A 56775-nucleotide genomic window follows, 5' to 3' on the forward strand; every position below is an offset into this window, starting at 1 on the left:
AATCGTGAATCGTGAATCGTGAATCGTGAACAGTTTGGTGTCGGCGCAATCGTGTGAATAGCGCGGAGCGGTGCCGGGAGTTGGCTATGTGCCGTTGGGCGTCGTTCCGACGCCTTTCGCGGGTGCCCACGAACGCTCGCTGAACTCGCTTTCTCGTTACCACGCGCTACGGGTCGTGCTTCCACAATGTTCTGTGCATGCGCGATTTAGTAGCGCGTGGTAAGCCTCAGGCGCACCCGCGAGAGCAGCGCGGAGCGGTGCCGGGGGTTGGGTTACGCTGCTTGGCTCTTTAAGAGCGGCCATGCCCCCTGCTTAGAAGCGTCAAGGATGACAATTTCAGTAATTGTGCCATCTTCCGCGTAACTAATATGCGTATTCCAGTCTTGAGAAATTTCTTTAACCGTACGTTTATCTGAAAGATGCAAAACTAGAATGTCATCCGCTTCATCGTAGGTTGTACGCATTACTTATCCTCCCACTCAAAGTGATGCATAACGGTTTTGACAACCAGTTTGTCTTCTAAGACAGCTGCGATAGACAAAAGGTTGTCTTGGCGACTTTCAACATGCATCGCTATCCAAAACCGCGTAGCATCTTTGTACTTTACTGTTCCCCGCTCTATCAATTCTAGCAGTTCACTTTCTGTGATATTTCGACTAGCCATGCGCTCACGGGCATGGCGTGTTATGTAAATATCTACCTTGAAACGGTGACTGTACATATTCTCAAACTACATACTTAGTTTGGACAACTGAATCGACACCCGCGATCGCATGCCGGGGTTGGTTACGTGCCGTTGGGCGTCGTTCCGACGCCTTTCGCGGGTGCCCACGAACGCTCGCTGAACTCGCTTTCTCGTTACCACGCGCTACAAAAATGTGAATCGTGAGTGGTAAATGGTGAATCGTTTCGTACCATTCACCCTTCACGATCCACCCCTCACCATTCACTATTCACCCTTCACCCTTCACCCTTCACCCCAACCTTAATCGCGGTGATCTTTGATGATCATCATCAGCATGCTGAAGATAAAGGCGAGGAAGATGGTGATGATAGCGAATACGCTGCTGTTGTAGAGCCGGTTGGGTTCTGTGGGGTACTCCGGGAATAGCGGGCTTTGCAGCACGCTTACCTGCTTGAGCTGGCGGGCAGCTTCTAAGCGGGTGTTTTCTAACGCAGCCAGCGCACTTGAGTAGGTTTCCTGAGCAAACTGTGCCTGCAGTTCTAGTGTTTCATATTGCGCTGACACACTGTTGAGCGAGTCGCCTGAAGCTTGGGCGATTCGATCACGCTGCTCAATAATTTGGTCGCGCAATGCCGTGATATTACGCTCGACTTGGCGCAATTCAGAAGACTGGGAGCTTTGGAAGCTGGCTAATGCGCTGCGCTGCGCTTGCAGGCGGGCTAGATCAGCCTCAAGTGTTGCCACAACTTGGTTAATATTTTCTACCGTTGCGGTTGGTGAAACCAAACCATATTCGTTTTGGAATTCAAGCAGCTTGGCCCGGGTCTCTTCAAAGCGCTCTTCAAGCCGAACCATTTGCTGCTCTAAAAATTTCACTTGCTCATCCGCTAGACGATGCCCCATTTCGTTCATATGGTCTTCACCTGCTTCAAGTAGCAGCGTGGCAACTTCATGGGCAAACTCTGGCGTATACGCCTGCACGCGGATATTGAGCACGCCTGCATACTCATCCAGCTCTACCTCTACACGGCGCAGGTAGTATTGGTGCAGGTCTTCAATGGGGGCATCACGGTTAAGCAGTTTGGCGAAGATATCTCCATTCTCAGAATAGTGCTCACGCAGATTCAGCTTTTCGTCCAGTAAGCGTAGCATGTCTACAGAGAGTAAGTGCTCACGCAGCAGCAACAGATCGTGGGTATTTCCCCCACCGCCACTGCCCATAATTGAAGATAGGCTAAATTCTGGCGTTGCTACCTGCGGGCTTTCCAGCACCACTGTTGCGCGGGAAACATAGCGATCTTCCGCCCATACAAACCAATAAAACGAGACCAAAGCTATCGCGACTATCGCCACGGCCCAGTGTGGCGATGTTTTAATAAAATGACGAAAAGAACGTTGCATAGTTTATTGTGCCTTCAATCGATCAATAAAGCGCAGGTGCATCAATAGCCCCAGGGCGATTAGCGTAAATGTAAAGAACCAGAAATAGAGCATACTGGTGCCATGGACGACTTGGTACTTGTCAAAAAAGCCCAGGCGCAACGTTTCAAGGCCATGAGGGATAGGATTAATCATCAGGTATTCCAGCAACCAGTGGGGCAAGGCATTTAGCGGAAAAATCACCCCTGATAAAATCATAAGTGGTAGAGCGAGCATGCGGAATACCCTGCCTAGCTCAGGTACCAATGATGCTGCGACAGAGGTTACCAACCCTAAGCCAAGCCCTAAGCTCCATAGCGAAAGCCAAGCAGCCATCGCTCGAAGTGCATTATCTGGATACATGTCCAGCCCCAGCATTAGCCCGCCACCTATAAAAATCAGGAAGATAAAGCTGCGCAGCATGCCTTCTAAAAAGTTGCGCACTAGCACAGGGTCTACGGGCTGCACTTGACGATAAGCGAATAGAGCTCTATTGCCATCTACTGCCCCCATGCCACGCATCATACCTTCGCGTACTAATGCAAAGCCCAGGAGGCCTGTTATTAACCAAGGAATAAAATCGGCGTTAACAATCAACTGGTCGCCACGAATAAAAGTACGAATGGCAATCATGATACCGATATATGCAACTGGCTCAAAAATCATCCAAAACCAGCCCATGCGGTCTGACATGGTGCGCGAAATGGCTTCGCGCATGAACATGGCGTACCACACGCTGCGCGTGACTTGCCACGGTGTTCGTGCGCTCCGCCGTGGGCCACCGTTTACGTTATCCATAGCGCTACTTCTTGAATAAGTGAGGTGTAAGGGGTGAGAGGTGAAGGGTAAGGGGTGAGGTGTAAATTGTGAGGTGTGAGAGGGACTTTCTTCACCCCTCACTCCTTACTCTTCACTCCAACCCCCTAACTCCTCACCCTTCTCCTATTACAGATCAACCGCTACTCTGGTTGCTACGGCAACCTGGTAGAGGATCTGCGTTATCGTAGAGGCTAGCTGAAGGTTGTGCGTGGGTGCCGCGGGCATCACAAGGATTTCATCGCCTGGGCGTAAATTAACATTGCGGGCGTTCTCGACAGCGCCATTTTGACGAACCACAAGTATATGGTCGTCATCTGCACGGTCAGTGAAGCCGCCTGCACCTTCAACGTAATCGATCACGCTCATACCTGGGCGATAAACAGCGGCTTGGGGCACAAGCACTTCACCACTGATGAGCATGGAGTCACTCACTTCCGGAATAGTGACTACATCGCCATCCTGCAGGCGAATATCGGAAATGCGCCCATCGTAAGCGACGACTAAACGGCCACTGGGCTCTAGCTCACTGGCACGAGAGATGAAGTCCTGAATCAGTTCCGCTTCTTGTACACGAATCTGCGCTTCTTCATTGGTGTTTGAGGGCGCGCCTAAGTAGGTGGTCTCTAGGCGGCGTAGGCTCTCTTCAAGGGACTGCGCTTGCTGCTTTTTAACACTTTCACGCTTTATTGAGATGCTTTCCACGGCGGTCATGTTTTCTGGTACGGCGATGGCGTCTAGTAATTCGCTTAAACGAGCATCCCTTGGCAGTGCGTACCGTGAAGGGCCGTAATAGCTGCCTTCTACTTCCACAACGATGGTTTCACTGCGCTTATCTGAGCTGAACAGCACTTCGTCGCCGCTGCGGATCGTTTGACCGGCAAACATATCAATGGGGAAGTATTGAGCAATAGGCCCTTCTTCACGGTCACCGCGTAGCAGAACGTGTGAAACGCCACTTCTTAACCGCGCTAGATTTACCAGCTCAGCGCCACTCAAGCTGTTGCCTGTCATTTCATAGCGGTATTCACGGTGAACATCTCCACCTACCGCAATTGCGGGGCCACGCTCTTCGACTACGATGGTGTCGCCATCTTGAAATTGCGGGCGGGGTATATTGCCGTTGATCAAGAAGTCATAGAGGTCGACAGTGGCGACATTGCGACCGTCGCGCATTACACGAATTTGGCGATAACTGCCCAGGTCTTGATCTATGCCGCCGGACTGATCTAGAAAATAGAGCAGCGAGTCGTTGGGTGTGCCCGCGTAACGGCCGGGGTTTTCAACATAGCCTGTGACGTAGACGGCTACGGGCTGCACACCTTGGAGGTTGGTATAGACCTGGACGTTATCTGGGTATACCGAGGTAATGGCTTGGCGCACGCTGCCATCGACCTGTTGGCTACTCTGCCCTTCTACATTGAGCGGCCCTGAGCCAGGTATGAAAATATTTCCTTGGGCGTCGACGGGTAACACGCGATCAAGTTCAAATGCGCCCCAGGCGCGAACCGTGACTTGGTCGCCGGGCTTAATCCGGTAGTCAGGGTTGAGACCATCCCCCATCGCGCCACGAAACCCACCTGTGAATAAGTTGGCGCCAAATGGCGGTAGCGCATCGGGATCTTGTACGTTGGGCGAAACCGGGCCATATGTGCCGCTATCCCAGTTGGCTCGGGGTGTATCGTTGACTTCTTGCTGCGGCAGGCTGCCTTGCTGGTTAGCCTGCTCAGGTACAATGCTGTCGGAAAGGCTTAGCGCCTGCGCCCATGTATTGGGCACTACAAAAACGCTGGCAAGCGCTATGGAAGCGACGGCTAGCGAGCGATTTAGCGTAGCGCGGTCAAGCAGAGTGGTCACTTTCATTAATTGCGCCCCTGTGTTGTTTGTGCCACAACGCGTTGATTAACCCAACCATTGGGTGTTTTGCAGACGAGTGCAGAACGCGCGTTATTGGAGTCGACGGCGACTACTCTTAGCTTGCGACACTCGCGCCCACTGGCGGCAAGGTAGGCGGCGTCAGCCACAATCTCGACATTATTACCCCATGGGCTGTCTGGAACATTAATCACGGCACCTGCGGGAGCCTGTGTTAAAAAGCCATTGAGGTTGTCGTCTTGCAGCAAGGTGGCCGGGTCGTTATTCAATACATACTGCGCTTCTTGCTGAGTTGAGCTGGAGGGGTACGAGGCACAACCACTCACCACGGCTAAACTCAGCGCTGCCAGCAGCATGCGTGCTGGAGAGACCACTGAACGTTGAGATATCGACATAGTTATTTCCAAATAAAAGGCACGCTACCGCCCAGGGATTATAACGGGCGTATTCCCTTGCCCTACTTCTCTGGGTGGATGAAAGTGGTTGGCACAAGCGCAAAGCACTTTTGCCAGCCGCCCATTGTAGGGGAATACCGCCAGCGGCTCTACATAGACAGCTCTTGTACAACCTATTCATTCTTATTGTGAGAATAACAGCCATTGAAAAGCAAAAAAACGGCCACATAAATGTGGCCGTTTTGATATAAACAAATTCTTTAAAACGACGTTAGAAGTGATAACGTGCGCCTGTCAGCCAATATGTCCTGTCTGCCGAACTTTCTTTCCGCATGCTTGGCGCATCACCATCGGCTAGCTCTACGAACACGTCAAATGCACTGGTGACTTTATAGTAAGCGCCTGCAGCCCAGGCGTTACTCTCCTCGACTTCGTCACGGTCTACGTTGTAGTAATCTGCGGTAAAAGCCCAGGGCCCTGTGGAGTAGGTACCACCTAGGCCGACCGTTTCGAACCCTTTGCCATAAGTATCGCTGTTGTCTTGAGTCTCAACACCTAAGCGCATTGATAGCTGATCAGATAGCGAGTATGCCCCAATAAGGCCATACAGCGTTTCACCATTTCCACTGCCACCACCACGCACTACGTTTTCCACTGCACCAAACCCAACTTTGAATGGGCCTTGCTGATAGCGAATACCACCTTGTGCGGCAACAACCTCACCCTCACTACTCTGCTCTGAAGCCGTTAACCCCCGCTCGCTGTAGTGCTTAACCTGGAGAAAAGAAGTGAAGCCGTTCAGCTCAGGCGTGTAGTAAGCAATTGAATCACCCCAAGACTGCAAACCCGATGATTTAAACAGTAATCCCCGGTCTTGATAAACATCAAACGGCAGCGAGACAAACTGGGCATACATGCTATTAAAATTACCTGCCAGCAACGTGCCATACTGCTTACTTGATAAACCGATGTAGCTTTGTCGTATTTCGTTGAAGCCCTGATCCGTGTTGCGCTCATCGCCAGTAAACCGCCACTCCAAGTGTCCTAATGCCGTTAGGTCTGAAGTAACCGCATGACTCATTCGAAACCCTAGGCGGGAGTAGACATCAATAAATTCCGCGCCGTCATCCACTTTATTGCCAGCGCTATTAAACTCAGGGCCACCGCCCGCAATACCCATGGCAATACGGCCGTAAATATCCAGCTTCGTGCCGTCCTGATCATAAAGTGTTGTGGCTTGAACCGAGGAGATACTTAACAGACTTGCTACAACCACCGCTAACTGCTTCTTCTGCATTAGAAATAATCCCTTGATACGCTAATCTTGTTCACTGCTTTAGCTATTCAGCTATTCTCAGCTATATGCAGCGAAACAATGTTATACAATATCAAGCCGACCTTAAAGGAAAACAGTTCTTATTTGTATTAATAAATATTATTGGCAAAAATGCAAAAAAAACCGGCCTCTAAAGAGGCCGGTTCTATTTGGTTCTGCTAGGCAGTTACCTTTTAAGCGTAGTGTTTAAACCAGGCTTAGAAGTGGTAACGAGCGCCTGTTAGCCAGTACATGTCGTCGCCATCAGCGCGCTCAACATCGACGCCACTGCCACCGCCGATGGAAACGTCGATAGACGGTTGGTCAGCTTGCTGCAGCTCTAGGAACACATCAAAGTTGCTGGAAACGTTATAGTAAGAACCCAGGGCCCAAGAAGTGCGGCTGTCGCCGTTGTCAGGATCTACATCGTAGATGTCAGCAGCAAACGCCCAAGGACCAGTGGTGAAAGTACCACCTAGGCCAACTGTGTCGTAACCACCACCACGAAGGTTGTTATCGTCGCGAGTTTCGTAACCCAAGCGAGCAGAGAACTGGTCAGTGATATCGTAAGAACCGATCAGACCGTACAACATTTCAGCGTTACCGCCGCCACGTGCAACGTCATCAACAAAACCCAGACCAACAGTTACAGGGCCTTGTGCGTAACGAACACCACCTTGCGGCGCGATTACGTCACCTTCAGAAGTTTCTTCCGCTTCAGTCAGGCCGCGCTCGCTATAGTGTTTCAGTTGCAAGAATGCAGTGAAGCCGCTCAGGTCAGGCGTGTAGTAACCGATAGAGTCGCCACGCGACTGCTTCGGGTGACCAGCAAACTCTAAACCGCGATCAATTTCCCAATCGAACGGCAGAGAAACGAACTGATTGTAGAAGCTGTCGAAATTACCTGCTTGGAAAGTACCGAACTGGTCGCTTTGCAAGCCGATGTAGCTCTGACGAACTTCTTTGAAACCGCTGTTGCCATTACCGCTAGGGCCGGTACGCTCGTCACCGTCGAAACGCCACTCAACACGACCGAAAGCAGTCAGGTCACGTGAAACTTCGTGGCTCATGCGCAGACCAAGACGTGAGTAAACATCTACGAACTCAGCGTCGTTGTTGATTTTTTCGCCGTCACCGTTGTACTCAGGGCCGCCACCAGCAACACCCATGGCGATACGGCCATAGACGTCCAGTCGGGTGCCATCCTGGTCATAAACGGTAGCTGCTTGTGCTGCAGCAGAGGCACCCAGGGCGCCAACGATAGCAGTCGCTAAAAGTGTCTTTTTCATGATGTAAGTTCCTTAACTCGTATACTGTTTCGATCGTTGCTGCTCAACTCTTAATAAGTTGGCAGTTGGCTTTTGCGGGCCATGCTCTTTTGCCATCCGCCGGTTTTTTCCCGGTGGTATGCGGCATGTCCTCAACTAAGCCTTGTTATAGTCCAATGCTCGCAGAACAAACTCTATACCGGGACTCCAGGGAACGCAATAGAAAAAAACAGTGTTTTCTTACTATTTGTGCTTTTTTATGGAACCCCTGCTGCTGGGCCCGGTCTCAGCGGCCTTTGAATTTCTGCTGTAAATCTAACAATTTGTCTTCCAAGCTAAGCGACTTACGCGGCTCGCCTTTTTCTGCCTTCGGTTCTGCATCCGGCGCTAAATCAGGCTGTTTCGGTTTTTCTTGACGGGTGTTTTTAGCGGCAGACGATGGTTTAGGTTGCGCTTTTTTTGGCTGCCCAGCTACTTTCTGATCACCACGTTTTTCTGCTGCGTGTAGCGCCGCTTCTTTATCTACCTTGCCTGCGGGTTGACCATCCAAATCTACCCGTTCGGCGCCCTCGCGCACTGCTTTTATATAGCGCGGGAGGTTCACGTAGTTGGCCAAGGCTCGACGAATTAGCTTACTAGGCCACTCTTCGCGCTCTGCAAGCTGTTGATGAATACCCACTTTTAAGGGCTTTGTGTGGCCTTTAAAAAACGCCTTGGGGTAGCGCTCGTACCATTGATTCAACAGGGCGTGCGGTGAAGGTGCTTTGGCCGTTTCAGCGGTAGCCGATGATTCAACTTTTGCTTCTGGTTTGGTTTCTTCTGGTTTGGTTTCTTCTGGCTTGGCTTCTACTGGCTTGGCTTCTACTGGCTCGACCTGATCTGGCGCTACTTCGCTGGGTGGTGGCGTTTCAGGCGCTTTTGGGTCGAGAACCTTTGCATCGACAGCTTCTTCGTTATGTCTTTCATTGTCTATTTTAGTCGTGGCTTCGGAGCTTGGCACGCTTTGCGATTGGGCGCTTTTCAATGCCAATTGCTGCTTTAGCCGCTGGTTTTCTTCACGCAGGGCATGTAGCTCAGCTTGTGTGCGTTCAAGACGCGCTTCTAAATCATCTAATATATTCATTAAGCTGGCGGCCATAGCCTTCTCCTTTGCCCTTTTTAGTCGGCGATGCGCTCGTAAACGACGAAATCATAACTTGGCTGCCCTTCTGCTGGCTGCCCCGCTACGCGCTGTACTTCTTGCCACTCGCTAGGGTCGAAGTCAGGAAACGTTGCGTCGCCTTCTACCTCTATGTCCACTTCCGTTATGTAAAGCCGTTGGGCAAAGGGAAGCGCCTGGCGGTAAATTTCTCCGCCCCCCATTACCATGATCTCTTCCGCCGCTTCTATGGTGGCGTGCTGGTCGGCTAGCTCTAGCGCTGCGGGCAAGTCGTGACACACGCGTACGCCTTCGTGGGAAAACTCGTCGTTGCGGGTGACAACGACATTAAGCCGATTAGGCAGCGGCTTGCCAATGGAAGCGTAGGTTTTACGCCCCATGACCAGCGGTTTTGCCTGGGTAATGCGTTTGAAGAACTTTAAATCTTCGGGCAGGTACCAGGGCAACTTGCCGTCTACGCCGATCACACGATTTTTAGCCATGGCAACGATCATTGCCACCGGCACCAGAGAGTCGAAAGCGCCGTTTTGGTTACTCGTATCGTTTTGCTGGCTCATACCGCTACCTCGGCCTTGATGTGCGGGTGCGCCTCGTAAGCGTCAATGTGAATATCTTCAAAACGGAATGCGAACAAGTCGTCTACCTCTGGATTGAGCACTAGCTTAGGCGCCGCTTTAGGCGTACGCGATAGCTGCTCTTTGGCCTGTTCAAGGTGGTTACTGTACAGGTGCGCATCGCCTAGGGTGTGGATAAATTCACCCGGCTGAAGGCCGGTCACCTGGGCGACCATGGTCAGTAGTAAGGCGTAGCTGGCGATATTAAACGGCACGCCGAGGAAAATGTCGGCGCTGCGCTGATAGAGCTGGCACGACAGCTTGCCATTGGCCACATAGAACTGGAACAGGCAGTGGCACGGTGGTAGCTGCATTTCATCGACCTGGGCTGGGTTCCATGCAGAAACAATCAGGCGGCGGGATTGGGGGGTGGTGCGAATTTGACCGAGCACCTTGGCAATTTGGTCAACGCTGCCACCTTTTGGGTCGGGCCAGCTGCGCCACTGGTAGCCGTAAACGGGGCCTAAATCGCCGTTTTCATCCGCCCACTCGTCCCAAATCCGCACGCCGTTCTCTTTTAGGTAGGCGATGTTGGTGTCGCCTTTCAGGAACCACAGGAGTTCGTGAATAATCGAGCGCAGGTGGAGTTTTTTGGTGGTCAGTAGTGGAAAACCACGCGATAAATCAAAGCGCATTTGATGGCCAAACACGGAGCGCGTGCCGACGCCTGTACGGTCGTGGCGGTCAACGCCATGCTCCAAAACGGTTTGCATCAAGTCTAAATAGGGTTGCTCAAGCGCGGGCGTTGGTGCAGTCACAGAATTTCCAAATTAACAGGCGATGTAGCGGTTTATTCTAGGCGCCCATAGCTGCCCGGTCTAGCAATGCCGCCCCGTTAACGTTATTCGCCCAACCCCGGCACCGCTTCGCGCTGCTCCCGCGGGTGCGCCTTAGGCTTACCACGCGCTACTATATCTCGCATGCACATGAATGCGGGGGATCCAATGCACTGTGCACATTATGATATGGCTGCGGTACGTAATCACACCACCGAAAGCGAGCGAGTGCACATCCCCGTACGAGTTCAGCGAGCGTTTGAGGCACCCGCTGGTGTACTCCCCCAATTATCAGATAGTTGAGTTCCTTCACCTTCCAAGAACACTAGCTATTAGGTAAATCCAACAACCCCGGCAAATCAGCTAAGGCCATTTTACTTTCAGCATAATTGTGAAGCTGGTTATAGGTATCCATAAGCATAAGACTCGAATCTCGCGCAATATTGATCGCCTCTGCAAACTCGCATGCATTTTCCATGTACTCATGAACCAACTGGTTACGAAGTTTTCTGGCAATCAGCCACCCTTCAACACTTTCTACTACACCTAAGCGCTCAGCCCGGTTTAGTGTTTCAATTTGGCTTCCAGGCTTTTCCGCAAGCGCCTGTAACCAGCGAGGTAATAACTTGTCGGCTAACGTATCTTGCATTCGGCCAAACCTGGAAACGAAAGCTTCTAAAAGAACCGCCTCTTCTGGCTGTTCGTCTAGCACCTCTACCCATGTTTGGGTAATCAGCTTCCCTTCAGCAAATAGCGTAAGCCAACTGTATGCTAAGTGATTCCCTTCACGCTTTACTATGCTAAGCGTCGCCACGAAGCGTTCAACCGGAAGAAGACCACTCATATTAGCTCTCCATTAGTAAGCGCTTGCTCATACACAGGTGACAAGGGTGTTTCTGGATCATAAATCAATATGTCGATTGGCTGGTCGCCCAGGCGCATCTGTAACCGAGCCGTCATGGTCAACATCTTGATCATTTTGCCCGTCATTGGCTTGTCACTCTTAACTAAAATGTCGATGTCCCCGCCCTTGACATGGTCGTTTAAGCGGGAACCAAAGAGCGCAAGCTGAACATTATTACCGAAAACTTCCTGGCCTACCTGCTTTACGATAGCTTTCTGCTCTTCACTGAGTCTCATACCACACCTCTGTATTAACTCAATTTGGCTTTGTCATGAACAACTATTTCCCAATAGGTTCTAATGACAACCTGACGTAATACCGCTATTTCCAACTGAATCAGGCAAGGCTCTATGACCCCATCAAACCTTAACATCCACTGGTTGGGAGCGTGACCAGGCGATGATGACGAGGCCCAGCGCGATCATGGGAAGCGAGAGCAGCATGCCCATGGTGACCCAGCCGAAGGCGATAAAACCAATGTGGGCGTCGGGCATGCGGACAAATTCGACCATAAAGCGGAACACGCCGTAGCAGACTAAAAACAGCCCGGATAAAAAGCCTCGTGCGGTCGGCTTGGCGGAGACCCACCACAGAATGGCGAACAGCACGACGCCTTCTAACAGCGCCTCGTAGAGTGCTGATGGATGACGCGGCTCAGGCCCCATGCCGGGAAATGGCATGCCCCAAGGAAGCGAGGTCATGCGGCCCGGTAGCTCGTGATTAATAAAGTTACCAATACGCCCGGCACCCAAGCCAATCGGCACCAGAGGAGCGATAAAGTCGGTGAGCGTTAAAAAAGCCAACTGCTTACGCCGAGCGAATATCCAGGCGGCGAGGAGCACCCCGAGTAGGCCGCCGTGAAAGCTCATGCCGCCATCCCATACGCGGAAGATCCACAGCGGGTCGGCTGTCCACTGTCCTAGCCCGTAGAACAGCGCGTACCCTAAGCGCCCTCCAGCCACGACACCGATGGCACAGTAGAAGAGCAAATCACCAATATCGTCATTATTGAGACCAATACGCGATGCGCGCCGACAGCCAAGCCACCAGGCGGCGACAAATCCCACCACATACATAAGGCCATACCAATGGACTTGCAGCGGCCCCAAGGAGATAGCCACTGGGTCAATCGTTGGGTAATTAATCATTTACACTCTCTAATCTGACCAAAGGAAATATGCAAGACGCCCACTCAGCACGTAAAACGGTCACAGACTAGTCTTTGTACGAAAACTGACTGCGCTCGACAATACTGCGTTAAAAATCAACTCAAAATGCTCATTTACACCCCGTAAACTCGAGCGCGAGCCCGGTCCTTTTCTCGTTGATTTTTGCCTTGTCTAGTCTTCGCTCGCCGACTTTTCGTACAAACCCTAGGTGAGCAGGAAACGCACCCCTACCACTGCCAGCAGTAACGCGAAGGAGAGACGTAGCACATGAGCGGGCAAAACATGGGCAAGTTTAACGCCTAAGCGGGCAAATGGAACGCTGGTGACCACGATACTGAAAAACGCTGGCCACATAACAAAGCCAGTTGTCCAGGCGGGCAGCAGTGGATTACCCCAGCCCACCACGATAAACGCCAGAGCCCCCACCAGCGCGATGGGTAGCCCTACCGCCGCTGCCGTGCCCACCGCTTGAGTCATGCTGGCACCACAGCGTGATAGTAGCGGTACTGTCATGGCGCCTCCGCCAATCCCGAACAGTGCTGAAACAGCGCCGATCGCACCACCGGCAAGCGTCATTATCCATTTGCCGGGTGAGGCACTGCCCTGCTTAGGCGTTAATCCAAACACCATTTTAGCGGCAATGAGTAGAACAAAGATGCCAAACATAGTTCCCAGCACCGTGCCGGAGAGGTTGTCGGCAATAAACGCCCCAACGATGGAACCGAACACTAAGCCAGGCAGCAGCGCTTTAAGCCACCCTCGGTGAATGCTGCCGCGCCGATAATGGCCAAGGGTGGACGATGAACCGGTGACAAGAATAGTGGCGAGAGAGGTGCCAATGGCTAAATGCATGGCAATTTCAGAAGCGATGTTCTGCAGCCCAAACGCAAAGACCAAGACAGGAACGATAATGAGCCCACCGCCCACTCCGAATACGCCAGCCATCGTGCCCGCAACGGCACCTAAGGTTAAATAAATCGATAACGTCGTGACGATAGTCATTCAGACGGAGCCGCTTTAACCGTGCCTGGGAACCAGTGAGCAATCATATTCATGAGGGTTTGGGGTTGGTAAGGCTTGGCAAGTAAGTCATCCATACCAGCCGCCAGACAGGCGTCGCGCCCGGCATTGTCGACGTTGGCCGTTAGTGCTACTAACACGCTTTGGCTACCGCCATGGTTGCGTTCGTACTCGCGCCAACGCCGGGTGGTTTCGAGCCCGTCCAGAGTGGGCATAAAAATATCCATAAATACCAGATCAAATATCGCGTTTTGCTGGCGTTCCAACGCCTGTTCACCGCTGCTAGCGCCTTCCACCTGTAGGCCCTGGGTTTCCAGCATCTGCCGGGCCAGCATCAAATTTACCGGCCCGTCGTCAACGACCAATACGCGTAAAGTGCGCGGCGCCCCCAGGCGATCACCACTCCTCCCTTGTGCCTCACCGCTCAAAGAATTTTGTTCAGAACCTGGTTCAACTCCTCCCTCAGCGCTTTGTTGAACAAGATTGGTCAGTAGCGCGCGGATATCCGATAGGTGCTCATACACTTCCATGATATTTTGCCCACCGTTATCGGTGAGCTCTTTATCAACCATGCTGTTTAAATGGTCTAACAAGCTATCCGTTTCACGCTGCAGCAGCGTTAAGTAGCCTGATTTTAATCGTGACTCTTCCCGCGCCCTTTCACGGCCGGCGATCAAGTGCTTGAGCTGCCGTTGCTGGTGCTGAAGATCGTCCAGCAGGGTTTGCTCATGCTCCTGCCGGGTGTTCTTAGTAGCGGCAGTGGCCACTTGGGAGCAGTGCATGCAGCGCTCAAGACCGGCGAGGATTTCATTAACGCTGGCCAGCCGCTGAAGGGGTAGATGAGATTCGTCAGCGACATCCGGCGGGGAACATTTATGCTCGGGCAGTGAACGCGCAGCGGTAGCGCATAGTGCTTGACTGTGCCGTTCAAGTTCGGTGAGTTCTTGCATAAAGCGATTATCTTGACGCCGAGCATGCGCTTTAACCAACATCAGGAAGGCGCCGACATTCAAACTGCTGCCGATAAGCAGCGCCGCCATTAGCCACAACATGGTGCTCCAAGAGACGTAGCTGGGCGACATCCACCACATCATGGCGCCAACCACCACGCAGAGCACGATTAATGCTGCTTGCACAAGCAGCAGTGGCCACAGCAGAGGCCAAACAATGGCATTCCAAAAGTGCTCCCTTTGATAGCGCTGCATGATCTCGCCTTCCTATTGGCCGTATGGCCGCTGATAACGTGACCGCTGTTTAAGGCCCCACACCCATTCGGTGTGACGATTTATGCTACAAACATGATACTAATGTCAGTGTACGTCTACGCTTCGTTACTGTCATGCGGCTCTTGCGTTGAACGTTTTTCATCCTTATCGCCTGCGAGTTTGTTATGTGCTTGATATCGTTTGCTTGGCAACCCGGCACCCCCATGCCTTTGCGGCTAATGGGTAACCGTGATGAGTTCCATGCGCGCCCCACCGCGCCGCTGGGTGAGTGGCAAGATAACTCGGCCATTGTCGGTGGCCGCGATTTAGAGGCCGGTGGCTCGTGGCTGGCAGCCAAGCGCGGCGGTGTAGTGGCCGCGTTAACCAACGTACGTGACCCGCAATTGGGCACACCACCCGGCGCGCCAAGCAGGGGGGAACTGGTCGCCGATGCCCTGCAATGTAGCGATATAGAAGCGTGGCTAACTGCGCTCAGCCAGGGCGAGGCAATGCGCTACGCGGGCTTTAATTTATTGGTCGCCACGCCCCAACGGCTTTGGCACCTACACCGCAGCAGAGATCGTCTGGCTCTCACTGAGGTAGCTCCCGGGGTTCATGGCCTCTCCAACGCTGATCTCAACTCACCCTGGCCAAAGCTTCTACATGTACGCACTGCGCTTGAGCACACTCTTTTACAGCCAGACCCGTTCCAGGCATGGCCTAGTGGCGTTCAGCGCGCTATGCAAAATCCACAAGAAGCGGCTATCGAGGAGTTGCCGGATACCGGCGTGGGGCTTGAATTGGAGCGCCAGCTTTCAGCGGCGTTTATTGTCGGCGAACGCTATGGCACCCGCGCCACCTCGTGGCTCACTCTGGATAGCGACGGGCACATCGAAGTTACCGAACAGCGCTTTGGGCCGCTGGGGCGCTTTGAGGGTGAAACCTCTTTAGCGTTGCCCAGCAGTTCGCTTGAATCTACACCCTAGGCTTTGCATAAAGAACTTAGTCACGGGGCGGCATCAGATGCGATAGCTGCCACTCATCCATGCGCCCCTCTAGATGGGTATGCACCTGGGCAGGGGTGTCTAGCTCCATCACTTCTTTGAGCAACTGCTCAGCATCGCTGAACGGCACCCGGCGAATGGCCGCGCGCACTTTGGGCAGGCTTGGCGCATTCATGGAAAGACTGGTAAAGCCCATGGCCATGAGCAGCAGCGCTCCAGCCGGGTCTCCGGCCAATTCACCACAGAGCGAAATGGGCTTATCGAGCCGCGTGGCATCGTTAGCAAGTTCCAGCAGAGCGCCGAGCAACGCCGGGTGCAGCGCATCGTAAAGGCTCGAGACGCGTGGGTTGTTACGATCCACCGCCAGCAGGTACTGGGTGAGATCGTTGCTGCCCACGGAGAAAAAGTCGACTCGCTTCGCCAGCGCGTCCATTTGATAGATAGTGGCGGGCACTTCAATCATCACGCCCACTTTAGGTCTGACGACAGTAATCCCTTCTTCGCCCAGCTCTAGAATGGCGCGATCCAGCAGGCGCAGCGCTTCATCGACCTCTTCGACGTTGGTAATCATCGGGAAGAGAACGTAGAGGTTATCCAGGTCCATCGAGGCTTTGAGCATAGCGCGCAGTTGCACCATTAACACTTCCGGGTGATCCAGCGTTACCCGCATACCGCGCCAGCCTAGAAACGGATTCGCCTCTTCAATGGGGAAATAGGGCAGATCCTTGTCACCGCCGATATCCAATGTGCGCATCACCACCGGCAACGGGGCAAAGCCTTCGAGCTGCTCACGATAAAGCTTGGTTTGCTCTTTCTCGCCGGGGAAGCGTTCGGTAATCATAAACGGCACTTCGGTTCGATAGAGGCCCACTCCACCGATACGGCTTTTAAGCAGCGCGGTGGCATCTACCGCTAACCCGGTATTGACCATAAGCGGCATCGTGTGACCGTCGGGCGTGGCGCTGGGCAGATCCTGCTCGTGCTCAAGCAGTTCGCTGAGCGCCTCTTCTTCGGCGATCAGACTTTCATAACGGGCCGTAAGTTCAGGCGCTGGGCGCACAAACAGGCGACCACGGTGACCATCCAGCACCACCGGCGCCCCGCCTAGGCGCGGCAGCGGTAAATCCATCATGCCCAGCACCGTAGGAATGCCCATGGCCCGGGCGACAATCGCCACGTGGGACGTGCTGGAGCCGCGTACCGAGACCAGCCCTTTGAGCTTTTCGCGGGGGACTTCACCCAGCATGGCCACGCTGATCTCATCACCGACCAGAATAGCGTTATCGGGGTAGGTTTCCGGCGTGGATGGGGTATCTTCTTGCAGATGCGCAAGTACCCGGCGGCCAAGATCACGAATATCAGCCGCTCGCTCGCGTAGGTAGTTGTCGTCTACCCGCTCCAGATACTGGACGTGACGACGCACTACATCGGCCAGAGCGCCTGGTGCCCACTGGCCTTCGCGAATGCGTTTTTCCACTTCATCAGCCAGCGCGGCTTCGCCGAGCATCTGCTGATAAACATCGAACAGCGCCAGCTCTTGAGCAGAAATCCTGCTTGCCAAACGTTCGGCCGCGGCACGAATTTCGTTGCGGGTTTTGCCAATGGCTTCTTTGAGGCGGGCGACCTCATAATCCTGATCGCGGGGTATCAGATCCGGCACGCTGTTTAAATCCGCGGGCGGGGTAATCACCACTGCTTCCCCCATGGCCATGCCAGGCGAGGCAGCAACGCCTTTAAACATTGCCTGCCCTCCGGCAAGCGCCGGGCGCAGCAGGTTGCCCGTGGCTAAAGCATGCGCCAGCACACCAGCCAACTGCGCGGCCATGGTGACCAGAAAGGCTTCGTCCTCATCGTCGTAGCGGCGCTTTTCGGCTTGCTGAACCACCAATACGCCCAGCATGTGGCGCTGATGAATAATCGGCACACCCAAAAAGCTGGAGTAGCGCTCTTCACCGGTGGCTTCAAAGTAGCGGAATTGCGGGTGGGTCTGGGCATCTTCGAGGTTAAGCGGCTCGCTGCGTTTGGCCACCAAGCCCACCAGGCCTTCACCTAACGGCAGTACTACGCGCCCTACGGCTTGAGTGCGCAGACCAATGGTCTCCATCAATACCAGCGACTCAAGCTCCTTGTCGTAAAGGTAGAAGGAGCACACATCAGTCTGCATCGCTTTACGAATTCGGCGTACCATCGTGGACAGCGCGGCGTCGAGGGTGCGCGCGCCGTTCACTTCCTGAATCACCCGGCGCAACACCTCAAGCATGGACGTTTTACTTTTCACTATTATTTGCCTCGCTGAGGAATTTTCTGGCAGACTGCTGCCGCCCTACCCTGGGCAGCGGCCAATCGCCCTAATCGTCATCCTGTGCCAGACGCTGAACGCGGGGAGACAACTCCCGCAGCGCGCGCCGATATACCTCTCGTTTAAAAGGCACTACCTGCCCTAGCGGGTACCAGTAGCTCACCCAACGCCACCCATCAAACTCGGGGGTTGGGGTTGCCGTCATACAAATCTGGCTTTCCTGGCAACGGATTTTAAGTAAAAACCACTTCTGCTTCTGGCCTATACAGACCGGACGCGAATGTGTGCGAATCATACGTCGTGGCAGACGGTAGCGTAGCCAGCCCCGGGTGCAGGCAACAATATCAACATCGTCGGCGGTTAGGCCGATCTCTTCGTAAAGTTCACGAAAAAGTGCTTGTTGTGGCGTCTCGCTTGCATTGATGCCCCCCTGGGGAAATTGCCACGCATTTTGTCCTACCCGACGCGCCCAAAGCAGCTGCCCCTGGCTATTGGCAATGATGATGCCAACATTGGGGCGAAAGCCGTCAGCGTCGATCACGGACATCACCTTAATAAATTTTCAGTTGTCCCCATTTTTCCACAAGGGTGACAAGCGTATCAATACAATATAACGCTAAGTGATGAATGGTTGCGTATCAGCATGGAGCGAAGAACGTGCGTTGGTGGGAATGACATGACGACTCTGCGATAATCCGCGTCCGCTATTTGCCTAACTAGCGTCTTTGAGCACTAACGACTGTCTACTATCCACTGACTAAAAAAGGGGAGCGCCGTGAGTCTGGCCATATTCGATTTGGATAATACGCTGCTATCCATCGACAGCGATCATGCCTGGGGCGAGTTTTTACTCGAACAAGGGGCAGTCGACCCGGTTGCCTACCGGGAAGCCAATGAGCGCTTCATGGCTGATTACAACGCGGGCACCCTGGATATGGCTGCTTTTTTGGAGATGGCGCTTAAACCGCTGGCTGATAATTCGCCGGAACAGCTTTCAGCATGGCACCAGCAGTTCATGGCCAGCAAGATCGAACCCAATATTCTGCCCAAAGCCGAAGAGCTTCTGGCACGCCACCGCACCAAAGGCGACACACTGCTGATTATTACCGCCACCAACCGCTTCATTACCGCCCCAATTGCCGAGCGTTTGGGGGTCGATCACTTAATCGCGGTGAACCCGGAGGTCAAAGAGGGTCGCTACACGGGGCGCGTTTCAGGCATTCCCAGCTACCGCGAAGGCAAAGTCACCCGCTTAGAAAAGTGGCTGGAAGATCAAGACCTGACCATGGAAGGCGCGTGGTTCTACAGCGACTCGCACAATGATTTGCCGCTGTTAGAAATAGTCGAGCACCCCGTCGCCGTCGACCCCGACGACACCCTGCGCGAAATCGCCAAAGAACGCCAATGGCGGATCATGAGTTTGCGGGATTGAGTTGGTGAAGGGTGAATCGTGAAGAGTACGAAACGATTTACCATTTACCACTTACATTTCACATTTTTGTAGCGCGTGGTAACGAGTCTGCGAGGAACGAGCAAACGAGGCACCCAGGCGGCGGAACGACGCCCAGGGGCATCGCACGCGCCCTGGTATCAATAATTGCCACACGCAGGGAAATATTTAGCGGCTTAGGAGAGTATCAAGGGAAATCACATTACCAGCATGTTTAGCTGCTAACTTAACGTCGTCTGTGACCAACGTTGCTGCTGCTACAGATGCAGAAGCAGAGATAATACTATCCGGTAGTTTCATCTGAGTACTACGTCGTACCTTGATGGTTTCGTTTTTGACCTGATGATCCAGTTCCACTCTTGTTAGCTGGGCCAATATCACCTTAATCGCCTGCTCATCCTCTGGGAGCAAACCGGGAAAGGCCAGAAGTTCAAGCTCAGTGGTGACAGAAAAGGCGTAATGGGCAGCAGGCAGACACAACTGACGTTCAATGGCATTAATGAAGATATTGGTATCGAGGAGATAGCTACCATTCATCTCGCAAATTCCTTTGGTATTCGACTCCGTCATGAGCTGTCAGAGATGGAGCTTTCACAGAGGTAAAATCTATTCCAACTTGCTTAACGGAGGAGCTCTCCTCCTCCGTTGTATTTTCATACAAAACAACGATTCGGGCATGTCTGTTCTTTAAATGCGCATATTCATCGGGGATTTTAACTATCCCATTCTGAATATCTGCCTCAAATTCAATCGCATGCATTTTAATCCCCCTTATAACTAAATAGCTTACCTCGCCATTTGACACTCTTTCTGTCGAAAATTCGAGTAACTAACGAACGGACTAATAATCCCGGCACCGCTCCGCGCTGCTTTCGCGGGTGCGCTTCGCTTACCACGCGCTACGAAACCCACCAAATCAGGTGCGTGCACATACCGTAGCGCGTGGTAACGAGTTTGCGAGTTCAACGAGCAAACGAGGCACCCGCGGGAGGCGGCGGAACGACGCCCAAGAGCATCACACCAACCTCGGCACCGTTGCATGCTGCTAAATCTCACCCAATAAAAAACCCCACAAGCTAAGCTTGTGGGGTTTTGGCGTTGACTGCTGCTTCAAAAACAGCGGCAGTGAGCGCGTTTAGCCGAGCAGGTGCTCGACGGCTGCACGCTCTTCGCGCAGTTCTTTCTCGGTGGCTTTCATCTTCTCTTGGCTGAATTCGTCAATTTCGAAGCCTTGAACGATTTCATACTTGCCACCCTGGCAACGCACTGGGTAGGAGTAGATGATGCCTTCGTCGATGCCGTAGCTACCGTCAGACGGAATTGCCATGCTGACGATGCCTTTGGAACCCAACGCCCAGTCGTGCATGTGGTCGATGGCGGAAGAGGCAGCAGAAGCGGCAGAAGAGGCACCGCGTGCTTTGATGATCGCCGCGCCGCGCTGCTGCACGGTGGGGATAAAGTCGTTTTCGTACCAGTCGCGCTCAACCAGATCGAACGCTGCTTTGCCGTCGACTTTGCACTGAGCCAGATCCGGGTACTGGGTGGCACTGTGGTTGCCCCAGATGATCATGTTTTCAACGTCAGTAACGTGCTTACCGGTTTTCTGTGCTAGCTGGGTCAGGGCGCGGTTGTGATCCAAACGCGTCATGGCGGTGAACTGACCTGCGTCCAGATCCGGCGCGTTGCAAGAGGCAATTAGCGCGTTTGTGTTGGCCGGGTTACCCACGACCAACACTTTCACATCACGGCTGGCGTGATCGTTCAATGCTTTACCTTGAACGGAGAAGATCGCTGCGTTGGCTTCCAACAGGTCTTTACGCTCCATGCCTGGGCCACGCGGACGTGCGCCAACCAGCAGGGCGAAATCGGCGTCTTTGAACGCTACGTTCGGATCATCAGTGGCAACAATGTCTTGCACCAGCGGGAAGGCACAGTCGTTAACTTCCATTACCACGCCGTTCAGGGCGTCCATTGCCTGGGGAATTTCCAGAAGCTGGAGAATGACAGGCTGATCCGGCCCCAACATGTCGCCAGCGGCGATACGGAAAATAAGAGAGTAGCTGATCTGACCGGCGCCGCCGGTAATCGCAATACGTACTGGATCTTTCATCATTGCTCCTTGATTGGTTCGCCTAGGGATGGTTCTCGCCTGAGGAGTGGCTTAACAGAACTCAAGACGCAAAGATGGTATGCCCAGCCGGGGAAAAACTCAATCAGACATGAGACTAGTATTCATTCAGATATCGCGCTGCTATCAGCACTGTGGCTTGCTACTCGCTGAAAAGGTTGAGTTGCGCTATGGTGTCTTCGGCTTAATGCTCTCCTTTCTTGTTTTGCTAAGGACATGGACGCCCCATGCGAAGAATCCCCTTCTCTTACGCCTTGGCTAGCCTACTGGTGCTGGCGCTGGTGATATGGCTTGCTTTTGGTAATTTTCAAGGCTTTCAGACTACGCCCCCAGACGCCCCAGTGCGCAGCGAAGCAGGTTCGCGGGTTGAAATTGTCGTGCAGCAGAGCACGCCGTTTATTCCTCAGCAAATCGTCCAGGGCCAACTGACGGCAGAGCGCGAAACAATCCTGCGCGCCAACGTCGCGGGCTTTGTGGCTGAGAAGCCGATCGCGCAAGGTAGCCGCGTTGCGGCGGGCGATACTCTGTTAGTGCTGGATAATGACGCTCTGCCCGAGCAGCTACAGCAGGCCCGGGATGAACTAGCCGTGGCCGAGGCGGAGTATGCCGGGGCTCGCAACCTGCGCCAACGGGAGCTGATTTCCCAGCCCGAGTTACTGCGCCTGCAGAGCGCACTAAGCGCCAGCGCTGCTTCCGTGGCGCAACTCCAGAAGCAACTGGACGACAGCCGCCCCACCGCACCTTTCGATGGCGTGCTGAACCGCGTGCAGGTAGAGCTAGGCGACCTGCTGCAGCCCGGTGAAGAGTGGGGCCAGTTGGTCGATGACCGCCGTTTGACAGGTGCCGCCTGGGTTTCTCAGCAGCAAGTGGGCGATTTAAGCGAGGGGTTACCGGTCACCGCGCGGCTACTCAATGGCGACCACCTCGAAGGTGAGCTGACCTTTGTTAGTCACCGCGCTGAAGAGGCCACTCGCAGCTTTTATATCGAAGCCACGCTGGATAACCCGGCCGGTAAACGCCTGGCAGGCGGCAGCGCGGAGCTGACCATTACGCTGCCGCCCCGCCAGGTGCACACCCTTTCGCCTGCGCTGCTGAGCTTGAATAGCGAAGGCCAACTGGCGGTCAAGCACCTGGATGAGAACGACACAGTACAGCAGACCACCGTGGAGCTGGTGAGTGCCGATACGCAGCACGCCTACGTGACTGGCCTACCCGACCCGCTACGCCTGATCACGTTGGGCGCCGGCATGGTAGATATCGGTGAGACAGTGACCCCGGTGCCTGTTGAAGAGGCGATTATTTCACAGCCGGCGGAACAGGATAGCGTTCATGCGCCAGTTGATTAATGCGGCGCTAGCCCACACTCGCACGACATTACTGCTGCTGGTGAGTCTTCTATTGGCGGGCATCACTGCCTGGCAGATGATTCCTAAAGAAGCTAACCCCGACGTCACCATTCCGATGATTTATGTCTCGCTGACACTGGAGGGGGTGAGCCCCGAGGATGGCGAACGGCTACTGATTCGCCCCATGGAGCAGGAACTGCGTGGCATTGAAGGGTTGCGCAAGTTCACCGCCCAATCCAGCGAGGGGCATGGCTCGATTACTCTGGAATTCGACCCCGGCTTTGATCCCGACACCGCGCTAACCGATGTACGTGACCGGGTGGATATTGCCCGCAGCGAACTACCTTCCGAGGCCGATGAGCCGCGGGTGATGGAGGTCAACGTCTCGGAGTTTCCGGTGTTGACCATTGGCCTCTCCGGGCAGTTGGATACCCGTGAGCGCATGACGATTGCCCGACGCTTGCAGGAGGAGATCGAAGGTATTGCCGATGTGCTGGAAGTCGATATTGCCGGTGAGCGGGAAGATCTGCTGGAGATCGTCGTGGATCCGCTGGTATTGGAAAGCTACGGCGTCGACTTTGACACGCTATTTAATCAGGTATCGCGCAATAACCGCTTGGTTGCGGCCGGCAGTTTGGATACCGGTGCGGGGCGCCTGGCCTTGAAAGTCCCCGGTATTATCGAGTCCCTTGACGATGTTATGAATATGCCGGTCAAGGTCGATGAGGATCGTGTGGTCACCTTTGGCGACGTGGCCTGGATAAACCCCACCTATAAAGACTCCGAAGGCTTTGCCCGCATCGATGGCCAGCCAGCGGTGGTGCTGGAAGTCTCCAAACGCGCCGGGGCGAATATCATCGCCACCATTGGCGCGGTGCGTGACCGCTTAGCCGATGCAGATGATTTGCTTCCCGAGCAGCTACGTTTCACCACTATTCTGGATGAGTCGACCACCGTTGAGAATATGCTTTCCGAGCTGCTCAACAACGTACTGACCGCCGTGGTGCTAGTGCTGATTGTAGTGGTCGCGGTGATGGGCTGGCGCATGTCGCTGCTGGTGGGGCTTACCATTCCCGGCGCCTTCTTAACCGGTATTCTGCTGGTATGGGCGTTTGGTTTTACGCTCAATATCGTGGTGCTGTTTGCACTGATTCTGGTGGCGGGCATGCTGGTGGATGGCGCTATCGTGGTCAGCGAGCTTGCCGACCGACATCTGCGCGATGGCCAAACTCCCCATCAGGCGTGGCTCAACGCCGCTTCAAGAATGAGCTGGCCGGTGATTGCCTCGACGGCCACTACGCTGGCGGTCTTTATTCCCCTGCTATTCTGGCCCGGAGTAGTCGGCCAGTTTATGAAGTATCTGCCCGCCACAGTGATTTTGTGCCTGCTGGCATCGCTGGCCATGGCGTTGGTGTTCTTACCTACTCTTGGGCGCCTGTTTACGCGTACCACCGCAACCACGACAGACGCTAACCATGATGAGGCGACAACCTCCTTTGGGCGCGGCTATCGCCACCTGCTGGCAAGGCTACTTATGCACCCTGCCTGGGTACTGCTGGTGACCGTATTGTTAATGGCGCTGCTGTATACCGGCTATGCGCGCTTTAACCACGGTGTCGACTTCTTCCCAGCCGTAGAGCCCGACAGCGCCCAGGTGTTGGTGCGCGCTCGAGGCGATTTCTCCGCCGTGGAGACCGATGCCATTGTGCAGCGGGTGGAAGCCAAATTATCCGGCATGAGTGAAGTGCGAGCGCTGTACGCGCGCTCCTTTGCTGTGCCTAACGAGCAGATGGGCAACGACGTGATTGGCATGCTGCAGTTCCAGTTTATCGATTGGCATGAGCGTCGCCCTGCCCAGGCCATTTTGGACGACATGGCCGAGCGCGCCGGGGATATTCCTGGCATTACGCTGGAATTCCAGGAGCAGGATATGGGCCCCGGCGGCGGCAAGCCAATTGTGCTTGAAGTGAGCGCGACGAATCCCGATGTCGCCAATGCCGGCGTTAACCAAATAAGCCAGTTAATGCGCGAGCTGGGTGGCTTTACCGATATTCAGGATAACCGCAGCCTACCTGGCGTGGAGTGGCGGGTTAACGTGGATCGTGAAGCCGCGGCACGCATGGGTACCGATGTAACGACCATTGGAAGCGCGGTGCAACTCCTGACGACCGGCCTTCAAGTGGCTAGCTACCGGCCCCCCGAAGTCAGCGATGAAGTGGATATCCGCGTGCGCCTACCGCAAAACTGGCGTTCACTGGATCAGTTGGAGCGGTTGACGATCAATACCCAGCGGGGCCAAGTGCCGATCTCGCATTTTGTGACTCTGGAACCGGCGCCGAAGGTCGGCACCCTGAACCGCATCGATGGACGTCGGGCAATTACCGTTGAGGCTGACTTAGCACCAGGCTATCTCGCCGATGAACGCCTAACTGCCCTGCTAGCCGCAAGCAGCGACAGTTTGCCTGATGGCCTGATGGTCAACGTGGCAGGCGAGCAGGAGGACCAGCAGGAATCGATGCAGTTCTTAGCCAGTGCCTTCTTGATTGCTATCGGTTTGATGGCGCTGATTCTGGTCACCCAGTTCAATAGCTTTTATCAGGCGGGGCTGGTGCTTTCGGCGATTGTGTTCTCCACCGCGGGCGTGCTCATGGGCCTACTGATTACCGGCCAGGCTTTTGGCATTGTCATGGTGGGGATGGGAGTGATTGCCCTGGCGGGTATCGTGGTCAATAACAACATTGTCTTGATCGATACCTACAACGAACTGCGCGGCCAGGGTATGACACCCGGCGAGGCCGCCCTTGAAGCTGGCTGTTTACGCCTACGCCCGGTGCTATTAACGGCGATTACTACGGTATTGGGGTTAATGCCGATGGTACTGGGGGTCAATGTAGACCTGTTCACCCCTGCCCTGGGCTTTAATGCACCCTCCGCCCAGTGGTGGACGCAGATGTCGAGCGCCATAGCCGGCGGCCTCACCTTCGCCACCGCGCTAACACTGCTGCTCACGCCGTGTATGTTGGTGATTGGGGGTAAGCTTCGTCGTAGGGGGTGAATGGTGAATGGTGAATGGTGAATGGTGAATGGTGAATCGATTATAAGGTATTGGGCACCCATCGTTTTATGTGCACGGGTAATGGGGTATTCGGCACACCCACCGCGTTATGTGCACGCGTGATTTAGTAGCGCGGCGTAAGCGTTAGCGCACCCGCGAAAGCAGCGCGCAGCGGTGCCGGGGTTGAAGCGGGATTACCATGGAGCAAAAGCGCCGCATGGCGGCGCCTGTCTAATGGAAGGTCTTACTTAAGCGGGGGCTTTGGTGTGCTGCGGGCTGTGTGCGGCGTGTAAGCGCGCGATCAATTGGTCTTCCAGCGCGAAGCGTTCGGTAAGGCCGCGGGCTAAGCGGTCGATCCAGGCAGGTAGGCGGGCGATATTTTGCTCGCAGCTGAGCGTGGAGCCAAAATCGGTATCGAACTCCAACACCATCTCGGTGGACATATCCAAACGCTCGAGCAACTTCTCCGCGATGACGAGCGCGCCCTCGTCGCCAAAGGCCCGTGCCTCTTCTGAGAGCTGGGGATAAATCTCAAAGTGACCGGCGCTGATGTAATCCATTAGCTTTTCACTAAATGTATCGATAGGCGCTTTGCTCACTGCTTCCAATTCAGCATCACACGCTTCTTTTAGCTCAATAAAGCTGATCAATAGCTGACGGCGCTGATCCAGCCAGCGGTCAATCAGGGAATGCACGCCTCCCCAGCGCTCCAGGGCATTTTTGCAATCTTCGAGCATGGGGCTTTCTCCTTAAAATCACCTTTAACTGCTATTAATAACTACTATCAAACGCTCAGATCAAATAATAGGCTTAGAGTCGCGCCTCCCACTACCTCTGTCAATCCCAGCAAGTACGGTTTCCATGGTACTAAAAGTTCACTGCCCATAACGCTTTCTTCTATGGCTGATAACCAGCGTTCTCAAGCGGCTGCCACTGCCATATTCTGCTTCTATTTATGCTCTCATCTTCCGGGCACCATTGCGAGCTTAGCCGTGTGCAGGGCGCTAAGTGTTCGTACGCCTATTTGCAGGCAAATACTTTAAGCTTAAAAAGTTTATGCTTGAATTTTATAGAACCCTCTCCTATCTTCAGAAAAGAGAGTGTTTTCCATGGAGAATAAAAATGAGAATCGCCTGCCTGGGTGGAGGGCCTGCCGGCCTCTATTTCGCTATCAGCATGAAGCTACACGATCCCTCCCATGAGATCGTGGTGATTGAGCGCAACCGTGCAGACGACACCTTCGGCTGGGGCGTGGTGCTGTCAGACGAAACCCTCGACAACCTGGCAGCCAACGACCCGGCCAGTGCAGAGCGCATTCGTGAGCATTTCGCCTATTGGGACGATATTACGGTCGTTCATAAAGGTTCCAAAACCGTCTCTACAGGCCACGGATTTTGCGGCATTGGCCGCCGCCAACTGCTGATTCTGCTACAGGAACGCGCTCGCGAACTCGGCGTTGAGATGCGCTTTGAAACCGATATAACAGAAGCCTCCATTGAGCAGTACCGGCGTGAGTATGACTTGGTCTTGGCCGCCGATGGCCTTAACTCTCGCACCCGCCAAACCTACGCCGATCACTTCAAACCCGACATTGATGTACGAGCGTGCAAGTTCGTTTGGCTGGGTACCCATCAAACCTTCAACGATGCTTTCACCTTTATTTTCGAGAAGACCGAGCATGGCTGGGTATGGGCCCACGCCTATCAGTTTGATAAGGATACGGCGACCTTTATCGTTGAGTGCAGTGAAGCCACTTGGCAGGCGTTTGGCTTTGGCGAAATGAGCCAGCAGGAGTCGATTTCAGTCTGCGAGCGCATCTTTGCCAAGCATCTCGACGGCCATGCGCTGATGACCAACGCCAACCATATACGCGGCTCCGCCTGGATCAACTTTCCACGGGTACTTTGCGAGCGCTGGAGCTATGAAAACGTCGTATTGATGGGTGACGCCGCCGCCACCGCACACTTTTCGATTGGCTCCGGCTCCAAGCTCGCGCTGGAGAGCGCCATCGCGCTGGCCAACTACTTGCACAGCGAAAACAGTATGGCAGCTGCCGTTGCTCGCTATGAAGAGGAGCGCCGCTTCGAAGTGCTGCGCCTACAGTCAGCCGCGCGCAACTCCACTGAGTGGTTTGAGCAGGTGGAGCGCTACCTGGATCTCGACCCGGTACAGTTCAACTACTCGCTATTAACTCGCTCCCAGCGCATCAGTCACGAAAACCTGCGGGTACGCGATCCCCAGTGGCTGGAGAGCGCAGAGCGCTGGTTTCAAACCCAGACGGGCAACACTGGCAGCGCCCGCGCACCAATGTTTGCCCCTTATCAACTGCGCGATATGACGCTGGTTAATCGCGTGGTGGTCTCTCCCATGGCGCAGTACAAAGCCGTCGATGGCTGCCCTACCGATTGGCACTTTAGCCATTACGCCGAGCGCGCCAAGGGCGGCGCAGGCCTGGTATATATCGAGATGACCTGCGTCAGCCCCACAGGGCGAATTACCCCAGGGTGCCCAGGTTTATACGCCCCGGAGCACGAAGCAGCGTGGAAGCGTCTTTGTGATTTCGTACACGCCGAAACCAAGGCCAAGTTGTGCGCCCAAATTGGCCATTCAGGAGCAAAGGGCTCTACCCAGCTGGGCTGGCAAGAGATGGATGCCCCGCTTGCAGATGGCAATTGGCCAATATTGGCAGCTTCAGCGCAGCCCTGGTCAGCGCGTAACCAAGTGCCCAAGGCAATGGATCGCGACGATATGGATCGGGTGCGCGACGAGTTTGTCAGTGCGGCGCAGATGGCCGACCGCGCAGGTTTTGACATGATCGAGATTCACGCCGCCCACGGCTACCTGCTCTCTTCGTTTATCACGCCATTAACCAACCACCGTGACGATGAATATGGCGGTTCACTGGATAACCGCCTGCGCTACCCGCTTGAAGTGATTAACGCCGTGCGCCGCGTTTGGCCTGCCCATAAGCCGCTTTCGGTGCGTATTTCCGCCAACGACTGGTGCGGCGATGAAGGCATAACCCCAGACGATGCGGTGGAGATCGCCAAACGGCTGCGGGATGCGGAGGTGGATATTGTCGATGTCTCTGCCGGACAAACCTCGACCCAGGCGAAGCCGGTCTATGGACGTATGTTCCAAACGCCCTTCTCTGACCGGATACGTAACGAGACGCCTATCGCCACCATGGCGGTGGGTAATATCTATCAGGCCGACCACGTAAACTCGATTCTGATGGCTGGGCGCGCTGACTTAGTCTGTATCGCCCGCCCCCATCTCGCTGATCCTTACTGGCTGCTGCACGTTGCCGCTGGTTTGGGTGACAGTGAGGTGGAGTGGCCAGCGCCCTACCGGGCAGGGGCCGATCAGCTACAGCGCTTGGCTGAACGTGGCGAGGGCTGGGTATGAGCCAATCCGATAGAAACTCGGCAGCGAACAGCCTGGCAGGCAAGCGGGCGGTGATTACCGGCGGCGGCAGCGGTATCGGTGCGGATATGGCTGTGGCCTTTGCCAAAGAAGGCGCCGAAGTCACCATTACCGGCCGCCGTGAGGCAACTCTTCAAGCCGTTGCCGAGCAGTATGATGGCATTCGTGCCGCCGTGGTCGATGTCACCGACGAAGCCTCCATGGTGGCGCTATTCGAGAACATCGGCAGTGTGGATATCGTTATCGCCAACGCCGGAGCGGCTGAGAGTGCGCCGTTCACAAAGACCTCTTTCGAGCAGTGGCAACGCATGTTGAATGTAAACCTTAGCGGAGTATTTCTGACCCTGCGCGAGGGCTTGAAACAGTTGAACGACGGCGGGCGATTGATTGCCGTTGCCTCCACCGCGGGCCTGAAAGGCTACGCCTATGTGGGCGCTTACTGCGCGGCAAAGCATGGCGTAGTGGGGTTGGTGCGTTCTCTGGCTGCTGAAACCGCCACCCGCGATATGACCGTTAATGCGCTCTGCCCGGGTTTTACCGATACACCGCTATTGGCCGCCAGCGTCGAGAATATTGTGACCAAAACCGGCCAGTCCGCCGAACAGGCCACTGCACATTTTCAATCGACCAACCCCACCGGGCGGTTAGTCACCCCCGCGGAGGTCACCGCGACAGCCCTATGGCTATGCGGGCCTAACAGTGGCGCGATCAACGGTCAGGCGATCTCCATCTCAGGGGGTGAAGTATGACAGCAGAAAGCTTAAGCAAGGAGCGCCTGCGCCTATGGCTGCGCATGCTGCGGGTTACCCGTCAGGTGGAGTCAGAGCTGCGCGAACGGCTGCGAACCGAGCACGACTCTACACTGCCGCGCTTTGATGTGATGGCCGCGCTATATGCCGCTGAGGAGGGCCTGAAAATGAACGAGCTCTCCAAGCGGCTGCGGGTTTCCAACGGCAACGTCACCGGCATTATTGACCGCTTGGTGGAGGATGGCGCCGTGGAGCGTATTGCCATTGAGGGCGACCGGCGCGCCACGCGGGTCTGCCTGACCAACGCTGGTCGCGAAAGCTTCAGAGCCATGGCCGGTGAGCATGAACGCTGGATCAATGCGCTATTTGAGGGCGTGACTGAAGAGGACGCCCACCACATAGGCGAGTTGCTGCATCGTTTACCGGCTGCTCCTAACGAGGCCTCCTTATCTTAACGACGGCGGCCCCGATTAATCACTGACAGACGAGAACAAGAATATGAAGAGCATGGCTGACTTGGCCCCCGAGCATTTTATTTGGGAAATGAGTGGTGATGTCGCCGTTATCCGGTTGAATCGCCCAGAGCGCAAGAACCCGCTGACATTCGAGAGCTACGCCGAGCTGCGCGATACCTTTCGTGACTTGGCCTATGCATCCGATGTGCATGCCGTGGTGTTTACCTCCAACGGCGAGAACTTCTGCTCCGGAGGCGACGTACATGAAATCATCGGCCCCTTGGTGGGCAAGGATATGAAGGGACTGCTCGAGTTCACCCGCATGACCGGGGATCTAGTCAAGGCCATGCTGAACTGCGGCAAACCGATCATTGCCGCCGTCGACGGCATCTGCGTTGGCGCAGGGGCGATTATTGCCATGTCCTCGGATATTCGTTTTGCCACTCCCCGCGCCAGCACGGCGTTTCTGTTTACCCGTGTGGGACTGGCGGGCTGTGACATGGGCGCCTGCGCAATTCTACCGCGCATTATCGGCCAGGGCCGCGCCGCCGACCTGCTCTACAGCGGCCGTAGCATGAGTGCCGAGGAAGGCCTCCAGTGGGGCTTTTACAACCGAGTGGTCGAACCAGACGCCCTGGAAGAAGACGCCATTGCTTACGCCACCCGCCTGGCTCAGGGCCCCACCTTCGGCCACAGCATTACCAAAACCCAGCTAAACCAGGAGTGGTCGATGAGCCTGGAGCAGGCCATCGAATCGGAAGCCCAGGCCCAGGCGATTTGCATGCAGACCAACGATTTCGAGCGCGCCTACCACGCCTTCGTAGCCAAGCAAAAACCTGAGTTCAAGGGGGACTGATGAGCGACAAGAGCTTTCTAGCGTGGCCCTTTTTCGAGGCCAGACACCGCGAACTTTCCGAGCAGCTCGAAGCGTGGTGCCGCACTGAACTACCCTGCGACCACAGCGATGTAGATACGACCTGCATTCAACTGGTACGCGATTTAGGCAAAGCTGGGTTTCTGGAAGGCACTGCGGGCGAGCATATCGATGTGCGCAGCCTGTGCCTAATCCGTGAAACCCTGGCCCGCCATGATGGCCTGGCCGATTTTTCGTTTGCCATGCAGGGGCTGGGAACCGGTGCGATCAGCCTATATGGCAGCGATGAACAGAAGCAGTGGCTGGACAGAACCCGGCGTGGTGAAGCAATTTCCGCGTTTGCCCTGAGCGAGCCTCGCTCGGGCTCTGATGTGGCCCAGTTGGATACCACCGCTGAGCGCGAGGGTGATAGCTACCGTTTGAATGGCGAAAAGACCTGGATCTCCAACGGTGGTATTGCCGATATCTACACAGTCTTTGCCCGCACCGGTGAAGGTCCCGGCGCCAAAGGGCTTTCAGCCTTTTTAGTGCCTGCCGACACCCCCGGATTGGAGATTCGTGAGCGCCTGGAGTCGGTGGCGCCTCACCCGCTGGCACGGCTGGGCTTCAACGATATGGTGCTGCCTGCCAGCGCGCTGATCGGCAAGCCTGGGCAAGGCTTTCGGATCGCCATGTCGGTGCTGGACGTTTTCCGCTCCACGGTTGGCGCGGCGGCCCTGGGCTTCGCCCGCCGGGCAATGGAAGAGTCGCTCTCCCGCAGCCGCTCCCGGGAGCTGTTTGGCGCCACCCTCTCCGACTTACAGATGGTGCAGGGCCACTTGGCTGATATGGCGCTAAACGTGGATGCCTCCGCCCTGCTGGTTTACCGCGCTGCCTGGACGAAAGATCAAGGTGCTGAGCGGGTGACCCGTGAAGCGGCAATGGCCAAGCTATTTGCCACCGACCAGGCCCAGCAGGTGATTGACCAGGCAGTACAGCTTCACGGCGGCGACGGCGTTCGCAAAGGCCATATTATCGAAAGCCTCTACCGGGAAATCCGCGCGCTGCGTATTTATGAAGGTGCCTCAGATGTACAAAAAGTAGTCATCGCCCGCAGCATCCTCGCGGAAGAGTAAACAGCAAAAACCGTACAGCAGTTTTCAACAACAATAAAACACAACGCCAGACACCGTATCCCTGCCCGCGCTTCCTTTGAGCCGTGGGCAGGAATAAACAACGACACCAAATACGGAGGTTGGTCATGTACATCCAGTCGGCCCATGCTGATACTTTTGCGCGGGATAACCTGCCACCCACTGATTGCCAGCCTGAGTTCCTGCTCGCGGGCTACCATTATCCCCAACGACTTAACGTGGGCGTTGAGCTCTGCGATCGACTGCTCGACCAGGGTCACGGTGAACGGATTGCCTTAGCGGGCAATGGCCGTCGTCGCACCTATCAAGAGCTCACTGAGTGGACCAACCGCCTTGCCCACGTGCTGGTCGAAGACCTGGGCGTGGTTCCCGGCCAGCGGATATTGATCCGTTCCGCCAACAACCCGGCCATGGTGGCCTGCTGGCTGGCCGCCACCAAGGCGGGTGCCGTGGTGGTCAACACCATGCCGATGCTGCGAACCAAAGAGCTATGCCAGGTAATCGATAAAGCGGAAATCAGCCTCGCCCTGTGCGATACCCGTCTGCTCGATGAACTGGTTGAGTGCCAACAGCACAGCCCGGTGCTCAAACGTGTGGTTGGCTTTGATGGCACGGCTAACCACGACGCCGAGCTTGACCGTTTAGCGCTGGGCAAACCCGCCACCTTTGAAGCGGTGGATACCGCCGCCGACGATGTGGCGCTGCTGGGGTTTACCTCTGGCACTACCGGCTCACCCAAAGCCACCATGCACTTTCACCGCGACCTGCTGGTCATTGCCGACGGCTACGCCAAGGAAGTCCTACAGGTAACGCCGGAGGACGTGTTCGTCGGTTCGCCGCCGCTGGCATTTACCTTTGGCCTGGGCGGGCTGGCCATTTTCCCGCTGCGCTTCGGCGCCACCGCCGTGCTACTCGAACACGCCTCCCCGCCCAATATGATGGACATTATCCGCGAGTATCAGGCCACGGTGGTCTTCACCGCACCAACAGCCTACCGGGCGATGCTCTCAGCACCTACTCGCCATGAGGATTTGAGCAGCCTGCGCGTGGCGGTTTCCGCTGGCGAAACCCTGCCCGCACCGATTTATCATGACTGGATCAAGCAAACCGGCACACCGATTCTCGACGGCATCGGCGCAACTGAAATGCTGCATATCTTTATCTCTAATCACCTGAATGACCATCGCCCCAGCTGCACCGGCAAACCGGTGACCGGTTACGAGGCACGAATCGTTGATGACGAGATGAATGATGTCCCTCGCGGCACGGTCGGCAAACTGGCCGTGCGCGGCCCTACCGGCTGCCGCTACCTGGCCGACAAGCGCCAGCAAAAGTATGTAAAGGCAGGCTGGAATATCACCGGTGATGCGTTTTACCAGGATGAAGAGGGCTACTTCCACTTCGCCGCTCGCAACGACGATATGATCGTCTCGGCGGGCTATAACATCGCAGGCCCCGAGGTGGAAGCAGCCCTGCTGGCCCACCCCGCCGTGAAAGAGTGCGCGGTGATTGGCGCGCCTAGCCAAGAGCGTGGCCAAATTGTCGAGGCTTTTGTTGTTCTAAACGATGGTTTTCAGCAAGATGAAGAATGTCAGCAAATGTTGCAGGACTTCGTGAAGCAGACCATCGCGCCGTATAAGTACCCTCGCTCCATACGATTTATCGAGGCACTACCTAAAACATCCACGGGTAAGGTTCAGCGCTTTCGGCTGAGCCAGGAACATTACCCGAGTGCTGGCTCTCCTGGCATCAATGTGAATAGCACTAACATCAATAGCACCAACACCAACGCATGACCCTCTAAGTAATAAACGATTAAAAAATGAGGAATGATCCATGAAAATGATATCCCGCTTTGGCCTTGGCTTACTGCTCTCCTCCAGCCTGGTAACCACTGCTCACGCTGATGACGTTAAAATTGGCATGATTACCACCCTCTCAGGCGGCGGTTCGCACCTGGGCGTGGACGTTCGCGATGGCTTCATGCTGGCACTTGAGCAGTCGGGCCGCGACGACGTGGAAGTGCTGATTCAGGATGATGCGAGACGCCCCGACCTGGCGCGTACGCTGGCCAATGAGTTTATGCAGCGTGATGAGGTCGATATTCTTACCGGCATTATCTGGTCAAACTTGGCAATGGCGGTCGTTCCTTCGGTGGTACGCCAGGGCACCTTCTACCTGTCACCTAATGCCGGGCCCTCGGATTTAGCAGGGCGCATGTGCCACGAGAACTACTTCAACGTGGCGTATCAGAACGACAACCTGCACGGCGCCATGGGCGCGTATATGCGCGAAGAGGGGTATGAGCGCCCGATCATCATGGCGCCCAACTACCCTGCTGGCACCGATGCGCTGGCAGGCTTCAAACATCTTTACGAGGGTGAGGTCGTTGGCGAGCTTTACACCCAAATGGGCCAGACCGACTACGCGGCTGAAATTGCCCAGATTCGTGATAGCGATGCCGACAGCTTGTTCTTCTTCTTACCCGGCGGTATGGGCATCTCGTTTATGAAGCAGTGGGAAAGCTCCGGTGTCGATATGCCGATCTTTGGCGCCGCCTTCTCGTTTGATGAAATCTTAATCAAAGCGGTAGGCAGTGCGGCGATTGGCGCACGCAACACCTCGCTATGGGCCTATGACCTGGAAAACGAGGCCAACGATCGCTTTGTTGAGGGCTTCCAGGAAGCCTATGACCGCACGCCAACGTTGTACGCGGCACAAGGTTACGACACCGCCAATCTGATTCTTAGCGCGCTTGAAACTGCCCACCCCGATGACAAAGACGCCTTCCGCGAGGCACTTCGTGCCGCTGACTTTGATAGCGTACGCGGTGAGTTCCGCTTCGGCCCGAACCAGCACCCTATCCAGGATATTTACGTGCGTGAAGTCGTGGAGGGTGACGATGGCGAGCCCACCAATCGCCTGATCGGTGTCGCAATCGAAGATATCCAAGACGTCTATTACGAGCAGTGCCAGATGTAAGCTCGCCTCGGCTGGGTGTAGCCGCCCAGCCTTTTCTCTTTACCTGCGCTAAGGATACCCAACGTGTCCGTTACTCTGCTGATAGAGCAATTACTGAACGGCGTGCAGCTCGGCACGATGCTGTTTTTGATGGCCAGCGGCCTCACCTTGGTGTTTGGGGTGATGGGGCTGATCAATCTTGCCCACGGTTCTTTTTATATGGTGGGCGCCTACGCCACGGCAGCGGTGACTGCCTCAACGGGCTCTTTTCTGATTGGACTGGCTGCTGGGATGACCGCGGCCGCCCTGGTAGGTGCACTGGTAGAACTGTTGGTGATACGCCGACTTTACCACCGTCCTCATCTTGATCAGGTATTGGCAACCTTTGCACTAATACTGATTTTTTCGGAGGGCACGCGCTGGATCTTCGGCTCTTCACCGTTATGGTTGAGTCCTCCTTCTTGGCTGACGGGGTTTGTCACCCTGCCAGGTGATACCCGCTACCCCATCTATCGGCTGATGCTGATTGGGGTGGGTATCGCTATTTCGATTGCCCTTTACTTGCTTATCTCGCGAACTCGACTCGGTATGCGCATTCGGGCAGGTGAAAGCGATCGCGAAATGATTGGTGCGCTGGGGGTCAATATTTCAAAACTCTATACCTTGGTGTTTGCCTTAGGGGCGGCGTTAGCGGGTTTAGCCGGCGCTTTAGTAGGCGCATTGCAATCTGTACAGGTGGGTATGGGCGAGCCAGTGCTGATTTTAGCGTTTGTCGTAATCGTCATTGGCGGTATCGGCTCAATTAAAGGCGCGCTACTCGGTGCCCTGCTGGTGGGTATTGTCGACACCTTGGGTCGGGTCTATCTGCCCATCTTCTTTCAAGCGTTTATGCCACCGTCTGAGGCGACCGGCGTCGGTTCGGCGTTGGCCGCGATGCTGATCTATATCCTCATGGCCGTCATTCTCGCGTTCAAGCCTAAGGGACTGTTCTCTGCCCATGACTAATACCACTTCCTTGTCCAAGAACGCTGCGCTAGCGCCCGAAGCGGATAGACCTTTTGACCGCAAAGGGCTGGTTCAGATGGCCCTGCTCGGGCTACTGCTGTTACTGCCTGTAGCAGCCTATTTCTTGGGCCATATTTATTATGTCAATCTGGCCTCGCGTATCACCATTATTGCCATGGCGGCCGTTGGCCTTAACCTGGCCATTGGCTATGGGGGCATGGTGAGCTTTGGCCACGCGGCCTATTTCGGCTTAGGTGGCTATGTGGCAGGCATCAGTGCTTATCACGCTTTTGATATGACCCCATTTATGACGTGGCCTTTCAGCGTGCCGGGCAGCGACAATTTACTGGTGATATGGCTCGCCGCTATGTTGCTGTGCGGGCTGCTAGCGCTGGTCATCGGCGCTATCTCACTGCGTACCACGGGGGTCTATTTCATTATGATCACCCTCGCCTTTGCGCAGATGATTTACTACTTTGCCAACTCCTGGCCGACCTATGGCGGCGAAGATGGTCTGCCTATTTATATTCGCAACACCCTGCCCCTGTTCAATAACAACATGCTCGATAGCAGCGATGCACTCACCTATTTCCTGATCTGCTTCACCGGGCTTGTGTTAGCAATGGCAATTACCTCACGAATGATGAAATCGCGCTTTGGTGCGGCCTTGACCATGGCACGGCTTAACGATGTACGCCTTGCCACTGCCGGGATCAGCCCCTACCCCATTCGCTTGGTGGCGTTTGTGATTTCTGCCGCGATTACCGGGCTTGCTGGTGCGCTTTATGCGGATCTGAATGGCTTTGTTAGCCCGACAATGTTGAGTTGGCACTTCTCCGGCGAACTTATGGTCATCGTCATTTTGGGCGGCGTGGGGCGCCTTTACGGCCCGTTAGCCGGTGCGGTGCTGTTTGTGATGATGGAAACCTTTCTGGGGGGAGTCACCCAATATTGGCAGCTTTTCCTCGGGTTAGTACTGCTTGGGGTGGTGCTATTTGCCAAACATGGTGTGATGGGTTGGCTGGCCGGGAGGGAACGCAATGAGTGATGTGGTTCTTTCACTACAAAACCTGCATAAGCGCTTTGGCGCACTACAGGCGACCAGCGATGTTTCGTTGGATCTTAGACCCGGGGAGATTCACGCCTTGATTGGCCCCAACGGCGCGGGGAAATCGACCCTGATTGGCCAAATCGCGGGGAATATACGCCCTGATGAAGGGAGTGTTTACTTAGCAGGCTGTGAGATCACGAGCATGAGTATCGCTCAGCGGGCGCGCCTGGGCCTGGGGCGTAGCTTTCAGGTCTCCTCGCTGGCGGAGCCGCTATCGGTGATGCGCAATGTGATGATGGGAGTTCAAGCGCTGCAGAGTCACAGTTTTCGGTTCTGGAAGCCCGTTGCTCGCGATCGGCAACTGCTTGAACCAGCCTATGAAGCACTGGCGCGTATGCAGCTTAGTCACCGCGCCTGGACGCCGGTATTTGAACTTTCCCACGGGGAACGCCGCCAGGTTGAGGTGGCTTGCGCTCTGGCGCTCAAGCCCCGCGCACTGCTGCTGGACGAACCCATGGCAGGCTTGGGTCCAGAAGGATCGGCAAAGCTGACCGAGCTGCTGGAGGCGCTTAAGCTGGAAGTGCCTATCCTGCTGATCGAGCACGATATGGAGGCGGTATTTCGTCTGGCTGATCGTATCTCTGTGTTGGTATCCGGGAGCGTTATCGCCCATGGGGATAGCCACACTATTAGGCAGGATCCCCGCGTCCGTGAAGCCTACCTGGGGGATTCTGATGCTTAAGGTTGCTGATATTGAAACGTTTTATGGGCCCTCTCAGGCGTTATTTGGCGTTAGCCTTGACGTTAACGCCGGTGAGATGGTCGCCCTAATGGGGCGTAACGGTATGGGTAAAACCACCACCATTCGCTCGATATTCGGTCTGACTCCGGCCAGCCGTGGCACGATTGAGTTTGAATCCCAGAACATACGCCGCTTACCCGCTTTTCGTATCGCTAAAGCGGGGCTTGGCTTGGTGCCGGAGGGGCGCCGCTGTTTCCCTAATTTGTCGGTGCGCGAAAACCTATTGGTGACCGCCCGCCCGGGCGAGTGGACACTGGAGAAAGTAGAAACGCTGTTTCCGCGCTTGGAGGAGCGCCGCGCGCAAATGGCCAAGACCCTCTCCGGCGGTGAGCAGCAGATGCTGGCTATTGGCCGGGCGCTGATGACCAATCCGCGTTTGCTGGTGCTGGATGAAGCCACTGAAGGATTGGCGCCGGTGATTCGCCAGGAGATCTGGCGGGCAATTCGGCTGCTCAAGGAGCAAGGTCAAGCTACGCTGCTGGTGGATAAGTCATTAAGCGAAATTCTACCCATCGCTGACCGCTGCACCATCCTGGAAAAAGGCTGCACCGTATGGGATGGCAAACCCGCCGCGCTGGACAGCACTGTGCGTGACCGTTATCTGGGCGTGTAGGGAGGAGAAAACAGTGGCGTTTACTACCCAGCGAAAAGTTCGTTTCCAGCACTGTGATCCGGCGGGAATCGTTTTTTACCCCCGCTATTTCGAGATGATCAATTCAGTGGTGGAGGATTGGTTTGAGGAGGTCGTGCAGCGTGACTTTAACCAACTGCATGTGGAGAGCGGCACCGGGGTTCCCACCGCCGCTATCGACACCCAGTTTCATGCGCCGAGCCGGTTAGGCGAACGACTCACCTTTGAATTAGCGGTTCAAGCCGTTGGGCGTAGCAGCCTTACCCTTCAGATTATCGCTTACTGCGGTGATCAGAAACGTCTAACCAGTCGTTCAACCCTTGTATATGTGGATCTAAATAGCGGTCAGCCAATGCCCTGGACAGAGGCTATGCGCCAGCACTTTACCGTCGAAAACCTATAAGGATAGCCATAATGAGTGACGCCAACTTTCATCAGCTTCTTCACCCTTCGCATTGGAAAGCAGCGGTGGGCTACGCTAACGGCGTGCTGGCTTCAGGCCAGAGTGTGTTTGTAGGTGGGCAGATTGGTTGGAATGCCGACCAGGTATTTGAAAGCGATGACTTTGTCGTTCAAGTGAATCAGGCGCTGCAAAATATCGTGGCGATCTTAAAAGAGGCGAACGCAGGCCCGGAGCATATCGTGCGGTTGACCTGGTATGTGACGGACAAGCAGGAGTATCTGGCGCGGCTTAAGGAGGTGGGCGCCGCCTATCGCGAGGTGCTGGGCAAGCATTTTCCGGCAATGACGATGGTTCAGGTGGCGGGGCTGGTTGAGGATCAGGCTAAGGTGGAAATCGAAGCGACGGCGGTGATTCCGGCTCATTAAGGATAATCAAAAGTGCCTCTAGCAGAGTACAAAGAGGTGCACCGGATCGAAACAACCTTCCGCGGGGGCGCTGTGAACCCATCCCTGGGCGCTACTTTCGCCATCTGACCGCCATGGATGGCGGAAATGCCGGAATTGTCGGGAACATTTTCCGGCCCTGGCGAAAGACCCCCGCTTCAGGCTGATTTCGATCCTGTATTGAGAAGCTTCGTTAGTTTTTAATCATATCTTAACGCTAGCGTGAAATTCTTTAATCCACTCAACAAAACAACCATCGTTAAGATAGTGCTCAAGAATCGAGAAGTGGTCTACGTCGGAAAGTAGCTGCTGAGTCACTGTTTGGCCTTGCTGGCTCAAATGCTCAGCATAGCTGCTCATCTGGCGCTCGAACTCTTCTGACTCCAGGCCCCCTGCTACCAGCTTTATAGGCGCAGGTACTCGGCATGGCAGCCATATGGGGCTGAACTCCTGCACATCGCGCCCGCTAAGCTGAAGCTTGGGCTGCAGCCACGACCAGGGAAAAGGCCGCAGGTCGTATAAACCGCTGATACACAGCGCACCACGAATCAGCTGGTTGGGTAAGCCAAAAGCGCCCTCCCAGTCCGTCGACATTAGCATCGCGCATAAATGCCCGCCCGCCGAGTGTCCCGAAATACTCAGCTGCTCAGGATCAACGCCCAATTCAGCGGCATGGCGATAAACGTAGGCCACCGCTGCTTGGCTCTGCCGCACCAGCTCGCTAAAGCGTACCTGCGGGCAGAGAGCGTAGTTGACCACCGCGACGGTGATACCGGCTTTCACCAAGTCGTCAACGATAAAGCTAAATTCACGATGACTCAGCGAGCGCCAGTAGCCGCCGTGGAAAAACACATGCACCGGCGCTTTTGGGCTATCGGTATCAGGTGCATCGGCATGAAAGATATCCATGCGTTCCGCAAGCGTTGGGCCATAAGGCAGATCGAGCGTTGTGCGGTGGTTAACTCTTGATGCTTCACTGCGCTCACGCCAATCCTTTACCAACACCGCCGGGTCACGACCCATCATCGGGTCGTAGGCGCGGTCGATCTCTTCTTGAGTCGCAAAATGTTGATAAAGCATGTACGTCTCCTTATCCCTGACGCCCTACTAACCCCGACTTTTCATCAACAGCATACGCAGCGGTGCGATTGCCAGAATGGCAAATCCGATTAGCGTCCAGGCGGGCAGTGATAGGCCGAGCAACGAGAAATCGATATTGGCGCACTCGCCTGAGCCGGTTAACACCATGGCCACCACGTCCTGCATGGGCAGAATATCCATCATGTAATCGAGCCCAGGGCCGCAGGAAGGGACTTCATCGGCGGGCAAGCCTTGTAGCCAAACGTGGCGGCCAGCGATAAAGGCACCGGTTCCCACAGCAGCCAGCGACAGCAGCCCGTAAATCACTTTGCCTACACGCCCGGCGGGACTGTGAATAGCGGCTATCGCGAACACGATGCCCGCGACGATCACCGCTACGCGCTGAAAGATACACAGCGGGCAGGGTTCATATCCGCCGATGTGCTCAAGCCCCAGGGCTACCGCCATCATTAAAACGCAGAAGGCTAAACCAGCCAGGGCGGCCGAGCGAAAGGAGTGCAGAATCATTGTCTAACCTCAGATGGCAGCGCCGACATGGCGCGGGACTCACGAGCTTTAGTGAAATAGGCCTGCAAGAACTCTTCGAAGGTCTCTTTATCAGCGGCTTCAATATCGTGCTGCTGCTGGTGCGAGGTCTCAATCAGCTGAGCAAGCAGCGCTTCACGACTGCGCTGCATCGGCGCGGCTTTTAACTGCTCGGCCTGCTCTTTGGCCAGGCTAAGCATCAAATCGCTTAACGATCCGCCGTGCGCTTTTAACCGTTCCAGCACCTGGGCAGAAGGCGTTAGCGAAGGGTCTGCAAGACGTGGTGCAAGGCTTGCCAGCGCATCAGCATGCGGGCTCCCCTCTTCGACCGCATCCAGCAGGCGGGCAACTTCGCCCATCTCGGCGAAAATCTGCTCGCCCCACTCATGCACGGAGGTGGTTTCACCGTGGTTGATTAGCGTGAGTTCAGGGTCACGGCCGCGTTCCACCACCCAGCGGCGGTTGTCGTCCAAGCGGTCACACTCTTCGTCGGAGATCCACGGGCTGTCGCTGAGTAGGCACCACATCAAAAAGGTGTCCACAAAGCGCATCTGGTCTTCAGTAACGCCCAGGGGGTCGAAGGGGTTTAAATCCAAACAGCGTACTTCGATATACTCCACGCCGCGGGCTTCGAGGGCTTGGCTGGGCGTTTCGTTGTGTTTGGCAACCCGCTTGGGCCGAATGTCGCTGTAGTACTCGTTTTCGATCTGGAGAATATTAGCGTTCAACTGACGCCACTCACCATCCACGTTAACACCCATTTTTTCATAGTCGGGCCACGGTGAAGAGATGGCGTGCCGCAGGGTATTAACGTAGTTAGAGAGCGAGTTAAAACAGATTTTAAGCTGCGACTGTACTTTGTTTTGATACCCCAGATCGGACATCCGCAGAGTCGTCGCGTATGGGGCAAAGTAGGTGTCGTCGCTAAGCGACTGCAGTTTTTCGGGTACCTTACCTTCAGGCAAAAAACTTTTATCGATGGCCGGTGAAGCGCCAAACAGGTAGAGCAACAACCAGCTATGGCGGCGGAAGTGGCGGATCATGCCGAAATAGCGGGTGGAGCGGTAGTCGTTAAAGGGGATATTGTTGGCTTTTTCCAACTCGCGCAGTGCGTGCCACATGTCATCGGGCAGCGATACGTTGTAATGAACGCCTGCAATCGCCTGCATGATGCGGCCGTAACGCATGTCCAACCCTTTGCGGTAAACATGCTTCATGGTGCCCACGTTGGAGCTGCCATAATCGGCAATCGGCACGCTGTCGTTGCCGGATAGCCTAGAGGGCATGCTGCCGGGCCAGATCCACTCGTTTTGCAGATGATGGTAGGTAAAGGTATGCAGATCAGATAGAAAGCACAGCGCTTCACCTGGCTGAGAGTAAACCGGCGTGATGTACTCTAACAGCGACTCTGAGTAGTCGGTGGTGATATGCGGGTGGGTTAATTTCGAACCCAGCGCGTACGGGTGCGGCGTTTGCGCAATGTGGCCAGTAGCGTCGACCCGCAGCCCCTCTTTTTCAAGCCCACGACGCAGGCGGCCCAACCGACCAAGGCGCGCACTGGGTATCAGGCGCTCGACTTGCGCGGTCAGCGCGGATGGCACAGTGAGTGGTTCAGGCAAGGTGAACACTCCTTGTCAGTAAAGCCCGCCGTGAGCGGGCCTTGGTGTAGTCAGGTGGCATCGCCATCATCGCTGATTCAAAAACAGAAAACAGGATATGGCGGCAACGATCGTTTTTTCAAGACACCTTCGCTTCCAGGGCACGCGACTATTTGCCGCCACGCGCTTTCAGCAGCGCAGCACCCAGTGCACCCATAGGCTCCGGCGCTTCCGCTTTATTGGCGTTGTTACGCTGGTTTCGAGCCGGTTTACGGGCACCACTGTGTTGATCTTTAGGCGAGCCACTGTGCTTATTGGCACCGTTTTCAGCCTCGGGCTGGTCATCCAAACGCATCGATAGACCTACCCGTTTACGGGGGATATCGATGCTCATCACTTTAACGGTGACGATATCCCCTGCTTTGACTACGCTGCGCGGATCATCGATAAAGCGATCAGATAGCGCCGAGATATGTACCAGGCCGTCCTGATGGACACCGATATCCACAAAAGCGCCGAAGTGGGTCACATTGGTGACTGTGCCTTCGAGCACCATGGAAAGCTTGAGGTCATTAAGGGTTTCGACACCTTCGCGGAATTCGGCCGCTTTAAACTCAGGGCGAGGGTCGCGACCAGGTTTATCCAGTTCTTTGAGAATATCGCTGACGGTGGGCACGCCGAAACGCTCATCGGCAAAATCGGCGGGCTTTAAGGCTTTCAACGCGGCGCTGTCGCCAATCAAGCCGCGTACTTCACGCCCGCTCTGCTTGGCGATACGTTCCACCAGTGGGTAGGCTTCCGGGTGAACGGCGCTGGCATCCAAGGGGTTATCGGCATTGTGGATACGCAGGAAACCCGCGCACTGCTCGAAGGTTTTGGCACCGAGGCGGCTCACTTCTAACAGCTCTTTACGGTTTTTGAAGGCGCCTTTGACATTACGCTGAGCAACGATATTTTCGGCCAGCGCAGCGCTCAGACCGGCTACCCGTGAGAGCAGTGCGCTGGAAGCGGTATTGAGGTCGACGCCCACGGCGTTAACACAGTCCTCAATGACGACTTCCAGGCTGCGCGACAGCTGCACCTGGGAGACATCGTGCTGGTATTGGCCTACGCCAATCGACTTGGGCTCAATTTTAACCAGCTCAGCCAGCGGATCCTGCAGGCGGCGACCAATAGAGACGGCACCGCGTACTGTGACATCGAGATCGGGCATTTCCCGCGAGGCGTATTCAGAGGCGGAGTAGACCGAGGCGCCCGCTTCAGAGACCATCACTTTGCTTAACCGGTGCGCTGGCGCCAGGGCTTTTAGTAGTTCGCCCGCGAGCTTGTCAGTTTCACGACTGGCGGTACCATTGCCCACCGCAATCAGCTCGACGCCGTACTGTTTCACCAGCTTAGCCAGCACGCTCAAGGCTTCATTCCACTGGTTTTGCGGCGCATGGGGGTAGATAGTGGTGTGATCGACAAATTGCCCAGTGGCATCGATTACCGCGACCTTACAGCCGGTGCGCTGACCGGGGTCGATGGCAAGGGTGACTTTCTGCCCCGCCGGCGCGGCTAGCAGCAGGTCTTTTAGATTAGCCGCAAACACTTCAATGGCGGTGAGCTCAGCCTGTTCGCGCAGGCGGCCCAGCAGCTCGGTCTCCAGGGCAGTGTAAAGCTTCACCCGCCAGGTCCAGCGGACGACTTCGGCTAACCACTTATCCGCCGGGCGGCCCTGGTCGCTGATGCCAAACTGCTTGGCAATCGCCAACTGGGCGGGGTGAATGGGGGCTTCGTCTTCGCCGGGCAGTCGAATCGACAGGCTCAACACACCTTCGTTACGCGCCCGGAACATTGCCAAAGCGCGGTGTGATGGCGCTTTGGCGAGTTTCTCATCGTGTTCGAAATAGTCGGAGAACTTGGCGCCCTCCTGCTGCTTACCCTCCAGCACCCGGGCGCTAAGCTCGCCCTCTTGCCACAGCCGTTCGCGCAGTTGGCCGATGAGCTCGGGATCCTCGGCGAAGCGCTCCATCAAGATCTGCTTGGCGCCATCCAGAGCGGCCTTGGCATCTTCGATGGCAGGAATATCGCCTTCTGCTGGGCGCAGATAGTTTTCCGCTTCGCTTTCCGGATTAAGCGTTGGATCGGCAAGCAGCGCATCCGCCAGCGGCTCAAGCCCTGCTTCGCGAGCGATTTGCGCTTTGGTGCGGCGTTTTTTCTTAAACGGCAGGTATAAATCTTCCAAGCGTTGCTTGGTCTCGGCAGCGTCGATGCTGGCTTTCAGCGTAGCATCGAGCTTGCCCTGCTCATCAATGGCGACAAGTACCGCGGCGCGGCGCTCTTCCAACTCACGCAGATAGCGAAGCCGTTCATCCAACTGGCGTAGCTGGATATCGTCCAGCGCGCCGGTGACTTCTTTACGGTAACGGGCAATGAAGGGCACGGTGGCGCCGCCATCCAGCAGCTCCACCGTGGCGGACACTTGCTCGGGACGCACACCAAGCTCAGTGGCCAGGCGGGAAATAATACGCTGATTGACATCCATAAATTGCAACTAACTCATGCAGCATTTTTTAGTGCCAACAAGGTATCACAAACGCGCCACGGCTGGCATGACTTGCGGCTTCAGCGTCGCCACCCGTGGTCATCCCAGAACGGGCGGCGTGACTCGCGCTGTACGTCATCGCGGCTGATGCCAATATCTTTCAGCATGTCATCGCTCAAATGGCGCAAGGAATCCCGCTCGCGACGCAATTGGTACCAGCGATAAATTCTTTCCCGCCAGGTGATGCTGGGTTGCTTCTCAGCAGATTGGCACTGTTGGTTCTGCAAGCGTTGGTTTTGCAAGCAGTGTAGCGAGCGCTCCATTTCAACCTCCCTTCGCCGCCAGCAGCGGCGTGGTGAATAAGTGTTGAAGGAAGTATTGAACAGCGCCTAAGATCAATCCAACGAATACTTCTTATGTTCAACATCAAAAAGATTGATAGCCATGGCCACACTACCCACCATCGATCATGAGCTGCTGCGCACCTTTGTGGCCATTGTCGACCAGGGCGGCTTCACCCGCGCCGCTCAGACGGTAAACCGCACTCAATCAGCCGTCAGCATGCAAATCAAGCGGCTGGAAGAGGATGTTATTCAGCGCCCACTGTTTGTGCGCCAGAATCGCCAGCTGCTGTTAACCAGCGAAGGGCATACGCTGCTGGGTTATGCACGCAAAATTCTTTCATTGCAGGGAGAAGCGCTGACGCTGCTGCGCCAGCCGGATATGGTGGGCCGTGTGCGCCTGGGGGTGCCGGATGACTATGTGATGCGTTTTCTGCCCGGCATTCTGAAAACCTTCTCCCAAGCCTGGCCGCTGGTAGACGTGGATGTGCACTGCGCACCCTCTTCGGTACTCTCTCAGCAGCCGCAAGGGAGCCTAGACCTGATTATTATGACGCGGGAGATAGGCGACGAAGTTGGCACCATTTTAAGGCGTGAGGCTACCGTGTGGGTCTCAGCTGAGAGCTATTGCACACATTTACAGACACCAGTACCCCTTGCCATGTTTGAGGCTCCCTGCTTTTGTCGACGTCATGCCTGCAATGCACTGGATCGCGCAGGTCGGGCCTATCGAGTCGCTTACAGCAGCCCGAGTTTGGCGACGTTACAGGCGGTTGTGGGGGCGGGCTTGGCAGTGTCTGCCTGGATGCGCAGTTTAGTCACCGCCGACATGCAGATATTGGGTAAAAAAGAAGGGTTTCCCGAACTGCCGGAAGCGTCCATCGTTTTGCAGCACACCTCCGCCACTCAATCACCGATTATCGATAGCCTGGCCGAGCATATTGTTGAAGGGTTTAGGCTTTGATGAGACAGATGCACATCCCGTAGCGCGTGGTAACGAGAACGCGAGTTCAGCGAGCGTTCGTAGGCACCCGCGGGAGGCGGCGGAACGACGCCCCATGGCACCCAACCAACACTGCCTATACGAACCAACCCCGGCACCGCTTCGCGCTGCTTCCGCGGGTGCGCCTTAGGCTTACCACGCGCTACTAAATCTCGCATGCACATGGATGTGGGGATTCCATGGCCATGTGCACGTTATGCACATGGCCGAGGCACGTAATCACACTGTTGATAGGTAGAGGCAGGAGCGGTCTAGCTGTGAGAGACTGGTCAGCCCTAGCAAAGCCATATTGCGCTCAATTTCACGCTGTAAAAGATCGGCGACATGCTCTACCCCAGCCTGCCCTGCGCAGGCGGCGGCATAGTTGAAAGGACGCCCCACAAAGACAAAATCAGCCCCCAATGCCAGCGCCTTGATCACATCGGAGCCACGCCGGAAGCCGCTGTCGATCATAATGGGGATATCACTAACGCGACGCTTGATCTCGGGCAGCACCTGGAGCGGGGAAATGGTGCAGTCCAACTGGCGTGCGCCATGGTTTGAAAGAATAATGCCATCAACCCCTGCTTGCTGAGCACGTACTGCGTCTTCCGGGTTTAATATCCCTTTGACGATCAAGGTGTCGGGCCACAGGCGCCGTACAAGATCGAGATAACCCCAATCAAAATGGCGCCGCCCCGAAAAGTCCCGCGCGGCTTGTCGGGAGATAACGGGCGCGCCCCGCTCGGCATAGTTGTTTTCGAAATGCGGCATGCCGTGCTTCCACAAGGTGCGCAGGAAGGTATTGCATAGCCAACCAGGTCGTATCAGACCGTCAAATGCTAGGCGAAGGGTTGGCTCGAGAGGGGATGAAAACCCCGAACGGCGGAAATTGTCGGGGTTGGGCGGCACCGGGTAATCAAGCGTTACCACCAGCTTCTTGAAGCCGGCTCGCTTGATCCGCTCGAGCAGGGCCTCGATACCTTCTGGGGTACCGGGCAGGTAGGCCTGGAACCAGTCGGCCCCCTCCACCTTAGCCACCTCCTCCATGGGCACCAGCGATGAACCACTCATAACCATGGGCAGGTTGCGCTTCGCTGCTGCCCGCGCCAGCACTAAGTCGCCCTGGTAAGTTGACAGCGCACTAATGCCCATGGGAGCGATACCGAAAGGAACGGTATAGCGCTTGCCATAAAGCTCGGTGTGCAGATCAATCTGCGAGACGTTGACAAACGCCTTGGGCAAAAAGTGGTAATCATCAAAAGCGGTGAGGTTGGCTCGCTGGGTTCGCCCATCCTCGGCCACATGGTCGATATAGCCAAAAATAGGCCTGGGCAACACTTTTCGGGCCAGCCGCTCAACATCATGCAGGTTATGGATGCTGGCGAGTTTCTTTCGAGTCCATCGTTGTTGGAGCCAACCTTTCACGCAACACTCCTAATGATTGTTCTATCCTCCCCCCGCTCGGCAGCCTAGCTCGATTCAGCAGGCACGAAGCGTAGGGCAACGCCATTGTTGCACCAGCGCAGGCCGGTGGGTTCGGGGCCATCTTCGAAGACGTGGCCCTGATGACCACCGCAGCGGGCGCAGTGGTATTCGGTACGGGGCCAAACCAGCTTGAAGTCCAGCTCGGTCAGCATATGCCCTTCCACGTGTTCGAAAAAGCTTGGCCAACCGGTACCGGAATCATATTTCATTTCACTGGTGAAGAGTAACAGATCGCAGCCAGCGCAGCGGTATTCACCATCCCCCCACTCCTTGTCCAACGGGCTTGAAAAGGCGGGCTCAGTGCCTGCCTTTCGGAGTACATCAAAGGCTTCATCGGAGAGTCGTTCACGCCATTCGGCTTCACTCAACTCCAGTGGCTCCAGGCCTGGTGCAGCTTCCAGGTCAAGCCGTGGAAAGCCAAATGACAGTCCAGGTATCACCCCGACCGCGCCGGTTAGTCCGGCCAGGCCTAAAAATTGACGTCTTTTCATGAGAATCACTCCCCAGAAATTGGCAAGGAAAATAATCGGCCAGCAAAAGAGCCAATAAAAATGGGACAGTGCCGTGGCGCTGTCCCATTCTGAGGTCGATCATTTCTGTGTAGTTTAGTCGCTATTGGGTGCGACTTACTTACACTGGCACGCTACTTTTTCTGCTGCTTTTTCTAGCGGCCTGACACGCTGGTCAACTGACGTCCAAGTCATCAACTGATGCTCAGGTCAGTTGGGGGCCTGCCTGGATAATGGCCTCATTGACGCCTTCAAATTTCTTGAAGTTATCGACGAATTTGATCGCCAGGTCTTTGAGGTGGCGGTCGTAGGCGTCACGGTCTTGCCAGGTTTCACGCGGGTCGAGCAGGCTGGAATCAACGCCCGGCACGGCAAGCGGCACTTGCAGATTGAGCCCATCGATGTGCTTGGTCTCGATGTCGCGTAGCACTCCAGACTGAATCGCGCTGATGATGGCACGTGTGGTCGGAATGGAGAAGCGTGCGCCACCTTCGCCGTAAGCGCCGCCAGTCCAGCCGGTATTAACCAGATATACCTGGGCGTCTTTTTTCTCGACACGCTTGATCAGTAGATCAGCGTACTCACGGGCAGGACGCGGGAAGAACGGTGCGCCAAAGCAGGTAGAGAATGTGGCGGCCAAGCCTTCAGAGGAGCCCATTTCAGTGGAACCCACTTTAGCGGTGTAGCCAGACAGAAAGTGATACGCCGCGGCTTCTTTGGAAAGAATCGACACTGGGGGCAGCACGCCGGACATATCGCAGGTCAGGAACACGATGGCATTCGGCTCGCCAGCCAGGTTTTCCGCTACGCGCTTCTCAACGTGCTCTAACGGGTACGCGGCACGGGAGTTTTGGGTCAGGCTATCGTCGGCGTAATCAGGCTCACGACGGTCGTCCAGCACCACGTTTTCCAGTACGGTGCCAAACTTGATGGCGTTCCAGATGACCGGCTCGTTCTTCTCGGAAAGATCGATACACTTGGCGTAGCAGCCACCTTCCATATTGAAGACGACCCCATCCCCCCAAGCGTGTTCGTCATCGCCGATCAAGAAGCGCGCCTGATCCGCCGAGAGCGTGGTTTTACCGGTGCCAGAGAGACCGAAGAAGAGACAGGTTTCGCCATCTTCACCCACGTTCGCCGAGCAGTGCATGGGCAGTACGTCGGCAGCTGGCAGCAGGAAGTTCTGCACCGAGAACATGGCTTTCTTCATTTCACCGGCGTAGCGCATACCCGCGATAAGCACTTTTTTCTCGGCGAAGTTGATGATCACGCAGCCGTCAGAGTTGGTGCCATCGCGAGTAGGGTCACACTCAAAGCCTGCGGCGTTAAGAATCGTCCACTCGTCTTTAACTGCTTGGTTGTAGGCCTGAGGGCGTACAAACATGGTGCGGCCAAACAGGTTTTGCCAAGCGGTTTCGGTGGTGACGCGCACCGGTAGGTAGTGAGTGGAATCACTGCCCACGTGCAGCTCAGAGACAAAATGCTCTTGGCTGACCAGGTGGTCATTGACTCGATCCCACAGGGCGTTGAACTTGCCGGCGTCGAAGGGCTGGTTAACGTTGCCCCAATCGATTTGGCTGCTAGTGGAGGGCTCATCAACGATATAGCGGTCTTTCGGTGAGCGACCGGTACGCAGGCCGGTCTTGACTACCAAGGCGCCGTTGGCTGAGAGGCGGCCTTCGCCACGTGCCACTGCGCGCTCGACTAGTTCGGCGCTGCTGAGATTAACGTGGGATTGGGGAGCGGCTTGAGTCGTGGTCATTTCGATTCCTGGGCTTCTCTCGGTTTACCGGGCGTCACCGACGCCTTGATGTTCATCCCAACCACTGTGAAACCGGCTGGGCGCGCTGAAGTTCGGCGCATTATGGCAAAAAGAAAGCCCCCAGGAAACGGGGGCGCAGATCAAATATCTTGTAGTTAAACTACTACAAAGGCACTACATTTTGTGTTGCAGCGCAGTAAAAATTAAAACAGTCGTTTGCAAGAACCGCCAAAATCATTGAATACAATGGCGCTCCTAGTACGGCAGGTAGTCGCCCTGGTATACGCTTTCGACTACACACTTAGTGAATCGTGGGCGGTGGCGCGTCAGGGTCGTCCAACAAAGTTTCAATATCCGCTGCTGTGTAGTGATATTTCGTGTGGCAAAAGTGGCATTGGGTATCAATAGCCCCCTGCTCGTGCAAAATATCCCGCAGTTCCTCTTTACCCAGAGAGTGCAACGCGTAGCTCATACGCTCACGGGAGCAGGTGCAGCCAAAGCGCAGTGCTTTGGGTTCAAAAACACGCACGGTCTCTTCGTGATAGAGACGATGCAGCACCTCGCGCTGCTCAAGGCCGAGCAGTTCTTCCGTTTTGATCGTATCAGCTAGCTGTACGCTGCGATCCCAGGCATCGACATCCTGGTTTTGTGACTCTTCTGGTAGCCGCTGCAGCAGTAACCCGCCCGCGCGCTTCTCATCGGCAGCCAGCCAGAGGCGGGTTGGCAACTGCTCAGATTGGCTGAAATAGGCTTCCAGACAGCCGCCCAGGGTCTCTTGATCCAACGCCACAATACCTTGATAGCGGTGGCCCTCACGGGGATCGAGGGTAATCACGATCTGGCCTTCTCCCACTAGTTCGCGGAAGCTGGCGTGCTCGCTGGGCAGTGCGGCGTCTTCTGCTATGCGGGCAATCGCGCGCAGTTCACCACCGGGGTTGGACTCGGCCATTAACAGTGACAGAACGCCGCGTCCACGTACCTCGATACTCAAGGTGCCATCCAATTTCACGGTATCGGTAAGCAACGCCACGGCGGCTAATAGCTCGCCCAACAGCTCATTCACCGCCGGAGGGTAGGCATGACGATCCAGCACTTCGTGGTAAGCGGCCGCCAGGGTGACGATCTCGCCGCGGACATTGGTGTGATCGAACATAAAACGTTGAATTTGATCGGACATAATTTGGCAACCTAGTGTTTTAGAACAGCAAATATTGAAGGGCGGCAAAGATATAACTGCGTGGGCTTACTCACCCTGATGGCGCTGGAAGCGCTGGATATCGCGGCGCTGCTTTTTGTCGGGGCGCTTGAGAGGATGCTGCATCGCTTCGTTAGTGAGGCGTCTTGCTTCGGCCTCTTTAGCACGACGCTGCACGCTCTCTTCGGTTTCTGCATAGAGCGTGCGCGCTTCTGGTGCCCCGCGGCGTTGATCCGAAAGCGATAAGACCTCGACCTCCAATATCTCCCAGCCCTGGGGCACGCGAATAAGCGCACCGACTTCCACCTGCTTGCTGGTTTTAGCGCGACCGCCGTCGTAATTCACTTTCCCGCCCTCGATAGCTTTTTTAGCCAGTGCGCGGGTCTTAAAAAAGCGTGCGGCCCACAGCCATTTATCCAAGCGTACGCTCTCACTCATTTAGGCACTCCTTGGGTTGCTGACACCTGTTCAGGAAGCTGTTCGGGTAGCAGGTGGGCAAAGCGATCGAGGGCAATAAATTCTTGCAGCTCTTTTTCAGGCCGCTGGCTGTCGGGCTGTTTAATGCCCAGTAAATGCTTAATGCCAAACTCACGAGCGCTCTCGAGTACACGGGCGTTGTCGTCGATAAACAGCGTACGCGTGGGATCAAAGGCTTCGATGTCTTGTAGCGCAAACCAAAACGCCTGCTCCTCTTTGGCGGCTCCTACGTCCTCGGAAGAGACGATCGCGTCCAGGTAACTTTCCAAACCGGTGAGCGGCAGCTTCAGGGCAAGGCTCGCACGATCCGCGTTAGTGGCGAGCACGACCCTCGGGTGGGCCCGCTTTAGCCATTTGAGGAAATCCAGAGCATCGCTACGCAGGCCTATCAAGTGCTGGACTTCGCGCTTCAGAGCGACGATATCCACGCCCAGCTCGCGGCTCCAGTAAGCCAGGCTGTACCAGTTTAAGGTGCCCTGCTCGCCGATAATACGCGCGCGCAGCGCCTCCTGGGAGGCTTCATCCAGTTGGTGCAGTTCGCGGTAGCGCCGCGGCAGGTGCTCGAGCCAAAAGTGGCTGTCGAAGTGTAAATCCAGCAGCGTGCCGTCCATATCCAAGAGGACGGTGTCTATCTCGCGCCAATCAATCATTGCCGCTCCAGTCACGTTAGGAGTAAGCGTGCTATTGTAGCTTAACCGCCTTTTACCAGCCATGGAGGCCCACTTTTATGTCTACGCCCCCCCCAACTCGCGACACCTTCAATCACCCTGAAGGTGCCAGTGCTAAGCGTTCGGGCTACCAGCAAAAGCCGCAAATTTTGGCTCGCAAGAGCGTGGCCCAGAGCCGTTTATTCCAGATTGAGTCGCTTGATTTGCGTTTTTCTAACGGAGAAGAGCGCCAATTTGAGCGCTTGACCGGCGCTGACCGCGGCGCAGTGATGATGGTGGCGATGCCCGACCCAGACCACGTGCTGCTGATACGTGAATACGCCGCTGGATTTGAAGATTATGTGCTCACCCTGCCAAAGGGATTAGTCGACCCTGGCGAAGATATCATTACCGCGGCTAACCGCGAGTTGATGGAGGAGTGTGGCGTTGGCGCTCACCGCATTGAACCGCTGGTCGAGCTTTCGCTGGCACCCAACTATATGCGCCACCGTATGCAGGTACTCCTCGCCACCGACCTGTACCCCAAGCGCCTGCCAGGGGATGAGCCAGAGCCATTGATTGTGGAAACCCACGCCATCGAGGAGCTACCCGCCCTACTACTGCGCGAGGATTTTCACGAAGCCCGCGCTATCGCCGCGCTCTATATCGCCCGGGATAGGTTGCGGGAAGAGAAACGCAATAGTGCGACGGATTTGCTTTGAAGTATCTAAGTAGGCAGTAGCTTCGCTCGAGGTGGGTCGATGTCATCGTGAGCGAAGCTACCTCATTTTTGTCATTGCGAGCGAAGCGAAGCAATCTCGGGGTTATACTGCCGCCGCTGGTTGAGATTGCCGCGTCGCTACGCTCCTCGCAATGACATAATAAGAAGGCTCCCCACACGCAAAAGCGACTAATCCCCCGCCCCTCTCTCTAAAGATGAGTTTTCAATGCGATCCAGCGGCGCTGGCGGTGGCTATCCAGCCCGGCTTCCAGCAAGGACATTGAGCGCAGGGCATCATCGGCGCTGACCGGTAGTGGCTCCTTATCGCGGATAGCGGCGGCTATACCTTGGTAATAGGCCAGGTAGTCCCCCGGCAGGGTAGGAAGCTCACGACGCGTTAGCGGTGCGTTATCCCCCTCCCCTTCGCGCAGTGTCAGGGTGCCATGTTGAGTATCTTCGCCCCACAGGGATGTCGGCACTTCGCCTGCTTTTAAGCGATCCTCCTGAGGGTCTAAGCCGTATTTTATGAAGCTGCCTTGGGTGCCATTAATCCGGAAGCGCGGTGTCGGTTCGGCCACCAGCGTGCCCGCCGCTAAGGTAACGCGAAAGCTTTCGTAGTCGAGCAGCGCGAGGAAGTCATCGTCAGCCTGGGCGCCATCTCGCAGCACGCCGAGTTCTAGCAGAATAGCCTGGGGCATGCCAAACAGCTCGCAGGCTTGATCTAGCAAATGCGGCCCCAGATCAAACCAGATGCCGCCACCGGGGGTGGCCTTCTCGCGCCAGCGATCGCGAACCTCCGGACGGAAACGATCGAAATGGGATTCGAAATTGACCAGACGTCCTAGCGTCCCCGCCTCAAGCAGGGCCTTAACGGTCAAGAAATCGCTGTCCCAACGACGGTTGTGAAACACCGACAATAGACGCTCTTTATCATCCGCCAATTTTTTGAGCAGCTTGGCTTCTGACAGGGTCACCGTGAACGGCTTATCGACCACTACGTGCTTGCCCGCCGAGAGAGCGGCTTTGGCGAGGGAAAAGTGGGTATCGTTAGGAGTGGGAATAACGACCAGGTCAATATCACTGCGCTGGCAAAGTGCTAATGCCTGAGCCTCTACCTCAACATCCGGCAGTGACGCCTGCACCTTGGCGGCATCGCTTGAAGAGACCGCGACCAAATCCAGGCCTTCCGTGGCCTGGATCAGCGGTGCGTGGAAGGTTTGGCTAGCGAAACCGTAGCCGACTAATCCAACGTTTATAATCGCCTTCATTTGATTCCTTACTCGGGCTTATTGCATGTTTCAGCTGCATGTTTCAGCTGCGTATATCAGTCGAGTTTGCTTAGATCCCGAACAGCCCCTTTGTCAGCGGAGGTCGCCAACAACGCATAGGCTTTAAGTGCCGGAGTGATCTTGCGGGGACGCTGCTCGGCAGGCTTCCAGGCAGCGGCACCCTTGGCGTCCATTGCCTCGCGGCGGGCCGCCAGCTCGGCATCGGTCAGTTTGACGTTAATCGCCCGATTGGGGATATCGATGCGGATCAGGTCGCCCTGCTCGATCAATCCAATCGCGCCGCCCGCCGCTGCTTCAGGGGAAACATGGCCAATAGAGAGTCCTGAAGTACCGCCAGAGAAGCGCCCGTCAGTCAGCAGCGCGCAAGCTTTACCCAATCCTTTGGATTTGAGGTAGGAGGTCGGGTAGAGCATTTCCTGCATGCCGGGGCCGCCTTTCGGGCCTTCGTAGCGAATCACGACGACATCACCCTCTTTGACCTTATCCGCCAACACATCGGCGACTGCCTGATCCTGAGACTCCACCACATGGGCGGGGCCTTCAAAGACCAGGATCGAGTCATCGACCCCGGCGGTTTTGACCACGCAGCCATCCAGCGCGATATTGCCGTAAAGCACGGCCAGGCCACCCTGCTGGGAGAAGGCGTGCTCAAGGTCACGAATACAGCCGGTAGCGCGGTCACCATCCAGGCTCGGCCAGCGAGCGCTTTGGGAGAACGCCGTTTGGGTCGGGATGCCCCCTGGCCCGGCTTTAAAGAATTCGACCACTTCAGCGCTTGGCGAGCGCATAATATCCCACTCATCCAGTGCAGCTTTCAGGCTGTCGCCATACACGGTGGGCACCGAGGTATCCAGCACTCGGGCACGATCCAGCTCACCGAGAATGGCCATAATGCCACCTGCACGATGGACGTCTTCGATATGGTACTTTTGGGTATTGGGCGCCACTTTGCAGAGTTGGGGCACTTCACGGGAGAGACGGTCGATATCCGCCATGGTGAAGTCCACCTCGGCTTCCTGAGCTGCAGCCAGGAAGTGCAAAATGGTATTGGTCGAGCCACCCATGGCGATATCCAGGGTCATGGCGTTTTTGAACGCCGCCTTGGAGGCAATGGCACGCGGCAGCAGGTGGGCTTCTTCACCTTCGTAGTAGCGCTTCGCCAACTCGACAATGCGATGACCAGCGGTTTCAAACAAGCGACGACGATCCGAGTGAGTCGCCAGTACGGTGCCGTTGCCGGGCAAGGCCAAGCCCAGCGCTTCGGTTAAGCAGTTCATTGAGTTGGCGGTAAACATCCCCGAACAACTGCCGCAGGTAGGGCAGGCGCTGCGCTCTACTTCCGCCAGAGTGTCATCATCCACGCTGTCGTCGGCGGCCATCACCATGGCATCGACTAAATCTAAACCATGGTTGAGCAGCTTGGTTTTACCCGCTTCCATGGGGCCGCCGGAAACAAAGATAACCGGAATATTGAGGCGTAGAGCGGCCATCAGCATTCCTGGGGTGATTTTGTCGCAGTTGGAAATACATACCAGCGCATCGGCGCAGTGGGCGTTGCACATATACTCAACGCTGTCAGCGATCAGGTCGCGGCTGGGCAGCGAGTAGAGCATGCCGTCGTGGCCCATGGCGATACCATCGTCCACCGCAATGGTGTTGAACTCTTTGGCGACGCCCCCGGCTTTCTCAATCTCCCGCGCCACCAGTTGGCCCATATCCTTTAAATGCACATGGCCCGGCACAAACTGGGTAAAGGAGTTGGCTACCGCGATAATCGG

54 protein-coding genes (1 of these 54 only partly in view) are annotated in these 56775 nt (G+C 55.6%); 19 read left to right on the forward strand and 35 right to left on the reverse strand.

Annotated elements, in window-relative coordinates; all coding sequences use genetic code 11:
• Positions 1 to 272: 272 nt before the first annotated feature.
• From HALA3H3_RS24270 to HALA3H3_RS24345, 16 genes are all read right to left on the reverse strand, one after another.
• Complete coding sequence (locus HALA3H3_RS24270; RefSeq protein ID WP_022519665.1) at positions 273 to 464, reverse strand: DUF2283 domain-containing protein; 192 nt, start codon at positions 462 to 464, stop codon at positions 273 to 275.
• Positions 464 to 721, reverse strand: coding sequence for a DUF4258 domain-containing protein (locus tag HALA3H3_RS24275; RefSeq protein WP_022519666.1), 258 nt, complete (start codon positions 719 to 721; stop codon positions 464 to 466). Before HALA3H3_RS24275 ends, HALA3H3_RS24270 begins: the two co-directional genes overlap by 1 nt.
• Before the next feature lie 264 nt (positions 722 to 985).
• Positions 986 to 2086 (reverse strand): hypothetical protein, encoded by a 1101-nt coding sequence (locus tag HALA3H3_RS24280; protein WP_022519667.1) that lies wholly within the window; start codon positions 2084 to 2086, stop codon positions 986 to 988.
• 3 nt (positions 2087 to 2089) lie between these two features.
• Positions 2090 to 2902, reverse strand: coding sequence for an ABC transporter permease (locus tag HALA3H3_RS24285; protein ID WP_022519668.1), 813 nt, complete (start codon positions 2900 to 2902; stop codon positions 2090 to 2092).
• Between the two features lie 147 nt (positions 2903 to 3049).
• Positions 3050 to 4783: a polysaccharide biosynthesis/export family protein gene (locus HALA3H3_RS24290; RefSeq protein WP_022519669.1), complete on the reverse strand. Its 1734-nt coding sequence runs from the start codon at positions 4781 to 4783 to the stop codon at positions 3050 to 3052.
• Complete coding sequence (locus tag HALA3H3_RS24295; protein ID WP_022519670.1) at positions 4783 to 5190, reverse strand: DVU3141 family protein; 408 nt, start codon at positions 5188 to 5190, stop codon at positions 4783 to 4785. Before HALA3H3_RS24295 ends, HALA3H3_RS24290 begins: the two co-directional genes overlap by 1 nt.
• Before the next feature lie 271 nt (positions 5191 to 5461).
• Positions 5462 to 6487 carry a porin gene (locus HALA3H3_RS24300; RefSeq protein ID WP_022519671.1) on the reverse strand — a complete coding sequence of 342 codons (1026 nt, stop codon included), beginning with the start codon at positions 6485 to 6487 and terminating at the stop codon, positions 5462 to 5464.
• A 236-nt stretch (positions 6488 to 6723) separates the two neighbouring features.
• On the reverse strand, positions 6724 to 7794 hold the full coding sequence (locus tag HALA3H3_RS24305) for a porin (protein WP_022519672.1): 1071 nt from the start codon (positions 7792 to 7794) through the stop codon (positions 6724 to 6726).
• Between the two features lie 265 nt (positions 7795 to 8059).
• Positions 8060 to 8911 carry a ProQ/FINO family protein gene (locus tag HALA3H3_RS24310; RefSeq protein WP_022519673.1) on the reverse strand — a complete coding sequence of 284 codons (852 nt, stop codon included), beginning with the start codon at positions 8909 to 8911 and terminating at the stop codon, positions 8060 to 8062.
• A 20-nt stretch (positions 8912 to 8931) separates the two neighbouring features.
• Positions 8932 to 9489, reverse strand: a complete 558-nt coding sequence (locus tag HALA3H3_RS24315; protein WP_022519674.1) for a dihydrofolate reductase — start codon at positions 9487 to 9489, stop codon at positions 8932 to 8934.
• The gene (locus HALA3H3_RS24320; RefSeq protein ID WP_053857259.1) at positions 9486 to 10259 is read right to left on the reverse strand and encodes a thymidylate synthase; all 774 of its coding nucleotides are present in this window, start codon (positions 10257 to 10259) and stop codon (positions 9486 to 9488) included. The genes HALA3H3_RS24315 and HALA3H3_RS24320 overlap by 4 nt, the downstream gene beginning before the upstream one ends.
• Before the next feature lie 388 nt (positions 10260 to 10647).
• Positions 10648 to 11166, reverse strand: a complete 519-nt coding sequence (locus HALA3H3_RS24325; protein ID WP_022519677.1) for a hypothetical protein — start codon at positions 11164 to 11166, stop codon at positions 10648 to 10650.
• Entirely contained in the window at positions 11163 to 11462 is a 300-nt protein-coding gene (locus HALA3H3_RS24330) for a nucleotidyltransferase domain-containing protein (RefSeq protein WP_022519678.1), read from the reverse strand. Before HALA3H3_RS24330 ends, HALA3H3_RS24325 begins: the two co-directional genes overlap by 4 nt.
• A 123-nt stretch (positions 11463 to 11585) precedes the next feature.
• Entirely contained in the window at positions 11586 to 12374 is a 789-nt protein-coding gene (gene lgt / locus HALA3H3_RS24335) for a prolipoprotein diacylglyceryl transferase (protein ID WP_022519679.1), read from the reverse strand.
• Between the two features lie 225 nt (positions 12375 to 12599).
• Positions 12600 to 13397, reverse strand: coding sequence for a sulfite exporter TauE/SafE family protein (locus HALA3H3_RS24340; protein ID WP_022519680.1), 798 nt, complete (start codon positions 13395 to 13397; stop codon positions 12600 to 12602).
• The gene (locus HALA3H3_RS24345; protein ID WP_022519681.1) at positions 13394 to 14620 is read right to left on the reverse strand and encodes a response regulator; all 1227 of its coding nucleotides are present in this window, start codon (positions 14618 to 14620) and stop codon (positions 13394 to 13396) included. Before HALA3H3_RS24345 ends, HALA3H3_RS24340 begins: the two co-directional genes overlap by 4 nt.
• A 185-nt stretch (positions 14621 to 14805) precedes the next feature.
• On the opposite strand from HALA3H3_RS24345, the gene HALA3H3_RS24350 reads away from it, so the two are divergent.
• A complete protein-coding gene (locus tag HALA3H3_RS24350) occupies positions 14806 to 15606 on the forward strand; it encodes an NRDE family protein (RefSeq protein WP_022519682.1) in 801 nt (266 codons plus the stop codon).
• A gap of 16 nt (positions 15607 to 15622) precedes the next feature.
• Here HALA3H3_RS24350 and ptsP read toward each other — a convergent pair whose 3' ends face one another.
• A complete protein-coding gene (gene ptsP, locus HALA3H3_RS24355; RefSeq protein WP_053857097.1) occupies positions 15623 to 17884 on the reverse strand; it encodes a phosphoenolpyruvate--protein phosphotransferase in 2262 nt (753 codons plus the stop codon).
• An 88-nt stretch (positions 17885 to 17972) separates the two neighbouring features.
• The gene (rppH, locus tag HALA3H3_RS24360) at positions 17973 to 18464 is read right to left on the reverse strand and encodes an RNA pyrophosphohydrolase (RefSeq protein WP_022519684.1); all 492 of its coding nucleotides are present in this window, start codon (positions 18462 to 18464) and stop codon (positions 17973 to 17975) included.
• A 234-nt stretch (positions 18465 to 18698) separates the two neighbouring features.
• Here rppH and HALA3H3_RS24365 point away from each other — a divergent pair, with 234 nt between their 5' ends.
• The gene (locus HALA3H3_RS24365) at positions 18699 to 19355 is read left to right on the forward strand and encodes a histidinol-phosphatase (RefSeq protein WP_009288657.1); all 657 of its coding nucleotides are present in this window, start codon (positions 18699 to 18701) and stop codon (positions 19353 to 19355) included.
• A 186-nt stretch (positions 19356 to 19541) separates the two neighbouring features.
• Here the strand turns inward: HALA3H3_RS24365 and HALA3H3_RS24370 are convergent, their stop codons facing one another.
• The 3 genes from HALA3H3_RS24370 to HALA3H3_RS24380 all read right to left on the reverse strand — a co-directional run bounded on the left by HALA3H3_RS24370 (position 19542) and on the right by HALA3H3_RS24380 (position 21483).
• The gene (locus HALA3H3_RS24370; RefSeq protein WP_022519685.1) at positions 19542 to 19910 is read right to left on the reverse strand and encodes a PIN domain-containing protein; all 369 of its coding nucleotides are present in this window, start codon (positions 19908 to 19910) and stop codon (positions 19542 to 19544) included.
• A complete protein-coding gene (locus tag HALA3H3_RS24375; protein WP_022519686.1) occupies positions 19900 to 20133 on the reverse strand; it encodes a hypothetical protein in 234 nt (77 codons plus the stop codon). Before HALA3H3_RS24375 ends, HALA3H3_RS24370 begins: the two co-directional genes overlap by 11 nt.
• Before the next feature lie 375 nt (positions 20134 to 20508).
• Entirely contained in the window at positions 20509 to 21483 is a 975-nt protein-coding gene (locus tag HALA3H3_RS24380) for a malate dehydrogenase (protein WP_022519687.1), read from the reverse strand.
• Positions 21484 to 21728: 245 nt separating this feature from the next.
• On the opposite strand from HALA3H3_RS24380, the gene HALA3H3_RS24385 reads away from it, so the two are divergent.
• Both HALA3H3_RS24385 and HALA3H3_RS24390 read left to right on the forward strand, forming a co-directional pair.
• A complete protein-coding gene (locus tag HALA3H3_RS24385) occupies positions 21729 to 22847 on the forward strand; it encodes an efflux RND transporter periplasmic adaptor subunit (RefSeq protein WP_022519689.1) in 1119 nt (372 codons plus the stop codon).
• Positions 22831 to 25902, forward strand: coding sequence for an efflux RND transporter permease subunit (locus HALA3H3_RS24390; RefSeq protein ID WP_022519690.1), 3072 nt, complete (start codon positions 22831 to 22833; stop codon positions 25900 to 25902). The genes HALA3H3_RS24385 and HALA3H3_RS24390 overlap by 17 nt, the downstream gene beginning before the upstream one ends.
• 248 nt (positions 25903 to 26150) lie before the next feature.
• Here the strand turns inward: HALA3H3_RS24390 and HALA3H3_RS24395 are convergent, their stop codons facing one another.
• Positions 26151 to 26639, reverse strand: a complete 489-nt coding sequence (locus HALA3H3_RS24395; protein ID WP_022519691.1) for an Rsd/AlgQ family anti-sigma factor — start codon at positions 26637 to 26639, stop codon at positions 26151 to 26153.
• Between the two features lie 385 nt (positions 26640 to 27024).
• Here HALA3H3_RS24395 and HALA3H3_RS24400 point away from each other — a divergent pair, with 385 nt between their 5' ends.
• The 13 genes from HALA3H3_RS24400 (at position 27025) to HALA3H3_RS24460 (ending at position 39817) form a co-directional block, all read left to right on the forward strand.
• The gene (locus HALA3H3_RS24400) at positions 27025 to 29310 is read left to right on the forward strand and encodes a bifunctional salicylyl-CoA 5-hydroxylase/oxidoreductase (RefSeq protein ID WP_022519692.1); all 2286 of its coding nucleotides are present in this window, start codon (positions 27025 to 27027) and stop codon (positions 29308 to 29310) included.
• On the forward strand, positions 29307 to 30077 hold the full coding sequence (locus tag HALA3H3_RS24405; protein ID WP_022519693.1) for an SDR family NAD(P)-dependent oxidoreductase: 771 nt from the start codon (positions 29307 to 29309) through the stop codon (positions 30075 to 30077). Before HALA3H3_RS24400 ends, HALA3H3_RS24405 begins: the two co-directional genes overlap by 4 nt.
• On the forward strand, positions 30074 to 30532 hold the full coding sequence (locus HALA3H3_RS24410) for a MarR family winged helix-turn-helix transcriptional regulator (RefSeq protein WP_022519694.1): 459 nt from the start codon (positions 30074 to 30076) through the stop codon (positions 30530 to 30532). The genes HALA3H3_RS24405 and HALA3H3_RS24410 overlap by 4 nt, the downstream gene beginning before the upstream one ends.
• 43 nt (positions 30533 to 30575) lie before the next feature.
• Positions 30576 to 31388 (forward strand): enoyl-CoA hydratase family protein, encoded by an 813-nt coding sequence (locus HALA3H3_RS24415; protein WP_022519695.1) that lies wholly within the window; start codon positions 30576 to 30578, stop codon positions 31386 to 31388.
• Positions 31388 to 32521: an acyl-CoA dehydrogenase family protein gene (locus HALA3H3_RS24420; protein ID WP_022519696.1), complete on the forward strand. Its 1134-nt coding sequence runs from the start codon at positions 31388 to 31390 to the stop codon at positions 32519 to 32521. Before HALA3H3_RS24415 ends, HALA3H3_RS24420 begins: the two co-directional genes overlap by 1 nt.
• A gap of 125 nt (positions 32522 to 32646) precedes the next feature.
• Positions 32647 to 34335 carry a benzoate-CoA ligase family protein gene (locus tag HALA3H3_RS24425; protein ID WP_022519697.1) on the forward strand — a complete coding sequence of 563 codons (1689 nt, stop codon included), beginning with the start codon at positions 32647 to 32649 and terminating at the stop codon, positions 34333 to 34335.
• 40 nt (positions 34336 to 34375) lie between these two features.
• The gene (locus HALA3H3_RS24430) at positions 34376 to 35521 is read left to right on the forward strand and encodes an ABC transporter substrate-binding protein (protein WP_022519698.1); all 1146 of its coding nucleotides are present in this window, start codon (positions 34376 to 34378) and stop codon (positions 35519 to 35521) included.
• Positions 35522 to 35584: 63 nt separating this feature from the next.
• On the forward strand, positions 35585 to 36505 hold the full coding sequence (locus tag HALA3H3_RS24435) for a branched-chain amino acid ABC transporter permease (RefSeq protein WP_009288482.1): 921 nt from the start codon (positions 35585 to 35587) through the stop codon (positions 36503 to 36505).
• Positions 36498 to 37553, forward strand: coding sequence for a branched-chain amino acid ABC transporter permease (locus HALA3H3_RS24440; RefSeq protein WP_022519699.1), 1056 nt, complete (start codon positions 36498 to 36500; stop codon positions 37551 to 37553). The genes HALA3H3_RS24435 and HALA3H3_RS24440 overlap by 8 nt, the downstream gene beginning before the upstream one ends.
• Entirely contained in the window at positions 37546 to 38298 is a 753-nt protein-coding gene (locus HALA3H3_RS24445; RefSeq protein WP_022519700.1) for an ABC transporter ATP-binding protein, read from the forward strand. Before HALA3H3_RS24440 ends, HALA3H3_RS24445 begins: the two co-directional genes overlap by 8 nt.
• Positions 38291 to 38971 (forward strand): ABC transporter ATP-binding protein, encoded by a 681-nt coding sequence (locus HALA3H3_RS24450; protein ID WP_035538356.1) that lies wholly within the window; start codon positions 38291 to 38293, stop codon positions 38969 to 38971. Before HALA3H3_RS24445 ends, HALA3H3_RS24450 begins: the two co-directional genes overlap by 8 nt.
• A 13-nt stretch (positions 38972 to 38984) precedes the next feature.
• The gene (locus HALA3H3_RS24455) at positions 38985 to 39392 is read left to right on the forward strand and encodes an acyl-CoA thioesterase (protein ID WP_022519702.1); all 408 of its coding nucleotides are present in this window, start codon (positions 38985 to 38987) and stop codon (positions 39390 to 39392) included.
• Positions 39393 to 39403: 11 nt separating this feature from the next.
• Complete coding sequence (locus HALA3H3_RS24460; protein ID WP_022519703.1) at positions 39404 to 39817, forward strand: RidA family protein; 414 nt, start codon at positions 39404 to 39406, stop codon at positions 39815 to 39817.
• 222 nt (positions 39818 to 40039) lie between these two features.
• On the opposite strand, the gene HALA3H3_RS24465 is transcribed toward HALA3H3_RS24460, so the two are convergent.
• The 5 genes from HALA3H3_RS24465 to HALA3H3_RS24485 form a co-directional block, all read right to left on the reverse strand.
• Positions 40040 to 40915, reverse strand: coding sequence for an alpha/beta hydrolase (locus HALA3H3_RS24465; protein WP_022519704.1), 876 nt, complete (start codon positions 40913 to 40915; stop codon positions 40040 to 40042).
• Between the two features lie 27 nt (positions 40916 to 40942).
• Positions 40943 to 41443, reverse strand: coding sequence for a disulfide bond formation protein B (locus HALA3H3_RS24470; protein ID WP_022519705.1), 501 nt, complete (start codon positions 41441 to 41443; stop codon positions 40943 to 40945).
• Positions 41440 to 43080 carry a glutamate--cysteine ligase gene (gene gshA / locus HALA3H3_RS24475; RefSeq protein ID WP_022519706.1) on the reverse strand — a complete coding sequence of 547 codons (1641 nt, stop codon included), beginning with the start codon at positions 43078 to 43080 and terminating at the stop codon, positions 41440 to 41442. The genes HALA3H3_RS24470 and gshA overlap by 4 nt, the downstream gene beginning before the upstream one ends.
• A 148-nt stretch (positions 43081 to 43228) precedes the next feature.
• Positions 43229 to 45586, reverse strand: a complete 2358-nt coding sequence (locus HALA3H3_RS24480; RefSeq protein WP_022519707.1) for a Tex family protein — start codon at positions 45584 to 45586, stop codon at positions 43229 to 43231.
• An 80-nt stretch (positions 45587 to 45666) separates the two neighbouring features.
• Entirely contained in the window at positions 45667 to 45909 is a 243-nt protein-coding gene (locus tag HALA3H3_RS24485; protein WP_022519708.1) for a DUF1127 domain-containing protein, read from the reverse strand.
• 121 nt (positions 45910 to 46030) lie between these two features.
• Between HALA3H3_RS24485 and HALA3H3_RS24490 the strand changes: the two genes are divergently transcribed.
• Entirely contained in the window at positions 46031 to 46891 is an 861-nt protein-coding gene (locus HALA3H3_RS24490; protein ID WP_022519709.1) for a LysR substrate-binding domain-containing protein, read from the forward strand.
• 258 nt (positions 46892 to 47149) lie between these two features.
• Here HALA3H3_RS24490 and HALA3H3_RS24495 read toward each other — a convergent pair whose 3' ends face one another.
• From HALA3H3_RS24495 to yrfG, 6 genes are all read right to left on the reverse strand, one after another.
• Entirely contained in the window at positions 47150 to 48337 is a 1188-nt protein-coding gene (locus HALA3H3_RS24495; protein ID WP_022519710.1) for an alpha-hydroxy acid oxidase, read from the reverse strand.
• A 44-nt stretch (positions 48338 to 48381) separates the two neighbouring features.
• Positions 48382 to 48888, reverse strand: coding sequence for a peptide-methionine (R)-S-oxide reductase MsrB (gene msrB, locus HALA3H3_RS24500; RefSeq protein WP_022519711.1), 507 nt, complete (start codon positions 48886 to 48888; stop codon positions 48382 to 48384).
• A 223-nt stretch (positions 48889 to 49111) separates the two neighbouring features.
• On the reverse strand, positions 49112 to 50668 hold the full coding sequence (locus HALA3H3_RS24505; RefSeq protein WP_022519712.1) for a phosphoenolpyruvate carboxykinase: 1557 nt from the start codon (positions 50666 to 50668) through the stop codon (positions 49112 to 49114).
• 301 nt (positions 50669 to 50969) lie between these two features.
• Positions 50970 to 51845 (reverse strand): Hsp33 family molecular chaperone HslO, encoded by an 876-nt coding sequence (gene hslO, locus HALA3H3_RS24510; protein WP_022519713.1) that lies wholly within the window; start codon positions 51843 to 51845, stop codon positions 50970 to 50972.
• Positions 51846 to 51911: 66 nt separating this feature from the next.
• On the reverse strand, positions 51912 to 52301 hold the full coding sequence (locus HALA3H3_RS24515; protein ID WP_022519714.1) for an RNA-binding S4 domain-containing protein: 390 nt from the start codon (positions 52299 to 52301) through the stop codon (positions 51912 to 51914).
• Complete coding sequence (gene yrfG, locus HALA3H3_RS24520; RefSeq protein WP_022519715.1) at positions 52298 to 52990, reverse strand: GMP/IMP nucleotidase; 693 nt, start codon at positions 52988 to 52990, stop codon at positions 52298 to 52300. Before yrfG ends, HALA3H3_RS24515 begins: the two co-directional genes overlap by 4 nt.
• Positions 52991 to 53067: 77 nt before the next feature.
• On the opposite strand from yrfG, the gene nudE reads away from it, so the two are divergent.
• Complete coding sequence (gene nudE, locus HALA3H3_RS24525) at positions 53068 to 53709, forward strand: ADP compounds hydrolase NudE (RefSeq protein WP_022519716.1); 642 nt, start codon at positions 53068 to 53070, stop codon at positions 53707 to 53709.
• Positions 53710 to 53917: 208 nt separating this feature from the next.
• On the opposite strand, the gene HALA3H3_RS24530 is transcribed toward nudE, so the two are convergent.
• Positions 53918 to 54976 carry an oxidoreductase gene (locus HALA3H3_RS24530; protein ID WP_022519717.1) on the reverse strand — a complete coding sequence of 353 codons (1059 nt, stop codon included), beginning with the start codon at positions 54974 to 54976 and terminating at the stop codon, positions 53918 to 53920.
• 56 nt (positions 54977 to 55032) lie between these two features.
• Positions 55033 to 56775, reverse strand: the 3' portion of a protein-coding gene (gene ilvD, locus HALA3H3_RS24535; protein WP_022519718.1) for a dihydroxy-acid dehydratase. 102 nt of this gene lie beyond the right edge of the window; 1743 of the gene's 1845 nt are visible here — the last part of the coding sequence; the start codon falls outside the window, past its right edge; the stop codon is at positions 55033 to 55035.

The sequence above is a fragment of the Halomonas sp. A3H3 genome (assembly GCF_000982975.1).
In the GTDB taxonomy this organism is placed as follows: domain Bacteria; phylum Pseudomonadota; class Gammaproteobacteria; order Pseudomonadales; family Halomonadaceae; genus Vreelandella; species Vreelandella titanicae.

Excerpts from the sequence above, each read along its gene's own strand:
- HALA3H3_RS24290 (WP_022519669.1), bottom strand. The coding sequence starts at position 4,783 with ATGAAAGTGACCACTCTGCTTGACCGCGCTACGCTAAATCGCTCGCTA.
- HALA3H3_RS24465 (WP_022519704.1), bottom strand. The coding sequence starts at position 40,915 with ATGCTTTATCAACATTTTGCGACTCAAGAAGAGATCGACCGCGCCTAC.
- hslO (WP_022519713.1), bottom strand. The coding sequence starts at position 51,845 with ATGTCCGATCAAATTCAACGTTTTATGTTCGATCACACCAATGTCCGC.
- HALA3H3_RS24430 (WP_022519698.1), top strand. The coding sequence starts at position 34,376 with ATGAAAATGATATCCCGCTTTGGCCTTGGCTTACTGCTCTCCTCCAGC.
- HALA3H3_RS24275 (WP_022519666.1), bottom strand. The coding sequence starts at position 721 with ATGTACAGTCACCGTTTCAAGGTAGATATTTACATAACACGCCATGCC.
- msrB (WP_022519711.1), bottom strand. The coding sequence starts at position 48,888 with ATGAAAAGACGTCAATTTTTAGGCCTGGCCGGACTAACCGGCGCGGTC.
- HALA3H3_RS24375 (WP_022519686.1), bottom strand. The coding sequence starts at position 20,133 with ATGCATGCGATTGAATTTGAGGCAGATATTCAGAATGGGATAGTTAAA.
- HALA3H3_RS24470 (WP_022519705.1), bottom strand. The coding sequence starts at position 41,443 with ATGATTCTGCACTCCTTTCGCTCGGCCGCCCTGGCTGGTTTAGCCTTC.
- HALA3H3_RS24330 (WP_022519678.1), bottom strand. The coding sequence starts at position 11,462 with ATGAGACTCAGTGAAGAGCAGAAAGCTATCGTAAAGCAGGTAGGCCAG.
- HALA3H3_RS24440 (WP_022519699.1), top strand. The coding sequence starts at position 36,498 with ATGACTAATACCACTTCCTTGTCCAAGAACGCTGCGCTAGCGCCCGAA.
- HALA3H3_RS24270 (WP_022519665.1), bottom strand. The coding sequence starts at position 464 with ATGCGTACAACCTACGATGAAGCGGATGACATTCTAGTTTTGCATCTT.
- HALA3H3_RS24480 (WP_022519707.1), bottom strand. The coding sequence starts at position 45,586 with ATGGATGTCAATCAGCGTATTATTTCCCGCCTGGCCACTGAGCTTGGT.
- HALA3H3_RS24305 (WP_022519672.1), bottom strand. The coding sequence starts at position 7,794 with ATGAAAAAGACACTTTTAGCGACTGCTATCGTTGGCGCCCTGGGTGCC.
- HALA3H3_RS24300 (WP_022519671.1), bottom strand. The coding sequence starts at position 6,487 with ATGCAGAAGAAGCAGTTAGCGGTGGTTGTAGCAAGTCTGTTAAGTATC.
- HALA3H3_RS24445 (WP_022519700.1), top strand. The coding sequence starts at position 37,546 with ATGAGTGATGTGGTTCTTTCACTACAAAACCTGCATAAGCGCTTTGGC.
- HALA3H3_RS24425 (WP_022519697.1), top strand. The coding sequence starts at position 32,647 with ATGTACATCCAGTCGGCCCATGCTGATACTTTTGCGCGGGATAACCTG.
- HALA3H3_RS24485 (WP_022519708.1), bottom strand. The coding sequence starts at position 45,909 with ATGGAGCGCTCGCTACACTGCTTGCAAAACCAACGCTTGCAGAACCAA.
- HALA3H3_RS24315 (WP_022519674.1), bottom strand. The coding sequence starts at position 9,489 with ATGAGCCAGCAAAACGATACGAGTAACCAAAACGGCGCTTTCGACTCT.
- HALA3H3_RS24395 (WP_022519691.1), bottom strand. The coding sequence starts at position 26,639 with ATGCTCGAAGATTGCAAAAATGCCCTGGAGCGCTGGGGAGGCGTGCAT.
- HALA3H3_RS24515 (WP_022519714.1), bottom strand. The coding sequence starts at position 52,301 with ATGAGTGAGAGCGTACGCTTGGATAAATGGCTGTGGGCCGCACGCTTT.
- HALA3H3_RS24285 (WP_022519668.1), bottom strand. The coding sequence starts at position 2,902 with ATGGATAACGTAAACGGTGGCCCACGGCGGAGCGCACGAACACCGTGG.
- ptsP (WP_053857097.1), bottom strand. The coding sequence starts at position 17,884 with ATGCTTGAGGTGTTGCGCCGGGTGATTCAGGAAGTGAACGGCGCGCGC.
- HALA3H3_RS24350 (WP_022519682.1), top strand. The coding sequence starts at position 14,806 with ATGTGCTTGATATCGTTTGCTTGGCAACCCGGCACCCCCATGCCTTTG.
- HALA3H3_RS24450 (WP_035538356.1), top strand. The coding sequence starts at position 38,291 with ATGCTTAAGGTTGCTGATATTGAAACGTTTTATGGGCCCTCTCAGGCG.
- HALA3H3_RS24325 (WP_022519677.1), bottom strand. The coding sequence starts at position 11,166 with ATGAGTGGTCTTCTTCCGGTTGAACGCTTCGTGGCGACGCTTAGCATA.
- lgt (WP_022519679.1), bottom strand. The coding sequence starts at position 12,374 with ATGATTAATTACCCAACGATTGACCCAGTGGCTATCTCCTTGGGGCCG.
- HALA3H3_RS24370 (WP_022519685.1), bottom strand. The coding sequence starts at position 19,910 with ATGAATGGTAGCTATCTCCTCGATACCAATATCTTCATTAATGCCATT.
- HALA3H3_RS24390 (WP_022519690.1), top strand. The coding sequence starts at position 22,831 with ATGCGCCAGTTGATTAATGCGGCGCTAGCCCACACTCGCACGACATTA.
- HALA3H3_RS24320 (WP_053857259.1), bottom strand. The coding sequence starts at position 10,259 with ATGCAAACCGTTTTGGAGCATGGCGTTGACCGCCACGACCGTACAGGC.
- HALA3H3_RS24340 (WP_022519680.1), bottom strand. The coding sequence starts at position 13,397 with ATGACTATCGTCACGACGTTATCGATTTATTTAACCTTAGGTGCCGTT.
- HALA3H3_RS24410 (WP_022519694.1), top strand. The coding sequence starts at position 30,074 with ATGACAGCAGAAAGCTTAAGCAAGGAGCGCCTGCGCCTATGGCTGCGC.
- HALA3H3_RS24400 (WP_022519692.1), top strand. The coding sequence starts at position 27,025 with ATGAGAATCGCCTGCCTGGGTGGAGGGCCTGCCGGCCTCTATTTCGCT.
- HALA3H3_RS24405 (WP_022519693.1), top strand. The coding sequence starts at position 29,307 with ATGAGCCAATCCGATAGAAACTCGGCAGCGAACAGCCTGGCAGGCAAG.
- yrfG (WP_022519715.1), bottom strand. The coding sequence starts at position 52,990 with ATGATTGATTGGCGCGAGATAGACACCGTCCTCTTGGATATGGACGGC.
- HALA3H3_RS24385 (WP_022519689.1), top strand. The coding sequence starts at position 21,729 with ATGCGAAGAATCCCCTTCTCTTACGCCTTGGCTAGCCTACTGGTGCTG.
- HALA3H3_RS24310 (WP_022519673.1), bottom strand. The coding sequence starts at position 8,911 with ATGGCCGCCAGCTTAATGAATATATTAGATGATTTAGAAGCGCGTCTT.
- HALA3H3_RS24380 (WP_022519687.1), bottom strand. The coding sequence starts at position 21,483 with ATGAAAGATCCAGTACGTATTGCGATTACCGGCGGCGCCGGTCAGATC.
- HALA3H3_RS24280 (WP_022519667.1), bottom strand. The coding sequence starts at position 2,086 with ATGCAACGTTCTTTTCGTCATTTTATTAAAACATCGCCACACTGGGCC.
- HALA3H3_RS24295 (WP_022519670.1), bottom strand. The coding sequence starts at position 5,190 with ATGTCGATATCTCAACGTTCAGTGGTCTCTCCAGCACGCATGCTGCTG.
- HALA3H3_RS24530 (WP_022519717.1), bottom strand. The coding sequence starts at position 54,976 with ATGAAGGCGATTATAAACGTTGGATTAGTCGGCTACGGTTTCGCTAGC.
- HALA3H3_RS24490 (WP_022519709.1), top strand. The coding sequence starts at position 46,031 with ATGGCCACACTACCCACCATCGATCATGAGCTGCTGCGCACCTTTGTG.
- HALA3H3_RS24505 (WP_022519712.1), bottom strand. The coding sequence starts at position 50,668 with ATGACCACGACTCAAGCCGCTCCCCAATCCCACGTTAATCTCAGCAGC.
- HALA3H3_RS24460 (WP_022519703.1), top strand. The coding sequence starts at position 39,404 with ATGAGTGACGCCAACTTTCATCAGCTTCTTCACCCTTCGCATTGGAAA.
- HALA3H3_RS24420 (WP_022519696.1), top strand. The coding sequence starts at position 31,388 with ATGAGCGACAAGAGCTTTCTAGCGTGGCCCTTTTTCGAGGCCAGACAC.
- HALA3H3_RS24345 (WP_022519681.1), bottom strand. The coding sequence starts at position 14,620 with ATGCAGCGCTATCAAAGGGAGCACTTTTGGAATGCCATTGTTTGGCCT.
- nudE (WP_022519716.1), top strand. The coding sequence starts at position 53,068 with ATGTCTACGCCCCCCCCAACTCGCGACACCTTCAATCACCCTGAAGGT.
- HALA3H3_RS24415 (WP_022519695.1), top strand. The coding sequence starts at position 30,576 with ATGAAGAGCATGGCTGACTTGGCCCCCGAGCATTTTATTTGGGAAATG.